The following is a 57,671-nucleotide window of genomic DNA, read 5'->3' on the forward strand; positions in this document are numbered from 1 at the left end:
GCAACGGACATCAGGCGACGGCGGGAATAAATTTAGATTCGATTGATAATTTGGCTTTAAAAGGTGTTGAACCTAATTTTATAACCGTAAAAGATCCAGACCGATTTAAAGTGAAATCAAAAGAAGAAGATGTGACTTTGTCTAAAAATCCACATTTAGATTTTGTTCGAAAAATTGCCAATTCGGTTACCGAAGGTTCTGATGAAATCCAGAAAGCTTTGGCAAAATCTAAAACCGAAATCAGTTATCCTAAAACAGAATTATCGAAAAATTTGGAATGGATTGCAAGACTGATAAAAGGAAATCTAAATTCAAAAGTATATTATACCTCTCTCAACGGATTTGATACGCACGACAATCAGCTTGCAATTCACGAAAGAAAGTTAACCGATTTAAACGATTCGTTATACAGTTTTTATTCCGATTTAAAACAAGCTCAATTATTGCAGAATGTCACAATCGTAGTTTTTTCCGAATTTGGAAGACGCGTAAAAGACAACGGCAACGGAACAGATCACGGAACTGCGGCGCCAATGTTTATCATAGGAGGAAACAACAAAGGAACCATTTTAGGAAGAAATCCAAATTTAGCAGACTTAGATAACGGCGATTTAAAATATGAAATAGATTTCAGAAGTGTTTATGCCTCTTTATTAAAAGAAAAAATGAATTTTGATTATGCTAAAATTGGGATTATGAATAAATCAGTTTCCGGATTGTTTTGATTGGTAAATAGCCACGACCCGAGCGATAGCGAATAGACGAAGCAATTCACGGATTTTATTTAAAATCTGTGAAATTAGATTCAATTGCACAGAGATTTGCGCGAATTCGTGAATTTGTGGCGAAAAAAATTAGCATCTCAGTAACTTAGAACCTCAGAATCTCTTTTTAATATTCTCATTTTAAGCCGATATTTTTATATTATCATACAAAACCTGCCAAATTTGTTAAGAAATCCTTTTTTGTTTCATAAAATGCAATCTTTTTTTTGGTGCACTAAAAATAATTTATACATTCGCAGAGAATTTACAAAATAACACAAACAAAATGGCAAGTAACCGTTTTTATTTTAGCAACAATTTTTATTTCTTCTTTAGTAGAAGTCAGGATTGTGCTATGGTTATTTGAGAAAAATTTTAAGACAAATAAAACTAATATACAATCCTGATGCAAATCAGGATTTTTTTTTGACTATATGACAACGAAAATTGCAATACAAGGTATAAAAGGATCATTTCATCATCAGGTTGTGAAAGAGTATTTCTCTGAAAATGTGGATATTGATGAATGCTTGTCTTTTGAAGAATTGATCGACAGCCTTATTGCCGGAAAATCGGATCAGGCTGTAATGGCAATCGAAAATTCAATTGCAGGGCCAATTATTCCGAATTACGCATTGATTGACAAGAATAATTTACACATAATCGGAGAGCATTATTTAAACATTCAACAGAATTTAATGGCTTTAAAAGGTCAAAAAATTGAGGATATAAAAGAAGTTCATTCACATCCAATGGCACTTTTGCAATGCATGGATTTCTTGAAACAATATCCAAATATCAAATTGGTTGAGGATAAAGATACAGCGGAAACAGCGAGAAGAATTCAGGAAAAACAGTTAACAGGAATTGCGGCAATCGCGAGTGAAACGGCAGCTGAAATGTATGATCTGGATATTATTGCATCATCGATTCAAACGATCAAAAACAATATGACGCGTTTTGTGATCATCAAAAAGCAAAATTCATTTTTGCCAGAAAGCGAAATCAACAGAGCATCGGTAAAATTTGAATTAGATCATAAAAGAGGAAGCTTAGCGGCGGTTTTAAATGTCATGAGCGACTGCAAACTGAATTTGACAAAAATCCAGTCGCTTCCAAAAATCGAAACACCTTGGAAATATTCATTCTTCGTAGATGTAACATTTGAGAAATACGAAGATTTTGCAAAAGCCAAAACATTATTAAACATTATGGCAGAATATTTTAAAGTGTTGGGAGAATATAAGAATACCAGACCGTAAAAAAGGAAATTCCAATTAAAGAAATTCCAAATTCCAATCCTTCGGGATTAAAAAATAAAGAAACTCTAAAAGAGAATAAATAGAAATCATGATTACAACAGCAAAACGATTAGACACAGTTGAAGAATACTACTTCTCATCAAAACTAAGAGAAGTTCGTCAGTTGATGTCTGAAGGAAAACCGATCATCAACATGGGAATTGGAAGCCCTGATTTGAGTCCGTCAAAAGCAGTAATTGAAGCAGTCGCTGCAGCAATTCAAGACGAAAACGGACATGGCTATCAAAGCTATCAGGGATTGCCAGAAATGAGACAAGCGATGGCGGATTTTTATCGTGATCAGTTTGGTGTTGAAGTGAATCCGAATAATGAGATTTTACCTCTTATGGGTTCAAAAGAAGGAATTATGCATATTTCGTTGGCATTTTTAAATGAAGGCGATCACGTTTTGATTCCGAATCCGGGTTATCCAACTTATACTTCGGTAACCAATTTGGTTCAGGCAGTTCCAGTTTATTATGACTTGAAAGAAGAAAACGGATGGGAACCTGATTTTGAAGCTCTTGAAAAATTAGATCTTTCGAAAGTAAAAATAATGTGGCTGGGATATCCGCACATGCCAACAGGAGCTAGAGGAAGTTTAGCGTTATTTGAAAAATTGGTTGCTTTTGCTAAAAAACACAATATTTTATTGATCAACGACAATCCGTATAGTTTTGTTTTGAATGATAATCCGATGAGTTTATTGCAAGTTGAAGGCGCAAAGGATGTAGCTTTAGAATTGAATTCGTTAAGTAAAACATTCAATATGGCGGGCTGGAGAGTCGGTATGGTTTTAGGAAATCCTGAAATTATCGATGCGGTTCTAAAAGTAAAAAGCAATATGGATAGCGGCATGTATTACGGAATTCAAAAAGGTGCTATCGCCGCTTTAAAATGTGATAAATCCTGGTTCGAAGACCAAAACAAAATTTACAGACGACGAAGAGAATTGACGGAAAAACTAGCAGAAAAGTTAAACTGTAAAGTATATAAAGAAGGAGTTGGGCTTTTTGTTTGGGCAAAATTGCCAGAGGGAATTGAATCAGCAGAAAAGTTCATTGACGAAATATTATATGAGAAACATATTTTCATCACGCCGGGAACCATTTTTGGAAGCAACGGCGAAGGATATATCAGATTCTCATTGTGTGTAAAAGAAGAGAAAGTACAAGAAGCGATTGATCGATTTTAGAGTATTGAGATTTTAGAAGCAAGAATCAAGACTTTTATCCAGATTGTCAGGCTGAGCGAAGTCGAAGCCATTTAATTGGAATTTGGACCCGAGCGTTAGCGAACAGGCGAAGCAATTTTAAAACTTGGAATTTTTAAAAAATTATGAAAGTATACGTAATAGGAATAGGGTTAATAGGCGGTTCGATGGTGCTAGACATCAAAGGGCGTTATCCTGATGCGACTATTTTAGGAATCGACAGTAACGAAAAACATTCGCAGGAAGCAATTAATCTTGGAGTTATTGATGAAGCGGGAAGTTTTGAAGATTTGCAAAAAGCAGATTTTGTAATTGTTTCGGTTCCGGTAGATGTAGCGTTGACAGTTTTGCCTAAAGTTTTGGATGCTGTAGGAGATAAAACCATTGTTTTTGAAGTAGGATCTACTAAAAAACCAATTTGCGAAGCAGTTGCCAATCACCCAAAAAGAAGAAATTTTATTGCGACGCACCCAATTGCGGGAACAGAGTTTTCGGGTCCATCAGCAGCAATAAGAGGTTTGTTTCAAGGAAAGACAAATATTATCTGTGAAGTCGAAAAGACTGCTTTTAAATTACAAGAAAAAGCATTAAATCTTTTCACTTCAATAGGAATGAGAATCCGATACATGGATCCCGTTTCGCACGACAAACACATTGCTTACGTTTCGCATTTATCGCACATCAGTTCGTTTATGCTCGGAAAAACAGTAATGAATAAAGAAAAAGACGAACAAGATATTTTTGATATGGCGGGAAGTGGATTTGAAAGCACCGTTCGTTTGGCAAAAAGTTCACCTGCAATGTGGACACCCATTTTTAAACAAAACAAAGAATACGTTCTGGAAACCTTAGAAGGTTATATTGCAAATTTAACTCAGTTTAGAGATTTGCTCGCAGACGACAACTACAACGCCATTTTTGAAGAAATGGAAGGCGTAAATAAAATTAGAGAAATATTAAACGGAATAACTATAAAAAAGTAAACTATAAAAACGATGGAAAATAAAAAAGAAATGAGAAAGTGGTTAGAAGATTTCAATTTAAATCATCCACTTGTGATAGCTGGACCTTGTAGTGCAGAAACTGAAGATCAAGTTTTGAAAATTGCTCACGAATTAAAAGATTCAAAAGTAAGCGTATTCAGAGCTGGAATCTGGAAGCCAAGAACTCGTCCAGGAGGATTTGAGGGTGTTGGTGAAATTGGATTAAAATGGTTGCAAAAAGCTAAAGCAGAAACTGGTTTATTAATGGGTACTGAAGTGGCAACTGCAGCTCACTGTAAACTAGCTTTAGAACACGATATCGACGTATTATGGGTTGGTGCACGTACAACGGCAAACCCTTTCGCGGTTCAAGAAATTGCAGATACATTAAAAGGAACTGATAAAATTGTTTTGGTGAAAAACCCAGTAAACCCAGATTTAGCTTTATGGTTAGGTGGTGTTGAGCGTTTACACATGGCTGGAATCGAGAAATTAGGTGTTATTCACAGAGGTTTCTCTACTTACGAAAAAACAAAATACAGAAACATTCCAGAGTGGCAGATTGCTATCGAATTGCAAAATAAATTCCCTGATTTACCATTAATCATCGATCCATCTCACATTACTGGAGATCGTAAAATGATTTTCGAAGTAACTCAAGAGGCTTTAGACTTGAACTACGACGGTATGATTATCGAAACGCATATCGATCCAGACAACGCTTGGTCTGATGCGGCTCAACAAGTTACTCCAGATGCTTTGAAACAAATCATCAAAGATTTAACTATCAGAAAAACGGATGATACTACAGACGAGTACAGCCAAAAAATGAAAAAACTAAGAGCTAACATCGACGTTTTGGATGCTAATTTATTAGAGCTTTTGGGAAAACGTATGAAAGTAGCTGATGAAATCGGTCAAGTGAAAAAAGATGCAAACGTTGCAATTCTTCAAAACAACCGTTGGAACGAAATCTTAGGAAAAATGATTTTGGAAGGTGAGAAAAAAGGTCTTACTGAAGAGTTTGTTTTGAAATTATTCAAAGCAATTCACCAAGAAAGTATTGGTCATCAAGAGAAAATTTTCAACGCATAATTTTGTCTTAAACCATATAAGTGATATAAGATAATTTAAGTTTGGCTAAGATTTATCTTAAGTTTTTCTTATAACACAATATTAAAAATAGATTGTTTTTTTAAATCCCCATAGCTTTGAAAGAAGTAGTGGGGATTTTTATTTAGGAAAATATTCGCCCAGTTATATTCAAATATATTACTTATATGGTTTAAATTATTCATTTATCTTTGCAAAGATTTAGGTTTAGAATCTAAAAATCTAAAATCAGAAATCTAAAATAAAAGAATGACAGGAACCGTATATAAATCTACAGGAAGCTGGTACACCGTAAAATCTGAAAAAGGAGATTTTGTGGAATGCCGTATGAAAGGGAAATTTAGAATTAAGGGAATTAAAAGTACCAATCCTATTGCTGTAGGCGATATAGTTGATTATGAATTAGAGGAAACTTCGGATGCCGTAACGGGAATGATTCATAATATCCACGAAAGAAAAAATTATATCGTTCGTAAATCGGTAAACTTGTCAAAGCAGATTCATATTATTGCTTCTAATATTGATCAGGTTTTCTTATTGGTTACGATTGATAATCCGCCGACAACTACAAGTTTCATAGACCGTTTTTTGGTGACTGCTGAAGCTTATGGAATTGAAGCTGTTCTTGTTTTTAATAAAATTGATACTTTAACGGAGCAAACTTTAGACGATCAGCTTTATCTGCAGCATATTTATCAGGAAATAGGATATAAATGTCTCCGAATTTCATCGACAGAAAATAAAGGTATTGATAAGCTGAAAGAAATGATGATTGGAAAAGTGAGCATGTTTTCAGGACATTCCGGTGTTGGAAAATCTACTTTGGTTAATGCATTAGAACCAAGTCTTCATTTAAAAACTTCTGTAATTTCAGAACAGAGCAAACAAGGACAGCATACAACTACTTTTGCTGAAATGTACGACTTGTCTTTTGATGCACGAATTATTGATACTCCAGGAATTAAAGGTTTCGGAATCGTCGATATGGAACCGACAGAAATCACCGATTACTTTCCAGAATTTTTTAAGCTCAAAGATCAGTGCAAGTTTAACAACTGTTTACATAAAGAAGAACCGCATTGCGCCATAAAAGCAGCTTTAGAAAAAGATGAAATTGCTTGGTCACGCTACAATAGTTATCTTAAAATCCTTGAAGGCGACGAAGAGCATTATCGTACCGATACTTATGGAGAAGATCGCGCTGCGAGCGATGAAACAAGAAAGTAAATAAATAAATTCCAATTTTAAAAATCCAAATTCCAAACAGAAGGTAAGACCGATTCTAACTGTCGAAATGTACTGCAGTGCATCTAACATTAGAATTTAAAATCTTTTTAATCCTCATATCCCGATAGCTATCGGGAGTGGCTAAAAAAAATAATATAAATGAAAATTGTACTTCAAAGAGTTTCTGAGGCATCTGTAACAGTTGAAAATAAAAAAACAGCAGATATTCAAAAAGGTTTATTGGTTTTAGTCGGAATTGAAGATGCCGATACTCAGGAAGATATAGATTGGCTTGCTGGAAAAATTATAAAAATGAGAATTTTTGGAGACGAAAATGACGTTATGAACTGCTCGGTTCAAGATATTGGCGGAGATGTTATTGTTGTAAGTCAGTTTACGCTTCATGCATCGACCAAAAAAGGAAATCGTCCTTCATATATAAAAGCAGCCAAACCAGATTTTGCAATTCCAATGTACGAGAACTTTGTTCAGGCAGTGGAAAAAGAATTGGGTAAGAAAGTGCAAACTGGAATTTTTGGTGCCGATATGAAAGTCAGTCTTTTAAATGACGGGCCAGTTACAATCGTAATGGATAGCAAAAACAGGGAATAAAATATTATTAAACATTTGTTAAGGATTTCTGAAAATAATATATATTTGACGAAAATACCTACTAATGAAAAACCTGTTTTGCGCGTTATTTTTTATTTTATTTACCGCCAATATTTCTGCTCAAAAGAGCATTTATCCTATATCTTCTATTCCTGATAGTTTAACACAAAATGCTAATGCTGTTCTTCGCTTAGACCAGATGGATATTGTCATTGCTTCGCAAAGAAGTATGAATATTAAAACTCAAAGAATTGTTTCTGTTTTAAACGAAAAAGGTTTAAAAGATATTGATGCTTTTAGTCATTATGATAAGACAACTTCAGTGAAGAATATTGAAGCTATAGTCTATGACGCTTTAGGAAATGAAATCAAAAAAATCAAAAGAAAAGATTTTAGGGATCAAAGCGCCGTAAGCGGAAGCACGCTTTTTTCAGATAATCGAGTGCTTTACTTAGATTATACTCCAATTTCATATCCTTTTACAATTGTTTTTACGTGCGAAACAGAAACGTCAAATACAGCATTTATTCCACAATGGTATTTTATTGGTAATTATTACGTAAGCATAGAAAAATGTATTTTGAATATTACTTTTCCAAAGGGATTGGGCTTTAAGAAGAAAGAGTTCCGATTTGATAATTTCAAAATAAAAAAAACAGCCGATACCGATACCAATTTAAGTTATATAGCAACACATATTCCTGCTCAAAAACAAGAAGATCTTAGCCCTTCTCCGTCAGATCTTTTTCCTAAAGTTATTATGGGATTAGAAAATTTTCATTTAGAAGGAGTTGACGGAAATGCTACTACTTGGGAAGCATTCGGTAAATGGTATGGCGATAAAATCTTAACGGGAACTACTGTTTTGCCCGAAGAAACCAAAGCAAAAATCAAGGCTCTTGTTGGTGATGAAAAAGATCCTGTTAAGAAAGCTAAAATCATTTACGATTACGTGCAGAAAAAATCCCGATATGTAAACATTGCAGTTGGAATTGGCGGCTGGAAACCTATGCTGGCCAACGATGTCGATCGTTTAGGATATGGCGATTGCAAAGCATTGTCAAATTATACAAAAGCACTTTTGCAGGTTGTAGATGTTCCGTCTTACAATACCATTTTATACGGCGATCGTTACAAAGCAGATATTCAGTCTGATTTTGTTTCGATGCAAGGAAACCATATGATTTTGGCAATTCCGAATAAAGATAGTTACATCTGGCTAGAATGTACAAGTCAGGATGATCCATTTGGTTATCAAGGAACTTTTACAGACGATCGTGATGTTTTGGTTGTAAAACCAGAAGGAGGAGAAATTGTTCGCACTAAAATCTACGACGATCGAGGAAATATCCAAGATGGAAAAGGAACTTACACAATTGATGGAGCTGGAAATTTCTCAGGAACATTAAAAATTGCATCACAAGGAAGCCAATATGCATCTAAATCTCGAGTAGAAACCATGCAGCCAAACGAAAAAGAAGAACATTACAAAGAGTATTGGGATAATATCAACAACTTAAAATTGGGCAAAATTACTTTTACAAACGATAAAGAGAATATTCGTTTTACTGAAGATGTTCAGTTAAGCGCAACAAATTATGGAACGTTGACGGGTAATAAAATGATTTTTGTGGTTGATGCTTTTAATCAATTTACAGGAAATATAAAACGAGTGCGAAACCGCAAAAATCCATTTCAAATTCAGCGTGGCTATTTCGATACAGATGAAATCGAGATCAATCTTCCTGATGGCTACAGTATTGAATTTCTTCCCCAGAATTATGAGCTAAAAGGAAAATTTGGCGAATACAAAACTGAAATCATCAAAAAAGACAATAACAAATTAACTTATAAAAGAACGATGTTCCTCAACAAAGGAAAATATTCTAACAAAGAATATGATGAATACCGTTTGTTTATGGAACAAGTTTCAAGAAACGACAATGCCAAAATAGTCCTAACCAAAAACTAACAATCATAAACCAAAATAAACCAAAAATCACCAATGAAAATTATTAAATTATTTAGCCTTACTGTAATTTTATTGATTGCTTCAAAAGCAATGTCGCAGGAATTTAAATTAGGAAAAGTATCTATTGCAGAATTAGAGCAGAAAGCACATCCAAAAGATACTTCGGCAGTAGCAGCAGTCCTTTATAAAAAAGGAATTTCTAGGATGGAATATGATCAAAACGATGGTTTTTACATGATGACTGATGTAGAAACTCGTATTAAAATTTATAAAAAAGAAGGTTATGAATGGGCCAATCAACAAGTGTGGTATTATAACACGAATAACTTAAAAGAACGCGTTTTTTTTACAGATGCAGTGACTTACAATTTGGTTAATGGAAAAATAGAAAAAACCAAATTAAAAAGCGATGGATCTTTTGATGAAATCATCTCTAAGTACAGAGGCCAAAAAAAGATTGCAATGCCAAATGTAAAAGAAGGTTCTGTAATTGAATTTCGATATACAATAAAATGTCCAAATCCAGGGATAATTCGTGATTGGGACTTTCAAACATCAATTCCTGTAAATTATTCTGAATTTAAAGTTGCCTATCCAGAATATTATGTTTTTAAACCAAGACAAAAAGGATATATTTTTCCAAAATTTACAACATTAAAAAATCCAAAATCAATTATAATTGCAAATAAAGATAGGGCGGTTGGACTTGCTAAAGCTGATTTTTCCAAACAAAATTTGGATTATATTGAGACAGAAATTACTTATGTTGCGGAAGATTTTCCTGCATTAAAAGACGAAAGTTTTGTAAACAATATTGATAATTATAAATCTAGTATTGAGCATGAATTAGCTTTAACGCATTTTCCAAATAGTGGGATAAAAGAATATTCAACAGATTGGAATTCAGTTGTAAAAACAATTTACGAGTATGACGATTTTGGTCCGGAATTGAATAAAACTGGTTATTTTGAGGAAGATTTAAAAAAACTTCTCACAGGAATAGACAGTCAAAATGAAAGAATTTGGATGATTTTAAATTATGTAAAAACAAACGTAAAATGGAATGGTTATACTGGTTATGAATGCGATAGTGGAGTTAAAAAAGCCTACAAAGAAAAAACAGGAAATATTGCCGATATTAATTTAATGCTTACAGCAATGCTGCGCTATTCAGGGTTAACAGCAAATCCGGTTTTGGTAAGTACACGCTCTAACGGAATTGCTTTATTTCCGAACAGAAATGCTTTTAATTATGTGATAGCAGCAATAGAAACTCCAAACGGATATATTCTATTAGATGGATCCGATAAGTATTCAACCCCAAACGTTCTTCCTTTTAGAGTATTAAATTGGATGGGAAGATTGATAAGAAAAGATGGTTCTTCAGAAGAAATAGATTTGATGCCTAAAAAAGTTTCAAACGACATTGTTTTTATGAATTACGATATTGATGCAGAAGGGAATGTAAAAGGAAAAACCAGAAGACAGTGTACAGATTACAATGCAATGCTTACGCGAGCAAATTTTGAAAAATTGAAAGAAGATGAATATCTCGAAAAGTTAGAAAACAATAGTGGCAAAATTGAGGTAAGCGAATATTCAAGAACAAACGAAAAAGAACTTTTATCCCCGACAATTGAAACATATTCATTTACAGGAAACAATTTGTGTGAACTTATCGGAGGTAAAATTTATGTAAATCCAATGCTGTTCTTTACGCAGGATAAAAATCCGTTTAAACAGGAAGTGCGAGAATATCCAGTGGATTTTGGTTTCCCATTTATGGATAAGTACAACATTACAATTAAAATTCCTGAAGGTTTTGCGGTAGAGACGTTGCCAGCGGCTGTTGCTTATAACATGGAAAATAATTTGGGAAGTTTTAAATTTAATATTGCTGCGAATGATAATCTTTTGCAGTTGAATATTATGCATCAAATTAATGAAGCAATTGTAACAACAGAACAATATGAGATGCTTAAAGAATATTACAAAAGCATGATTGCAAAACAAACAGAAAAAATCGTTTTAAAACGTATTTAATATAATGCTGAGATTTCTTCAAAATTAAATGAGAAAGTCAACTTAAAAATAGCAGCGAATAAGCTGCTATTTTATTTAAAAAGGGAATTTATTTTTCAGTTACAGAAAACAAAATTCAAATTGTGAGCCAAAAAGAAATCAACAATAGTATTTTTGCAGCTGAGGATTACGGAATGATAAAAGAGTTTTTTCAGAAGATGATCGTAAGCCAAAATGAAAAAATAATTCTTAAAAAGATATAGAAGATGGATTTGAAAAATGCACAATTAGCTGTTGACACTTGGATAAAAGAACACGGAGTTCGTTACTTTAACGAATTGACTAATATGGCGCAGCTTACAGAAGAAGTAGGTGAAGTTGCCCGAATTATTGCACGCCGTTACGGAGAACAATCTGAAAAAGAAAGCGATAAGAACAAAGATTTAGGAGAAGAATTGGCAGATGTTGTTTTTGTTGTGCTATGTTTAGCCAATCAAACAGGAATCGATTTGCAAGCGGCTTTCGACAAAAAAATGGATTTAAAATCGGTTAGAGATAAAGATCGTCACAAAAACAATGATAAATTGAAATAATTGTGAAATATCACTCATAAGTTTTGAATTATGAGTTTTCAATTTTGAATTATGAATGGGGAGTGGTAAATTGCGGGGCTGAATTATGTTTCTAATCATTCATAATTCATAATTCACAACTTACAATTAAAAAAATGAATTTAAAATTAAGCACGAATTCACCATTCACCATTGATGATTCGCAACTAAATATCACCGGTTCAAAAAGTGAAACGAACCGTTTATTGCTTCTAAAAGCTTTATTCCCAAATATTACTTTAGCCAATACTTCAAACTCAGACGATAGCGAAGTAATGCAGAAAGCATTAGTAGGAAATGATGAAATCGTAGATATTCACCACGCCGGAACTGCAATGCGTTTCCTGACTGCTTATTTTGCTGTAAACGAAGGTAGAGAAGTGGTTATGACAGGTTCTAGCAGAATGCAGGAACGCCCAATCAAAATTTTGGTTGATACTTTAAGACAATTGGGGGTTGAAATCTCTTATGAAAAAGAAGAAGGTTATCCGCCAATTCGAATCAAAGGAAAAAAAGTTACGGCTTCAAAAGTTACTTTGGCAGCAAATGTAAGCAGCCAATATATTTCGGCACTTTTGCTTGTAGCTTCAAAATTAGAAAATGGATTAGAATTGACTTTAGAAGGAGAAATCACTTCGATTCCATATATCAAAATGACTTTGGCTCTGTTGAATGATTTAGATATTAAAACCAGTTTTGAACGCAATGTAATTAAAGTTTATCCGAAGGAAACTGTTGAAACAAAAGAAATGGTTGTAGAATCGGACTGGAGTTCGGCTTCTTATTTCTTTAGTCTTGTAGCTTTGGCCGATGCAGCAAAAATCACTTTGAGCAGTTATAAAGAAAACAGCCTTCAGGGAGATTCGGAATTAGTTTCGCTGTATGAAAAAATGGGAGTAAAAACTACTTTCCAAAACAATAAAATGACTTTGGAAAAAGTAGCAGGTTTCAATTATCAAGATGTAAATTTTGAATTGAATAATACTCCGGACATTGCTCAGACAATTGTAGTGACATGTTTAGGTTTAGGTATTGGATGCCATTTGACAGGTCTTCATACTTTAAAAATTAAAGAAACAGACCGATTAGAAGCGCTTAAAACAGAACTTACAAAATTAGGAGCTAATATTTCTGTAACTAATGATAGCTTGACTCTAGTAAAATCTGATACTATAAATCACGATGTAAAAATCGGAACCTATAATGATCACCGAATGGCAATGGCTTTTGCGCCGTTGGCAATAAAAGTTCCAATTATTATAGAAGATGCAGGAGTGGTTTCAAAATCGTATCCAGATTTTTGGGACGATTTAAAGGCTTTAAACTTTCAAATTTCAGAATTGTAAAAAAAATGAACCATGTAAGTAATATAAGTTCATTTAAATAAAAGCTTACTCAAAGTTTTAAAACATAGCCTCTGGTTTCAGCCAGAGGTTTTTTTATGTCCAAGTTTGAATATTAATCGCAAAGTTTGTCATTTCGACGAAGGAGAAATCTTCGCAAGTAGCTCCGCAATCAAAATCTAATCTTTGTCGAGTTTCTGGCGAAGATTTCTCCTTACGTCGAAATGACAATATTATGTTGAAAATGTTTTTTATAGAAAAAAACACATTTTTAATGGTTCGAGAAACCTCACAAAATCAAGGACTTTTGAAAATAAAAGCCAAAACACTTGACAACGCCTATCTCACAATCGTATATTTGCAACCGATTTAAAATTTTAGATAAACAAATCTAAAAACTACACTCTAAAATCAACAATTCAAATATGAAATTATCACACTTCAATTTCAATTTACCGAAAGAACTTTTGGCTGAATTTCCAGCAGAAAACAGAGATGAATCTCGCTTAATGGTAATTGACCGTAAAAAAAACACTATCGAACATAAAATGTTTAAAGACGTGATCAACTATTTTGATGACGGAGACGTTTTAATTCTTAACAATACAAAAGTTTTCCCTGCGCGTTTGTATGGAAACAAAGAAAAAACTGGAGCTAGAATTGAGGTTTTCTTATTAAGAGAATTAAATTCAGAGCAACGTTTATGGGACGTTTTAGTAGATCCTGCTAGAAAAATCCGTATTGGTAACAAACTTTATTTTGGTGACGACGATTCGTTAGTTGCTGAGGTAATTGACAATACAACTTCTCGTGGAAGAACTTTACGTTTCTTATACGATGGTTCTTATGAAGAATTCAGAAACAAATTGACTGAACTTGGAGAAACTCCAATTCCTAAATACATCAATAGAGATGTTACTCCAGAAGACGCTGAAAGATACCAAACGATCTACGCAAAAGAAGAAGGAGCTGTAGCGGCACCAACTGCTGGTCTACACTTCTCTAAGCACCTTTTGAAAAAATTAGAAATCAAAGGAGTAAATTTTGCTGAGGTAACTTTGCACGTAGGTTTAGGAACTTTTAATCCAGTTGAGGTTGAAGATTTATCTAAACACAAAATGGATTCTGAGGAATTAATCATTACACAAAAAGCTTGTGATATTGTAAACGAAGGAAAAGCAAAGAAAAAACGTATTTGTGCTGTAGGAACAACTTCTATGCGTGCAATTGAAAGTTCTGTTTCTTCTGCGAATACGTTGAATCCTTACGAAGGATGGACAAATAAATTTATTTTCCCTCCTCACGATTTCAGTATTGCAAACTGTATGATTACAAACTTCCACACGCCAAAATCAACATTATTAATGATGATTTCTGCTTTCTGTGGTCACGATTTAATGAAAAAAGCATACGAAGAAGCGATCAAAGAAGGATACAAATTCTATTCTTACGGAGATGCGATGTTAATTCTTTAATAGGAATTAATTTTTCAATATAAGAACCCGACAGTTTTTTAGAAGCTGTCGGGTTTTTTATTTGTTTCAAGTTTAAAGTTTCAAGTTTGACTTTCGGTGCGAAATTTAAACGCAATCCCGATAGCTATCGGGAGCAAGGATTTTTTGCTCAGTATGTGTTTACCAGAAACAAAAGAACGCAAAGCTTTGCGAACTTAGCGTTTGTAAATGTTAGCCTTAATAAAAAAAGACTTTGCGAACTTTGCGTTAAAAAAACACACAAAGCATATCAACCTGAAACAAACCAAACAAAATTTGTTATTTTAGCAGGCAAAACAAAAACAAAATGACTTTTCAAAATACACGCGAATTTGCACGAGAGCTAGATTCGAAAGATGCATTAAACCATTATCAAGAGCAATTTATTTTTCCTAAAGTAAACGATAAACGAGTTATCTATTTTACAGGAAACTCATTAGGACTACAGCCAAAACGTACCAAAGCATACATTGACGAAGTAATGAATGATTGGGCAGAATTAGCTGTCGAGGGGCATTTTTATGCTGAAAAACCTTGGTGGGATTATCAGGAAAGATTTGCAGAACCATTGAGTAAGATTGTTGGAGCGCTTCCGTCAGAAGTTACCGTAATGAATACTTTGACAGTGAATCTTCATTTGTTGATGGTTTCTTTTTATCAGCCAAAAGGAAAACGTTACAAAATTATCTGCGAAGAAAAAGCTTTTCCGTCAGATCAGTATATGTTTCAAAGTCAGGTAAATTTTCACGGATACAAACCTGAAGATGCAATTGTAGAAATTAAACGCAGGGAAGGAGAACACAATATTCGTTTGGAAGATATTTTGGCAAAATTGAAGAAGTTGGAGATGAACTGGCTTTAGTTTTAATTGGCGGAGTAAATTATTATACAGGACAAGTTTTTGATATTAAAACCATAACTGCTGCGGGACAAAAAGTTGGCGCAAAAGTGGGTTGGGATTTGGCACATGCTGCCGGAAATATCAAATTAGAACTTCATGATTGGAATGTAGATTTTGCTGCTTGGTGCAGTTATAAATATATGAATTCAGGTCCAGGAAATGCTTCTGGATGTTTTGTTCACGAAAAACATCACAATTCAGATTTACCAAGATTTGCAGGATGGTGGGGACACAACAAAGAGCGCCGTTTTAAAATGGAGCCAAATTTTGATCCCGTTCACGGAGCTGACGGATGGCAAATTAGTAATCTTCCAGTTCTTTCTTTAGCGCCATATTTGGCTTCAGTAGAAATGTTTGCTGAGGTTGGAATGGATGCATTAATTGTAAAACGTGATCACATTACTTCATATTTAGAATTTATTCTTCACGAAATTGATAAAGAAGTAGAGAGTACTTTCGAAATCATTACACCAACAAATCTAGAAGAAAGAGCTTCGCAATTATCTGTTTTTCTTCACGGAGAAGGAAGAGCTTTATTCGACTATTTAATGAAAAATGGTGTCATTACAGATTGGCGTGAACCAAATGTAATTCGTCTGGCGCCAGTTCCATTATATTGTTCTTATGAAGATATGTATGATTTTGGACAGATTCTTAAAAAAGGAATCTTAGGAAAATAAGGTTTATCTAAAATAGTAACCGTACTGTTTGTCAAAAAAAACTTTGCGTCTTAGTGCCTTTGCGAGATTAATTTCATTCAGCTTGGGGAATAAACTCAGCGCGAAACAGACATCAATCTTCAAATGTTATAAACTTTCAAAAAAATTCTGTAACAACCGTTATAACAGATATTTCGTAATTTGTAGTGTATAATTTTAAAATTACAAGATCATGAAAGGCTTATATATTTTATTGACCGTGATATTTTTAACTTCTTGTCAACAACAAAATAAAGAAGATATAAATAAAGCCAAACAAGCCAGTATTGATTCAATGAAAGTTGAGATTAACAAACAGCGTGTTATCGATTCGATGAAGGCTGAAATGGCAAAATTAAATGAGGAAAAGATTGAAGCTCAGAAAGAAAAGGTTGTAGTAGTGCAGCAAAAAGATGGAACGGCGGCCACTACCACAACGACAACAACCAAAAAGAAAGGCTGGAGTGCAACTGCTAAAGGCGCTGTAATTGGTGCCGGAGTTGGAGCCGCAACTGGAGCAATTGTCAGTAAGAAAAAAGGAGAAGGTGCCATTATTGGTGGTTTAGCCGGAGCTGCAGTTGGTACAGGAACTGGAGCTGTTATTGATAGCAAAAATAAGAGGAACGAATAGTTTCCTATAAATAAAAAACAAACCCCAAATTAGTGATAATTTGGGGTTTTCATTTTAAACCAACTCTGAAACGGGAATTTTTATACCAACTAATTCTGATTTACAAGAATCGAGTTGATTTAAGTCTCCTTTAAAGGCTATTGTCGATTCAAATAAATTCTTATAATATTCAATTCCATCTAACAGATTAGATTTAAAAGTATTCCATTTTTTATGCTGAGCCGTTGTAAGTTCGCCAGAAACAGATTGAATTTCATTTCTAAAGTAACTAATATACATTTTAAGCTCTTTTATAAACAGGTTCGGACGATCGTTTGTTCTAATAATCGACTTCCCTTGATAGATATGCTGGATCATTTGTTTTAAAGAAACCTCCTGATCAAAATAAGCCAAGTTTGGCCCTGGGCAAATTACTACTCCTTGAGCTTGACCTTTTATTTTAATATCATTTTCCAGATAAGAAGCATTAGCCAAACCAACACAAAGACACGATTTTTCGGTGATTTTGATTTTATTTTTTTCAAATTCATCAGCAGATAGAGAAACTTTTTTTGCTTCTAGTTCTTCTAGTTTAATGTCCTGATATTTTTTTGAAGCCGTACAAATTCCGTGCGGATCGTATTCTTTGCTTAAAGCTAAAAATTTCTTTGGACAAGAACTTCCAGCTTTATTTTCCTGAATTCTTTTCTGTTTTAAAAATTCATTAGTTGTTCCTTTCAAAGTGTTGAATGGAACTCCTAAAGGGGAAATATTACTTAAATAAAAATCATCTTCTTTGGCATTCATTAATAAATTACGAGTTTCTTTATCGACAGAAGTAGCTTCGGGCACTAATAAAAATGGAGAACCCCAACCAACAGAATCAACATTATATTCGTCTAATAAAAACTCATGTTCTGCAGCAGTTCCAACACCACCTTGAACTGTAATTTTCAATTCTAAAGGATTTTCAGGAAAATGCTGATTTTTTGCCTGTAAAGCTTTAATCATTAAATCGTGGGCCGATTGTATTAATTGTTCTTTTTTTTGCTTGAATTCCTCTAAAATAGTGCCCAATAAGAGTCCGTCTGTTGCAAAAGCATGTCCTCCGCAGTTCAGCCCCGATTCGATTCGATATTCTGAAACCCAAAGTCCTTTTTTAGCTAAAAAATTTCCTTGAATCATTGCCGATCTGAAATCGCTTACTTTTAAAATGATTTTCTTTTTAAGTTCATTATTTTCATTTGGGAAAAAATCTTTGAAGTTTTCGAAATACCCAAATAATCTCGGATTCATTCCTGCAGAAAGTACCACAGAAGATTGTAAATTGCTATTTGCAAAACCCCTTAAAGCCGCATGTGCATCATTAAACTCAATTGGAAGCTGTTCGTTTTTGATGAAATTATCTTTGTCTAATTTCGTCATAATATTGACGTCAATTTCTCCAGGAAAAAGATGTGTTTCAATATAATTTTGAATATTCTCTTTAAAAGCGATTCCGTCATCCAGTAAATTCTGAAATCCTTTTTTAATATCAGAAGTATTCGGCAGCATTGACATGAAATTTTCTAAAGCTGTTTTGCTCTCCGCCAATTCTATTTTGAAATTTTCGAATTTCTCTTTTACAATCTTATCGACTAAATTTAAATAAGAGGTAATTCTTTCAGCACGGTAGTCATGAAATTTTTGAGTAATTTCTTCGTAAGGAATATTGAATTTAGTGCTATAAAAATTACGCATCTTCTCAATCAGATCATCGTCAGCGAGAGCAATAACAGATGAAATTCCGTACTGCGCTACTCGTATAGGACTGTCAATTGTATAGGCAAGTCCCATTACCGGAATATGAAAAGTATGCAGATTATTTTTTGTCATTTGTATTCGGATTAAAATAGAAGCAAATGAAAAAAAATAAATTTTCCTAAAACCTGATAAATGTCAGGTTCGGCATTATGGAAAAGGTTTTTCAGCCACAAATTCACGAATTTTATTCTTTTGATTTGTGTAATTGGAATTAAATAGTCACAAAAAATTGAGCTAATTCGTGAATTCGGGGCAAAAAACTAAATCAAAATCTTCTTCAAAGATTCCGCAATACTTCTCCACAAAAGATTGTAGAATGATCTGTCTTGAAGCCGTTCTACTTCAACTTCTGCAGTTTTGGCTTTGTCTTTCGAATCGTTTTTGACTAATAAATTGGCAACAGCTGTTTTAAGTTTGGCTTCTTTTTCATGATTTTTTTTCCTGTATAATTTTACTTTGAGATCATCGTAATCTAGAGAAGCATTTCCTTTTGATCCATTATCGTTTCCGTAGAAATTAAATCGGTATTTATTGAAAGTTCCAGTAAAAGTCGTATTGATATACGGTTTGGTAAATCTCGTCATTCCTCGAACATCAAAATTTGAAATTACGCCTTGAATATGAAATCCGTCACTTTTGTCCAGAACATTAAAACTCCAATCGACATCAAGAGGAGAATTTTTCATAAAAATACATTTGACTTTTATTTTTACATCATCCATTTTTTTTAAGCCAAAACCGCTTCGCAAATTAGTTGCCTGAAGATTGAACCTATCAAAAGTTAAAACTCCAGGGCCTTTGGCAACATCAAGTTCTTCTTCGTAAACTAATTTTGATTTCAAAACCTGAAGTGTGTCAATTTGCAGCGGAAATTTTAGATTTCGCAGTAAGTGATTGTACAGATATTTTTTGCTTGGATCGTCTTTTAGCATTTTTCCGCGGTAAATATTGGCATCAAAATGATTGATCACAAGCGAATTGGCTTTGAAATAAAAGCGATTATTTTTAAATCCCCAATCCATTTTTTCAACCTGAGCCGAATCAAATTTTAAATTGTAAATGTCTTTTTCTTTGTCGAGTCTTTTTACAAATTCATATCGTTCAAATTGAGGAAGATTAGAGAAATTATTGATTTTTAAAAAATTCTTTTCGGTACTTATTTTTCCAATATTGATATAATAGAAACCATTTGGCCTATAAAACAAACTGTCGCAAACTAGAGCATACTTTTCATATCGAATCGGAATTTTTTCTTTCAAAGTAGCATCAGTAATTAAAATGCCTTCTAGTTTTAAAAGGATTTTTTTAACGCTGAAAATGGGTTTTTCTGTATCTAGAGAAACAACATCAACAGATCCGTCGTTGAGGTAAATATTAGAAACTGCTATAATTTTTCGGAAGGGATCAATAATTTCTTTTTCAATGCTTTTACTGTTATTGATTAATTTTTCGCCTTTTTTGTATAAAATGATTCGTGGTTTATTAATAATGATACTCTCAGCTTGAATGATGTCACGGAAAGCCAAATCCCAAATGTTAAAGTGTTTTATGGTGATGGATTCGATTTTTGAAAAAAGCCCATTTTTACTGTCTTTAGGCTCGTTTTTCGGACTTACAAGCAAAGTTTGGGCATTAATATTTCTAGAAAAAAGAGAAACTTCAATTTTTTCATAATTGATATTATATGCGGTTTTATTTTTTTCGTGAATAATAATTGGAAGCTGTTTTTTTATCCAGTAATTCAACCCGATGTTGGCAAGAATTGCAATAACTAGCAGAGAAATTACTACAATCGCTATTTTTTTATAGATTGACATTTATAGTATTAATTTTAAATACATAAATTTAGAGTTTTAAAGACGGCTGTCTCTTATAAGATTTTTTAGAAAAATTACATTATTACAAATTTCATCCTTTTTAAGAATATGAGAATAATTAAAAAAATCCTGCTGGCCTTATTGGTTCTTATAGTAATTCTTGCGATTGGTTTGTGCGCCTATATTTTTCATTTAAAGCCTAAGTACGAAGGTTTATTAGAATTAAAAAATCTTAATAAAGAAACAACAGTCTATTTTGATGATTTTGGAGTGCCTCATATTTATGCAGATTCTGAAAAAGATGCCATGACGGCACTTGGTTATGTGCATGCGCAAGAAAGATTGTGGCAAATGGAATTATTACGACGAATTGCGCCAGGACGTCTTTCTGAAATTTTTGGTGGAGTTGCGCTAAAGAATGATAAATTTTTTGCTGGAATCGGAATTGAAGAAGCTTCGGCGAAAGCCATTGCAAAATTGGATAAAAACAGCGAAAGCTATAAACTCACTCAAGCTTATCTGGACGGAATTAATCAATATCTCGAAGAAGGAGTAACTCCGATAGAATTTACTTTGGTTGGCGTAAAAAAGCAGAAGTTTACCATAAAAGACGTTTATAATATTTTTGGTTATATGTCTTTTAGTTTTGCTATGGCTCAGAAAACAGATCCATTATTGACAGATATTAAAAATAAATACGGCGTTGCTTATTTGAAAGATTTAGGTATTGAAGGAGAATTTAATACTACCAGAATTAAAATTTCAAAAGAAAAAACTGAGGAATATACCGAGATTTCAAAATCTATAACCGCCATGTTGGATCAATCTCCGATTCCGCCATTTGTTGGAAGTAACAGCTGGGTTGTTGGTCCGCACAAATCGAAAACAGGAAAAGTTATTTTTGCTAATGATCCGCATATTGGGTTTTCGCAGCCTGCAACTTGGTATGAAGCGCATATTGTAACGCCAAAACATGAATTATACGGCTGTTATTTGGCAGGAACTCCGTTTCCGCTTTTGGCTCATAACAGAGATTACGCTTACGGTTTAACGATGTTTGAAAATGATGATATCGATTTTTATCAAGAAAAAAATAAAGCTGATGATGCTTCTCAATATCAGACTCCGATAGGTTTCGGTAAATATGAAATTAGAAAAAAAACGATAAAAGTTAAAGATTCTTCAGATGTTGTTTTGGCAGTTAAAATTACACGTCATGGTCCAGTTATGAATGATTTTATCGATCGTTTGGAAAAGAAAAATCCGATTGCAATGTCTTGGACATACACAAGAGAACCGATTCAGATTTTAGACGCGGCTTACGGTCTTTCTCACTCTAAAAACACTACTGATTTTAAAAAATCTGTGAGTTTAATTGCTGCGCCTGGCTTGAATGTAATGTACGGAGACGCCAAAGGAAATGTGGCTTGGTGGGCGAGCGGGAAATTGTACCGACATAATGAAGGCGTTAATACACATTTAATTTTAGACGGTTCAAGCGGTAAAGATGATATTACCAAATTTTTAGATTTTGAAGAAAATCCATCAGCTGAAAACCCAGTTTGGGGATATGTTTATTCTGCGAATAATCAGCCGGAAGCTATAGATAATGGCTATTTATATCCAGGATATTATCTGCCAGAAGATCGCGCCAAAAGAATCTCAGGAATTTTAGATGCGAAATCTGATTGGGATAAGGAAGCTATCAGCAAAATGATTTATGACAATACTTCTGATGTTGCTGTTGAGGTAGTTAAAAATTTGATGGCAAGTTTAGACAATAAATCGCTTTCGTATAATGAAAAAGAGGTTTTGGGAGTTTTAAAATCTTGGAAAGGAACAACAAATATTGAAGATGTTGCACCGACGATTTACAACAAATGGATTTATCTGTATTTGAAAAATACATTTGAGGATGAAATGGGCAAAGACAATTTCAATTTATTTTTAGGAATTTCTCTCGGGAAACAAGTCATTGCGAACCAAATAAAAAACGAAAATTCGGTTTGGTGGGATAATATTAAAACAAAAAATGTGAAGGAAACGAGAACAGACGTTGTTTCAAAATCATTTCACGATGCTGTTATTGCTTTGCAAAATCAGTTAGGAGAAAATATTGCAGAATGGAATTGGGGTAAAGTACATACTGTAGAACACGAACATCCTTTAGGAAAAGTCAAAGCGCTTCGCGGATTGTTTAATGTCGGGCCGTTTAATTCTCCAGGTTCAAATGAAGTAATCAATAATTTATTCTTCGGATTTAATGATGAAGGAAAATATTACACCAAAGGCGGACCTTCAACAAGAAGAATTGTCGATTTTGCCGATGTAGAAAACAGCTGGAGCATTTTACCAACTGGACAATCTGGAAATCCTTTTAGCAAACATTACGACGATCAGGCCGAAATGTACAATGAAGGAAAGTTCAGAAAAATGAAACTAAACAAAGACGAAATCATAAAGACTTCAACGAAATTGGTTTTGAAACCGAAGAAATAGTTTTTGCTTTCAAAGTTTCAAGTTTCAGGTTACAATCTTTGTCAAAGTTTCAAACTTTGACAAAGATAAGCGCACAAAAAAACTTAGAACCTTAGTATCTCAGAACCTTAGCATCTTATTTAGAAACATATTTCCCCTTCACAATATCATCAGCAAAAATGTTTAGATTATTAATAAGCACTTTATTATTGGTCATTACATTTTGGGACTGATAAACGGTGTCTTTTTCGTAAGCTTTTAATAAAGTTTCCAATTCAACTTCGTCAAAAACTACAAAACTATTGTAGATGGCATCTCTGAAATTTTTGTAATTGATACTTTGCGTAATTTCCATCGCTTTTTGTTCGTTCCAACCTTCTTTTGCTGAAGCTTCATTTATTTTAGATAAACAAAAATCAATCACATAATTTTTGTAGCAAGTTGCCTCAACAATTTTATCAATTATAATCTTATTTTGCTGACTTGGCATCAGCGGCTGACTGTTTTGTGATAAAGATTTAGAAGAAATAAAAAGACATACCAATACAGCTAAGAAACTGTGATTTTTTAGATTTTTCATAGGTGATTAAGTTATTTTGGGTGAGCTAAAATAGCATTAAAAAAAAATAATTCACCGAATTTGGATGTCCCAAGTTGTAACAAAAAAGCTCCGAAAAAATAGATTTTATATCTACTTTTTCGGAGCCATTTATAAGAATTTAATCTACAATTATTTGCCTTTATTTTTTAGAAAGCTCTTCCAAAACTTTTTTCCCGCCTTCATTTGTAGGATCCAATTCAACAGATTTTTTATAGTTGACCATGGCTAATTTTTTGTCTCCATCAGCTAAATACGCTTCACCTAAACTATCATAAACATTTCCAGATTTAGGGAAAGCTTCTACATTGATTTTGAAAACTTCAATCGCTTCTTTCTTTTTTCCAGTTTGCAATAATTGATATCCAACTCTATTCATGTCACCTTCTTTAATGGCATAGGTTGGATCGTTTTTTAGCTTTTTGTAGGCTTCTGTTCCAGCCGTTGCACCTTTTTCATTATAAATATCTAATAAGTCAAGAGCCAATGATTTTTTGGGCTGATTAAAAGGCTGGTTGTATAAAATAGCGCGAATTGCTGTATTCATTTCTCCCAAAACAGTTCCGCCAGTGTTATTCAATAAAACAACAAGATTCTTGTCTTTAGGAATACGCGAAATAATAGTATTAAATCCGTTGATGCCACCACCGTGCTCCACAACAGTCAATTTATCGTTTCCGTTTGGCACTTCATAAGTTGACCATCCGTATCCGTAAAAACCATTCCATGCTTTAATGTAAGGTTTAAATAAAGAATCCATGCTTTTCTCAGAAAGCAATTTATTAGTATAAAGTGCTTGATCCCATAAATACAAATCTTCTACAGTAGAATACAAAGACCCAGCGGCGTAAGGAATGCTCATGTCAAGATAAGGAGCGTTGACAATTTTCTTTCCTTCTTTTTCATAACCTGCAGCTCTATTTTTTATAATAACCTCGCTATGATCGTAACCAGTATTAACCATTCTTAGAGGTGTAAAAATCGTTTCTTGAAGATTATGCTCATACGATTTGCCAGTAATTTTTTCGATAATATAGCCCAATAGAAAATAACCGGAATTGCTATAGTTGAACTTTTCGCCCGGAGCAAAATCTAGCGGAAGACTAGAAAATGTTTTTACAAAAGCTTCTGGAGTATAAGGATTTCTTGCTTTTTCTTTTAGAAAATTTGGTGCATTGGTATAATTTGGAATTCCAGAGGTATGAGTCAATAAATGATGAATCGTAATTTTATTGCCATTTTCCTTTGGATAATCCGGAAGATAAGTAGTAATAGGAACATCTAGTTTGATTTTTCCTTCTTCTGCCAGTTTTATAATCAAAAGAGCAGTAAATTGTTTACTGATTGAACCCAATCTGAATTTAGTATCAGGCTGATTCGGGATATTCCATTCCATGTTGGCAGAGCCAAATCCTTTTTTAAAAATTACCTTTCCGTTTTCGGCTACTAGAGCAGAACCGTTAAATTGTCCGTATTCATTGTATTTGTTTAAAAGCTGTTCGATTTGCTGCGCTTTATCTTGAGCAAATGTGCTGAATGCAGTAAACTGGAAGGCAACAAAAAGTGCAATAAGTTTGATTGATTTTTTCATAATGGATTGATTATGTTTTTTAAGATTGGTGAAATTGATTCGCTTTTTGATTGATGATTGAAACTTTGCAACAAAAAGATATTCAGTATATTAAATCAAAAATATGTTTTTTTACTGAATAAATAAATGTCCTAGAATTTTAGACGATTGATTTGCGATTTGGTTTCAACAAAAAGCAGTTTTTTTTATTTTTTTCAGAATATAAAAAATCAGAGCACAGACCAAAGCAACTTTTACGCGGGTCTATGCTCATAACTAACAAATATTTTTAGGTAAATTAAGCCGTTAGAATTTTGCTTATATACAATAATACAAGGATAAATAATTTTAGCATAATGATTAAATTAAGTCTATTGCTTCGAGTTTACAGCAGAATGATTATAGCTTAAAGCTCGTTTTAATTTCCACTCATTATTTTCTAAAATCCACAAATGGGTAAATTTGGCTTTGCCTACAAGTTTTTCGTTTTTCTTTAATAATGGTTGCCCTTTTGTGGCAGTAGTTTCATAAAACTGATGAATGCCAATTTGTATTGCGGCGTACAAAACACCTTTTTTGTATAAAGGATAAATCTCAGTGCTTCCTGCAACCAATTCTCTTCTTGACCGATACGTTTCTTGCGAACCGCATAATCCGTTTTTAAAACTTTTTAAAAAATCTGCTTTATTTGAAAACCCGTCTTTGTCATGATAAAATTCAAGTTCGTCGCTAAATAAGTTTTCAAATTGTTTTATATCGCAGGCATTAAATCCGATGTCAAAGAGAAGACTGTCTTTTGCCATAATGGTTTTATACAAAATGGAATTTTTAGATTCTTGAGAAAACCCAACTTGGGTTTGGATAAAGAGAATTCCAATTAAAAGAAATTTTAGTGGAATAAGAGATTGATTAGATTTCATTTGTGATTGATTATTTGATTGATTCAACAAAAGTAATTCAATCAAAACTCACAAAATTGTACAAATGCGAAAACTTATCTTTTATGAGAAAGAAAATACGAATCAGGATCGAATGTTTTGGGAGTCGTTTTCGTTACATCTTTAAACTTTCTTATAAAATGGGATTGATCAAAATATTTATTGTAAAGCGCAATATCGGTCAGTTTTAATTTTTCTAAATCAGAATTCACCATTTGATCAACAGATTTTCGAAACTTTAAAATCTGAATATATTTTTTAATTGTTAATCCAGTTGCCGTTTTAAACTTAATCTGAAGCAATCGATGTGAAGTTTTTAATGCTGTACTGATTTCTGAAACCGAAATTTCGGAATCTTGACTTTTAATGATTTCGCAGATTTTTTCAATGGTATTTTTTTCTGAATGCAAATCAGATAAAGCTTCAAAATAAGTATTTATTGTATTTAATATAATCTCAATATCAGAGCCAATCTGAATTTTAAGAGGTAGCTCTTCGGGATTAATTTTGATGATGGAATCGGTAAAATTGCTTAAATCATATTTAGGAAACATCGAAAGTGTCCATGTATGAAACTGAATGATGGTAACTTTTGTTTTCGGATAAATATTGACCAGAACTTTATTAGTCATTTGCGAACAAAAGTAAACACCTTCGTTCATCTCATATTTGGCTTTACTCGTATGAACTTCGATGGAATTTCCAGTTACAAAAGCGAGATTGAAACAGCCGTTTGGCAGAACAAGTTTGTTTTCGATCAGGCTTTCGCCAATGCTGTTGTCCAAACACCAAATTTTATTGACGAATCGTTCCGTTTTAGAATTTACATAATGTTCGGAGTATAACTGCATTTTAGTCTGTGATGTAATAGTTTAAAATCGCAGACTAAAATACAGTTTTTCTGAGTTATTGTTTTAAACAAACTCTCCAAAATTATCTCGTTTAGTATTCTGCCATTCTTCCAAAATAATACTGAAATAAACATCATCTTTACTTTTCCCTTCAGAATCGACATAATTGTTTCTAAAAACGCCTTCTTTTACGGCGCCTAATTTTTCAATAGCTTTTTGAGATCTTAAATTTTCAAGATCGGCACTGAATTGTATTCTTCGAAATTGAATATTTTCAAAACCAAAATTCAATAATTCATATTTACACGCTTTGTTTAAACCAGTTCCCTGAAAATCTTTGCCGTACCACGTCCACCCAATTTCACATTTTTGGCTTGCGTGATTCAAATAACCATAACGCGTGCTTCCAGCAACTCGGTTTGTGGCTTTGTCAATAATAAGAAATGGATAACAAATTCCGTCTGCTTTTTGTTTTAATGTACTTTTTATATAGTTTTCAAAATCTTCATCGTTACGAACATACATTCCCATATACTTCCAGATTTCATCATCAAAAATAATTTCCTTGAGTTCTATGTTTCTTTTGCTTTCAAATGGAACTAAAAGCACTTTTTCATTCTCTAATATAATGTCTGACTTTAGAATTTCGCTGTTCATGAATTTTGAGTTTAGTTTATGGAAATAATTTAACACAAAACTAATTGTTTAATTTTTGTAAATAAATTTAATAAAATAACATTTTGTTATATTTTTAAATTGATATGAAACCACGTAAATCTTAGGAAATGATTATTTACAACATTTGTTCGTTTATTTTAAGGCTCATGTACAATTATTAGTTATTTTTACGACCCAATATTAGATTTTCCTCGATGCAAACATCATTAAAAATTGCAGTTGTTGGTTCTGGACTTGTAGGGTCGCTTCTGGCAATTTATCTTAAAAGAGCTGGTCACACTGTTCATGTCTATGACCGCAGCCCCGATATTAGAAATATAAATTTTTCTGGCCGTTCTATTAATTTAGCAATGTCCAACCGTGGCTGGAAAGCTTTGGATGCAGTTGGTGTAGGCGATGCAGTTAGAGAAATTGCAATTCCGATGGATAAACGCGCGATTCATTTGGTAGACAAACTAAATTTTCAGAATTACGGACAAGAAGGAGAATCCATATATTCTATTTCAAGAGGAACATTAAACAGAAAAATGATTGATCTTGCTGAAGAAGCAGGAGCCGAATTTCATTTTGAACAAAAAGTTTGGGATGTTACTTTAAACGATGCAACGCTTCATATTGGCGAAAGCGAAAGGGGAGAGTGGGAAGAAAGAAAGTTTGATATGGTTTTTGGTGCCGATGGGGCTTTTTCTAGAATTCGTCACAGAATGCAGCGTCAGAGTATGTTTAATTATTCTCAGGAATTTTTAAATATGGGCTATAAAGAATTAAATATTCCAGCAAATCCAGACGGAACGCATAAATTAGATAAAAACTCATTTCATATTTGGCCAAGAGGCGAATACATGTTAATTGCGCTCCCTAATCTTGATGGAAGTTTTACCTGTACTTTATTTATGCCTTTTGAAGGAGAAAATTCTTTTGAATCGCTAACCGACCGTAAAATGGTTGAAGATTTCTTCGAGAAAAATTTCCCAGATTCTATTGAAGTAATTCCAGAACTGGCAAATGATTTCTTTAAAAATCCAACTAGTACTTTGGTTACCATGAAATGTTTCCCTTGGACGTACGAAAACAAAATTGCTTTGATTGGAGATGCTTGTCATGCTATTGTTCCTTTTTACGGACAAGGTATGAATGCTGGATTTGAAGATATCACCGTTTTGAGCGAAATGATTGAAAAGTACCAAGACGATTGGAAAAAAATATTTACAGAATATCAAATCTCAAGAAAACCCAATGCAGATGCCATTGCAGAACTTTCGTATCGAAATTTCTTAGAGATGAGTACCAAAACAGCAGATGAAAAATTCTTGCTACAAAAGAAAATAGAAAAAGTCTTCTCAGATAAACATCCAGACAAGTGGATTCCTCTTTATAGCCGTGTTACTTTCAGTGATCGACCATATGCCGAAGCTTTAGCAATCGGAGATTATCAAAACGGAATCATGGAAGAAGTTCTTAAAATGGAAAATATCGAAAACATTTGGGATGGTCCAGAAGTCGAAAAGAGAATTTTGACATTATTGGAGCAGGCCTAAGTTTTATACCTAATATAAGTATAAACTTTATACAAAATAATAAACCCGACAGATTTGCAAGAATTTGTCGGGTTTTATATTTTAGATGGTTTAGTTTTTTTTATTTCTTAAATATTTTAGTCAGAACCCCAAAAACACCTCTTATAAAAGTAGCGCTTGTTACTACTTTCAAAACAGATTTTGTAACAACTTCTGTAGTGCTTGGCCCTGCTTTTGTTGATTTGGCAGGAGCTTGTTCTTCTTGCTGAGCTGCGGCTTCTGCTGCTTCCGTCAGTTTTTTGTTTAAAATTTCAAAAGCACTCTCGCGGTCAATTTCTTCAGCGTATTTCTTAACTAATTTCGATTTGCCGTTTATTTCATCAATTTCAGATTGAGATAAAACATCCATTCGGCTCATTGGTGCACGCATCATGGTCGCTACAAGAGGAGTTGGAATACCTTTTTCGTTTAATGCTGTTACCAAAGCTTCTCCAATTCCTAAACTCGTTAATAATTCGTCTGTTTTATAATAAGGAGAAGTAGGGTAGTTGTCCGCTGTTTTTTTAATCGCCTGACGATCATTTGCTGTAAAAGCTCTTAGCGCATGCTGAATCTTTAATCCTAACTGAGCCAAAACACCGCTTGGAACATCCATTGGATTTTGGGTAACAAAATAAAGTCCGACACCTTTTGAACGAATCAATTTTACGATTGTTTCAATCTGCTCTAAAAGTGCTTTGCTGGCTTCATTAAAAATTAAATGTGCTTCGTCAATAAAGATTACCAATTCAGGCTGATCTGCATCTCCTTTTTCTGGCATCTTCTGATAAATTTCGGCCAAAAGACTTAACATAAAAGTCGAGAATAATTTTGGTTTATCCTGAATATCCGTCAAGCGGATGATATTTACATAACCTTTTCCGTTTTCATCAATTCGCATCAAATCATCAGTCTCAAAAGACAATTCGCCAAAAAACAAATCACCGCCTTGCTGTTCCAATTCTATAATCTTTCTAAGAATAGTTCCAGTTGTGGCAGTCGAAATTTTTCCATAACTGGCAGCGATTTCGTCTTTGCCTTCTTCAGTGATATAATTAATTACTTTTTTAATGTCTTTTAAATCCAATAAAGGCATCTTGTTATCATCACAATATTTGAAAATAACCGCAACGACCCCGGCTTGAGTATCATTTAAATCTAAAATTCGAGAAAATAAAACAGGTCCAAACTCAGAAACAGTGGCGCGAAGGCGTACTCCATTCTGTTTGGATAAAGACATCAATTCAACAGGAAATGCTGCTACATTATAAGGTATATTAATTTTAGCATGACGTTCTGTAATAAAACCTTCTTCTTTACCTTCTTTTGCAATACCACTAAAGTCTCCTTTAATATCCATCATCAGTACAGGAATTCCCGCATTAGAAAGCTGTTCAGAAAAAACCTGAATTGTTTTCGTTTTTCCTGTTCCAGTTGCGCCAGCAATTAACCCGTGACGATTTAAAGTTTTTAGTGGAATTTTGACATGCGCTTCTGCAATTGGCTCACCATCAAGAATTGCACCTCCAAGTATGATGCTGTCTCCCTTAGATGAGTACCCAGTATTTATGTCTGCAATAAAATTCTCTTTTTTATTCATGTTTTTATTTGTAATTTAGATTGTTATGAATATTGCTTTGTTTTTGGGCGCTTTTTATGTGGTTTTTTTTAGTAAGAAAAAGCTTTTTTTGATTGAAAAATTAATAAAAAAAAAAATCTCAGCTTTTTAAGAAGATATCAAAGGAATCTTTGAATATTTACTAAAACGTTGTAATTTTTCTAATTATCGTCCTTTTTTTTGTTTTATCTAAAAAATGATGCGACCAATTTAATGAGATATTTTTTAATTTGAAGTTAAATTTCGGTCAATTAAATTAAAAAAAGTTTTTTTATTTAAACTAAACGTATAAATTTGCTCCTCTACAAGTTAAATATAACTAAAAAATAAAAATTATTTAAAACTATTAAAATTAAAAAAAATGGCAAACGTTAAAGTTAAAAAAGAAAGCACTTCAAATGGCGGAGGAATGATCACAGGAATCATTATTGTAGCGTGTATCTTAGTAGGGGTGTTTATTTGGAAAGTAATCATGGGGGATTCTGCGAACTTCGAAGGAGGTAATCCAGAAACAGGACATCCAATCAATACATTAGGACAAGTATATAAAGGAGGTTTCATCGTACCAGTATTATTAGGTATGTTTTTAATGGTTGTTGTTTTTTCTATTGAAAGATTTATTGTTATCGGTAAAGCTGCTGGAAAAACTAACCTTGACAAATTCATGAAAAGTGTTCAAGGAAGTATTAAAGAAGGAAACATCGAAGCTGCTATCGCTTCTTGCGACAAACAACAAGGTTCAGTTGCAAACGCAATTAAATCAGCTTTAGTAAAATACCAAGATGTTAAAAAAGAAGGATTCAACAGCGAAGAAGCTTCAGAAGTAATCCACAAAGAAATTGAAGAGGCAACTTCATTAGAAATGCCAATGTTAGAGAAAAACATGACTATTATCTCTACTTTAGTATCTTTAGGTACATTAGGAGGATTATTAGGAACTGTATCTGGTATGATTAAAGCGTTTGGTGCGTTAGCTTCTGCTGGTACTCCTGACCAAGCTGCTCTTGCAACAGGTATCTCTGAGGCACTTATCAACACTGCTACAGGTATCTCTACTTCTATCTTAGCAATTGTTTCTTACAACTTCTTTACTGCTAAAATTGACGATTTAACTTACTCTATCGATGAGGCTGGTACTACAATCGTTAATACTTACAGAAAATTCAGAGGAAGTTTAAGACAATAATTAATTTTTGATATTTATTTATCAAAAAAATAAAATAAAAGATAATGGCTAAAATAAAAATGAAAAAAAAGTCTACATCGACAGATATGACTGCGATGTGTGATGTAGCGTTCCTTTTGCTAACGTTCTTTATTTTGACCGCTACTGCTAAAGTGCCAGAGGCACTTCCTGTAGATACTCCTGCATCTACTGTACAAACTAAATTACCAGATACAGATTTGGCTATTATTACAGTAGGAAAAGGAAAAGTATTTTTTGACATCAAAGGAAGAGAGATTCGTAAAAGAACTCTTGAAGGAATTGGTGCAAAATATGGTATTAATTTCTCTGAAGAAGATAAAACCAAATTTGCATTGATGGACGACTTCGGTGTGCCAGTTACAGGTTTAAAGCAGATCATTGATATGAAAGCGGCGGACAGAACCAAAGCAAATCAACCTGGAATTCCTTTGGACTCATTAGATAATCAATTAAAAGAATGGCTTCTAATTTCTAGAAGAGCTACAATTGATTTAGATGACAAAGAATTGCAGATTGCTATTAAGGGAGATGCGAAGGAAGAGTATCCAAAAATCAAAAAGATTATGGATATCTTACAAGATCAGAAAATCAATTCCTTTAACTTAGTTACAGGTACGAGAGGGAAAGACTTTTAATTTAAAAATATACACTAAATGGCTGAATTAAATACCGGCGACGGCGGTGGTGGTAAAGGTGGTAAAGTAAGAAGCAAAAAGCAGAATTCGAAAGTCGATTTAACGGCGATGGTGGATTTGGCATTCTTATTGATTACATTCTTTATGTTAACTACTTCGTTGTCAAAACCACAATCGATGGATTTGTCGTTGCCTGATAAAGAGGATGATCCAAATAAACCAAAAGTTGATACTAAAGTAGACGAAAATCGTACCATGACAGTAATGTTAGGTGGCGATAATAAAATGGTTTACTATATGGGATTATTAGCGACACCGAAAGTAGGGCCAAAAGACATTGCATATGGTAAAGATGGTATCCGTAAAGAATTACTTAAACAGAAAAAAAATGTTTTAGCTTATTCTGCAGCTTTAGGGAAACCTAAAAACGGAATCATTGTGATTATTAAACCAACTAAGAAATCAAATTACCGTAATCTGGTTGATATCTTAGATGAGATGGCTATCACTGGAGTTGAAACTTATGCGATTGTTCCAGAGTTTACACCAGAGGAAACGAAATTGATAGATAAAAAATAAGAGCAATCTTAGTTTTGTCAACTTAAAAATCAAGAAAAATGAAATTAGATATTATAAAAAATCAGTGGCTTGATATCGTATTCGAAGGTCGTAATAAGATATATGGAGCATACGAGCTGAGAAAATCGAACGGAAAAACAACTGTGAAAGCACTTGTTATCGGTTCTCTTATTTTCAGTTTTGCAGTTGCTGCTCCTCTTATTGCAAGTTTCTTACCTGATTCTTCAGAAGAAGAGGTGAACAAAGATATTAAGATTGCAACGGTAAAATTACCTCCAAAGAAAAAAGAGGAAATTAAACCAAATACACCACCGCCACCACCACCGCCACCAAAAGTGGATCAGGTTAAATTCGTTAAGCCTGTGGTTGCAAAAGCGGAGGAAGTAACTGAAGACCCACCAAAAATTGTTGATTTAAAAGACAAAAAAGTTGGTGCTGAGACTATCAAAGGTGATCCAGATGCAGTTTTAACTGTTGATGAGCCAGTTGGTAAAGGACCAGTAGCAGAGGTGGTTCAAGAAGATAACACTGTATACAACACAGCTGGTATCGAAGTAAAACCAGATTTCCCAGGAGGTATTGATAAATTCTACAAATTCGTAGGAAACAACTACAAAACTCCAGAAGAAGAAGGTTTAAAAGGTAAAGTTTACGTTACGTTTGTAGTTGAAAAAGACGGGTCGTTAACAGATATTAAAGTTTTAAGAGATATCGGTTACGGAACAGGAGCAGAAGCAATTCGTGTTCTTAAGAAATGTCCAAAATGGACTCCCGGCGAGCAAAATGGTAAAAAAGTTAGGGTATTATACTCTCTTCCTATTACTATTCAATCTGCAGAATAATGTTAAAAGATATGCTTAATAATATTCAGAAGAAATCGCTCAAAGAGCGATTTCTTCTTGTTTTAGGAATACTCTTTTTTTTAATATATCTTGTACTCGGTTTAATGATTATGTTTTGGGAAAAACTCCCATTGAATATGGAACCTAAATACAGATATGCATTTGGAGGTTTACTAATTGTATATTCTGGAATAAGATTTTTAAGATTAATTAATTCAAAAGAATAATTATGTTGAAATATAGTAAGGCTTTAGGTTTGATGGTTTTTGTCTTTTTGTTTGCAATGTGCAACCAAAAAAGCAAAAATGAAGCTGAAAAAGAAACCATTTTAAAAGGATCACTTGATATTACAGTTGATGAAACTGTAAAACAAATCGTAGACGATCAGGTTGCTGTTTTTGAAGGAACTTACTATGATGCAAAAATTACAGTAAAGCCAAAATCAGAAGCTGAAGTAATTAATGATTTATTAAATCAAAAAGCTAAAGTTGTCATCACAACTCGAGATCTGACTCCAGAAGAGAAGACTCGTTTTGAAAAAAGCAAAATTAATCCTAGAGTGACGCCTTTTGCACGTGATGCAGTTGCTTTTATTTCAAACAAAAGCAATAATGATACTCTTGTTGCGTTGAAAAGTGTAATCGATTTTATTCAGGGAAAACCGGATGGTAAGATTAAAGGACTCGTTTTTGATAATCCTAATTCAAGTACTGTTCGCTACATGAAAGATTTAGCCAAGGTGAATGAAGTTCCAAAAGCTGGCGTTTTCTCTTTTAAAACAAATAACGAAGTAATAAAATTTGTTTCTGAAAATGATGGAATGATTGGTGTTATTGGAGTAAATTGGCTGTATCAGCCAACTCCTGACATGACAGAAACAATCAAAAAAATAAATGTTTTAAGTGTGCAAGGCCTTAATGGTGGTGGATACTACAGCCCAACGCAAAATGACCTTGGAGAGGAGAAGTACCCTTTGGCACGTGATTTGTTTATTATCAATTGTCAAGGTTATTCAGGGCTTGGAATGGGGTTTGCTTCATTCATAGCTGGAGATATTGGACAGCGTATAGTATTGAAATCAGGTTTACTGCCATATAAAACTCCAGGGCGTAAGCTGAAAATTAGAAGTGAAATTATAAAAGATAAAGAATAAATTAATTACGATAAAGATGAATAAATTTAAAATTTTTAGTCTTGCATTAGTTGCCTCGGCCACTGCGGCAAAAGCGCAAGACATCAACCAAGCAAAGAAGGCAATTGATGCTGAACAATTTGATAAAGCAAAAAACATACTTAAATCAATTATTAAAGCAAAACCATCTGATGGTGAAGCTAATTTTGTACTAGGTAATGTTTATTTAAACCAATCTGTTGTTGACTCTGCAAAAATCTATTACAATAATGGATTGCAGGCTTCAGATAAGAAAAACTTAAATTATATTGGTTTAGGTCAATTAGATCTTGATGCAAAAAACACTGCAGCTGCTCAAGCAAATTTTGCTCTAGCTACTAAAGACATGAGAAAAAAAGATGTAAATGAATTTATTTATATCGCTAGAGCATATATGAACTCTGAAAATCCAGATTATAAAAATGCTATTGAAGTTTTAAAACGCGCTTTATTAGTTGATCCGCAGAATGCACAAGCATTATTAGCAATTGGAGATGCTTACTATGGAGCAAACAATCAAAATGATGCTTACAAAGCATACCGTGATGCATTTACTGCTGACAATACTTTATTGAGAGCAAAAATGCAGTTAGGTGTCTTATTAAAAGGGGCTAAATCTTATGATGAAGCAATTAAATCATTCAATGAAGTTATCGCATTAGATGCTAATTATGGGCCAGTTTACAGAGAATTAGCTGAGACATATTACAAATGGGCTAGAAATAAACCTTCTACTGCTAAAGTTAATTTGCAAAATGCAATTACAAACTACGAGAAGTATTTAAGTTTGACAGATTACTCGCTTGATTCTAAAATGCGTCATGCAGATTTCTTAATCTTGGTAAAAGATTACAAACAGCTAGAAACTGTTGCAAACAAAATGATTGCTCAAGATAAAGTAAATCCTAGAATTTACAGATATTTAGGTTATGCGGCTTACGAAAATGGTAATGTTGATGTAGCAATTAAATCTATAGAAGATTATATCAAAGCGCCAGGAAACAAAGTTATTGGTAGAGATTACTACTACTTAGGATTGGCTAAAATTAAAAAAGGAACAGCTGCTGATGGTACAATAAATCAAGCTGCTTTTGATGCAGGTTTAGCTGATATCAAAAAAGCTGTTGAATTGGAGCCTTTAGTAGTTGAAGAATTTGCAGACTTTGGAAAAGAATTATTCGGTAAAAAACAATATGCACAAGCAGCTGCTATCTTTGAGCTTGGAGCAAGTAACCCAGAGTCTAAAAATTACTTAGATGACAGTGTTTATTATGGAATTTCTTTATACTACGGTAACGCTAGTAAACCAAAAGAAAGCCGTGATGCTGTAGCTTTAGGAAAAGCAGATGCAGCTTTTGACAAAATTTTAACTACAGCTCCTAATTACGATGAAGCTTACTTGTATAAAGCAAGAATCAACTCTTTGTTAGACAAAGATGATTTGATCATTAAAAACTACGAAGAGTACGTTACTAAAATTACAGCAAAAGGTCCTGAAGAAGTGGCGAAACCAGCTGTAGCAAAGAAAATTATTGAAGCTTACAACAGTATTGGTGCTGCTTATGCTAATACAGACAAAGCTAAAGCTGTTGAATATTTCAATAAAACTTTAGTTTTAGATCCAGCAAATTCATATGCGACACAGTCAATAAAATCTTTAAAATAATATAGATTTTTATAAATAATAAAAACCGGTAGTTCAATAAACTATCGGTTTTTTTTGTTCCGTATATTATTGACTATCTTTGCACTCTTAAAATAATATAATGTTACCGAAAGAAATACAATTAGAAGTAAATAAAGGAGCAATGCTTCCTTTGATGGAAGAATTTTATACCATTCAGGGAGAGGGTTCGCATACAGGAAGAGCGGCTTACTTTATTAGAATTGGTGGATGTGATGTGGGATGTCATTGGTGCGATGTGAAAGAAAGCTGGAATGCCGAGATTCATCCTCCAACGAAAGTAGATTTAATTGTTGAAAATGCTGCAAAATACGCTGATACAGTTGTTGTAACTGGCGGAGAACCTTTGTCTTGGGATATGACGCTTTTGACAGAACGTTTAAAAGAGAAAAATTTAAAAGTGCATATTGAAACTTCTGGTGCATTTCCATTATCAGGAACTTGGGATTGGATTTGTCTTTCACCAAAAAAAAATAAGCTTCCAACACAAACAGTGTATGACAATGCTCACGAGTTAAAGGTGATTATTTACAATAAACACGATTTTATTTTTGCCGAAGAACAAGCAGAATTAGTAAACGATAATGCAATTTTATTCCTTCAGCCAGAATGGAGCAAAAAGGAAGAGATGACTCCACTTATTGTTGATTATGTTATGAATAATCCAAAATGGAGAGTTTCATTGCAAACGCATAAATATCTTAATATTCCATAAAACAGAAAATCTCTTCAAGTGAAGAGATTTTCTGTTTTATGGAAGTATACAAGCTGTGTAAAAAGTAAACACATTTTATTATTTCCAATTTTTATAATTTTTCAAAGTAGTAATGTGCGCCAAGTGATGATTTCCATGCCAAGCATTCCGATCATTCTTTTGAGTTTAATTTCTGAATTATCAGAAGGATGTATAAAAGTTTTTTCTAAATCAGATGCTGATAAACTACGCATTATATAGCCCAATCTGAAATGAAGTCCTTTCAGTAAATCTAGGGTTGGTTGGATTGGCATTGTCAGATTGTCGCTTAATTCAGACCAAAGCACTTCGTCATAAGGCTTAATTACGGGATTGTTTTCTGTCAAAGCCCATTTTAGACGAACGTAACAATTCATATGGCTTTCGGCACAATGATGAATAACTTGTCTTACTGTCCATCCGCCAGGTCTATAAGGAGTATCCAGTTGTTCGTCGGTTAAATGAATTGTTTCTTTTGTGAGTTTTTCAGGGAGATTTTCAATTTCTTTGATTTTTTCAGAAATATATTCTGCAGAATATTGCTCTGGAGCTGTAAATTTTCCAATCGGATATTTTAATTTTTCTAAATCTAGTTCATTCATGGTTTTATGGTTTGTTTTAAATGGAAAGTTTGGCTAAATAGTCGTAATGTTCGCCTTCAAGAATAAGCTCACAGTTTAAACCATTTGCGATTGCTCCATTTTGAAGTGTATTATAATCCAAATACAACCAGTCAAAAGGTTCTTCTTTTTCTCCTTTATAGCTAATGTTAAAAACGAGTTCGCCATAATAATAATTTTCAGACGGAATCCATTTGCCACCGTCTTCATCTTCATCAAACATATAAATGATGTCAGAACTGTCAATTAAAATTTGTCCACCAGGATTTAAAAGGGATTTTAATTTAGATAAATATTTGTTGCAGTTTTTTAGCTGGCCAAAAATCCCTGTTCCGTTCATTAAAAGCAGGATTGTGTCAAATTTTTCTCCTTCAAAATCTAGAATATTTTCAACCTTAGCATTTTTTATACCTCTAAGACGACAGGTTTCAACCGCTTTTTCTGAAATGTCAATGGCAGTTACATCTAAACTGCGTTCATTTTGCAATGATAAAGCGTGACTTCCTGCGCCACATCCTACATCTAATATTTTTCCTTTAGCCAATTGCAAAGCCTTTTGCTCAATTTTAGGCATCTCATTATAAGTGCGGAAAAGATATTCAACACTCATTTCGTCTTCTTCAGAAATCGAAGTTTCGGTGATAATATCTTCAGGTGAATTTTTGGTGTAAAAATCAAATATTGCTTTCCCAAAAAGATCTTTCATTGTTTTAGTTCAAAGTTTAAGGTTTCAAGTCAAAGTTGTTTAATTTTGCAAATCAACTTTAAATATTAAACTTGAAACAGATTTTAAATAACTTAAGTAAGTTAGCCAAAGATAAGCATAACGAGAATAAAAAGTATTTCGATAAGCTTAAAAAGAAACCGCCAAAAAATTTAGATTACATTATGCAGGATTTGCACGATGCTGAATTTAAGAAAACGGATTGCTTAAAATGTGCTAATTGCTGTAAAACAACGGGGCCATTATTTACTCTGGCAGATATCGAGAGGATTTCAAAACATTTTAGACAAAAGCCACAACAATTTATTGATCAGTATTTGCGAATTGATGAAGACAAAGATTATGTTTTGAAAAGTGTTCCCTGTACTTTTTTGGATAATGAAAACTATTGTATGATTTATGATGTTCGTCCGAAAGCCTGTCGAGAGTTTCCTCATACAGATCGAAACAAATTTTATCAGATTTCAAACTTAACTTTGAAAAACGTTGAAATTTGTCCAGCAGCATATAATATAGTGGAAGAAATGAAAAAGAAATTGCCTTTATAAATCAAAACTGGCAATTGTTACAAGAACATCTCAAATTTCCTTTTTTAAGGCGTACTTTTGAGAAAGGAATAATTTAAATAACTTATAACTTGAATTTAGAGTATTTTATAGCCAAAAGACTTATTACTGCAAAAGATTACAAAAGCAGTATTTCGGCGCCCATTATAAAAATTGCTATTTCTGCCATAGCGATCGGGATTATTATGATGATAGTTTCGGTAGCGACAGGAATAGGTTTGCAGAAAAAGATTCGTGAGAAAGTTTCGGCATTCAATGGTCAGATTATAATTTCTAATTATGATAATAATAATTCAGAAGTTACAACAGTTCCAATTTCGAAGAAACAAGATTTCTATCCCAATTTTAAATCAGTTCCAGAAGTTAGCCATATTCAGGCAGTCGCAAGTAAAGCTGGAATTATTAGAACAGAAAATGCATTCGAAGGAATCATTTTCAAAGGAGTTGGAGCAGACTACGATTGGAACAATATAAAAGAATATATTGTAGAAGGTAAATTGCCAGATTTTACTAAAGCATTAAATGAAGATGTTATTATTTCAAGATTTTTGGCAGATCGTTTAAATTTGAAAATAGGAGACCAATTCAATACCTTTTTTATAAAAGAAGAACAAGGAAAGCTTCCAAATAGTCGCCGATTTAAAATTGCTGCTATATTTAATTCAGGTTTTCAAGATTTTGATGCTACTTATATAATTGGTGACATTCGACATATTCAGAGAATCAATAAATGGAATGAAGATCAAATTGGGGCATTTGAGATTTTTGTTAAAGATTTTAATGAAATTAAAGCTGTAGGAAATAAAGTTTACGAATCAACTTCCTCTAATCTCGATACAAAAACCATTGTAGAAAAATACAGTTATATTTTTGATTGGCTTCAATTGTTTGATTTTAATATCGTCATCATTTTAGGGGTTATGATTTTGGTGGCGACAATTAATATGGTAGTGGCGCTCTTGGTGCTTATTTTAGAAAGAACGCAGATGATAGGAATTCTAAAGTCGATGGGGGCAAATAACTGGTCAGTCCGTAAAATATTTTTGTATAATGCCTTTTACTTAATTCTACGAGGGTTGTTCTGGGGAAACCTAATAGGTATTTCAATTCTTTTAATCCAACAGCAATTTGGAGTAATCCAGCTCAATCCCGAAAATTATTATGTCAATCAAGCTCCAGTCTATCTAAATTGGATTTATATACTCCTATTAAACTTGCTTACTATTACTGTTTGTTTTTTGGTATTATTAATTCCTTCATATATAATAACGAAGATATCTCCAGTAAAAGCCATTCGCTTCGATTAGATAATAAAGCTAAGCATATGTAATCCGACAGGTAAACCTGTCGGATTTGTCTTTTTATCTATATATAATATAAGTGTGTTTTGTCATGCTTAGCGGATTGAAGAGTATCCAGTTTTGCAATTTGGAATTTCACCATTGCAGTTTTGCTGTTGATAAGGAGCTGTTTCCCGCTATCCGCTGCAATCTTTTTATGGCGAACCCCGCCATAAAAAGGATTTCCGCTCCTATCGGGGCTATGGATGCGGTTTCAGGAGAGGCATTTCGGGAAATGGAAGATTTTGGAAAGATGAAAAAATGCCTGAAAATCTCTCCAAAGGCTGAAGATCCACTAAAAGCGGATATCGGAAAACCCGATAAAATAAGAAAATGCCAGCCGAATCAGGAAAAACCTTACGCGCGGTGAAAAATATCCAAAATGTAAAGCGTCTGTTATGAGACAGTTAAGAAATAACTTGAAAAAAGATTGAAAAAAGTCTGGGAAAAGTGTTGGAAAAGCGGAAAAAGGTTCTACTTTTGCACCCGCAACGGCGAAAAACGCTCTTAGACATTCCGGCAGCTTTAAGATATTTGAGAAAAGAGATTTTCGAAAAAAAAGATTGGAAAAAGCTTGCGGGAAAAGAAAAAGCTTTTTACATTTGCACCCCGCAAAACACGGAAGCTCATTGAAAGATTGGAAGAAAAAGTTGAGAAACTGGAGCGATAAGAAAGCTTCAAAAATTTTTCAAGTTTTTCTTGCGAGAAACAAAAAGAAGTTTTAGTTTTGCACCCGCTTTGAGAAACAAGCGGAGGAAACAAAATTACGTTCGTAGACATATTGAATTGACAGCCGTTTTGAAAGAGATTTCAAAACAATATAGAATAAGAGTAATGGAATCGAGAGATTCGAAGAGAACCGATAGATAGAGCATCGACTATATAATATTAAAATATACGATGAAGAGTTTGATCCTGGCTCAGGATGAACGCTAGCGGCAGGCTTAACACATGCAAGTCGAGGGGTAGAGGCCTTCGGGCCTTGAGACCGGCGCACGGGTGCGTAACGCGTATGCAATCTGCCTTCCACAGAGGGATAGCCCAGAGAAATTTGGATTAATACCTCATAGCATCATGACCCGGCATCGGGATATGATTAAAGTCACAACGGTGGAAGATGAGCATGCGTCCCATTAGCTAGTTGGTAAGGTAACGGCTTACCAAGGCTACGATGGGTAGGGGTCCTGAGAGGGAGATCCCCCACACTGGTACTGAGACACGGACCAGACTCCTACGGGAGGCAGCAGTGAGGAATATTGGTCAATGGGCGCAAGCCTGAACCAGCCATGCCGCGTGCAGGATGACGGTCCTATGGATTGTAAACTGCTTTTGTACGGGAAGAAACCCTCCTACGTGTAGGAGCTTGACGGTACCGTAAGAATAAGGATCGGCTAACTCCGTGCCAGCAGCCGCGGTAATACGGAGGATCCAAGCGTTATCCGGAATCATTGGGTTTAAAGGGTCTGTAGGCGGTCTTGTAAGTCAGTGGTGAAAGCCCATCGCTCAACGGTGGAACGGCCATTGATACTGCTGGACTTGAATTATTGGGAAGCAACTAGAATATGTAGTGTAGCGGTGAAATGCTTAGAGATTACATGGAATACCAATTGCGAAGGCAGGTTGCTACCAATGGATTGACGCTGATGGACGAAAGCGTGGGTAGCGAACAGGATTAGATACCCTGGTAGTCCACGCCGTAAACGATGGATACTAGCTGTTGGGCGCAAGTTCAGTGGCTAAGCGAAAGTGATAAGTATCCCACCTGGGGAGTACGAACGCAAGTTTGAAACTCAAAGGAATTGACGGGGGCCCGCACAAGCGGTGGAGCATGTGGTTTAATTCGATGATACGCGAGGAACCTTACCAAGGCTTAAATGCAGACTGACCGGTTTGGAAACAGACCTTTCGCAAGACGGTCTACAAGGTGCTGCATGGTTGTCGTCAGCTCGTGCCGTGAGGTGTCAGGTTAAGTCCTATAACGAGCGCAACCCCTGTTGTTAGTTGCCAGCGAGTCATGTCGGGAACTCTAGCAAGACTGCCAGTGCAAACTGTGAGGAAGGTGGGGATGACGTCAAATCATCACGGCCCTTACGCCTTGGGCTACACACGTGCTACAATGGCCGGTACAGAGAGCAGCCACCCCGCGAGGGGGAGCGAATCTATAAAGCCGGTCACAGTTCGGATCGGAGTCTGCAACTCGACTCCGTGAAGCTGGAATCGCTAGTAATCGGATATCAGCCATGATCCGGTGAATACGTTCCCGGGCCTTGTACACACCGCCCGTCAAGCCATGGAAGCTGGGGGTGCCTGAAGTCGGTGACCGCAAGGAGCTGCCTAGGGTAAAACTGGTAACTAGGGCTAAGTCGTAACAAGGTAGCCGTACCGGAAGGTGCGGCTGGAACACCTCCTTTCTAGAGCCCCATGTGTTAGCCGGAAGGCACGCTGGGGAAATGAGATGCCTGGCTATAGGTTTTGGGTCTTGAAATTGCATTACTCTTGCTGTTAATTTAAAGAAATAAACTTTTAAGTAAAAAAACAGAGTCTCGTAGCTCAGCTGGTTAGAGTACTACACTGATAATGTAGGGGTCGGCAGTTCGAGTCTGCCCGGGACTACTTTTTAAAGCTTGAAGAGAAGGAAATTCTAGAGTTGAAGCGTTATGAATATTAATTCATAATTCATAATTCACAATTCATCATTAGATTTGGGGGATTAGCTCAGCTGGCTAGAGCGCCTGCCTTGCACGCAGGAGGTCAACGGTTCGACTCCGTTATTCTCCACGAAACTATCGTAAAAACGGTAGATAAAAGTTCATTGACATATTGGGATAAGAAAATAATAAGAAAGTAGAAAGCGTTTTTATCAGCAATGATGAAAACAAAACAAAACGGTCTTGTTCTAACGGACAAGATTGGTGCAATAAGCAAAATAAGGGCGCATGGGGGATGCCTAGGCTCTCAGAGGCGATGAAGGACGTGATAAGCTGCGAAAAGCTGCGGGGACGGGCACACACCGGTTGATCCGCAGATATCCGAATGGGGCAACCCGCTATATTGAAGATATAGCACACCGATAGGTGGGCAAACCCGCTGAACTGAAACATCTAAGTAGGCGGAGGAGAAGAAAACAAAAGTGATTCCGTAAGTAGTGGCGAGCGAACGCGGATTAGCCCAAACCAATTATGTTACGGCATAGTTGGGGTTGTAGGACCGCGAGATTCCATGCATGAGGAACCGGAAGCTTCTGGAAAGGAGCGCCATAGAGGGTGACAGCCCCGTACGGGCAACAAATGTAATGGATAGCGGTATCCTGAGTAGGGCGGGGCACGTGAAACCCTGTCTGAATTCGGCGGGACCATCCGCTAAGGCTAAATACTCCTGAGAGACCGATAGTGAACCAGTACCGTGAGGGAAAGGTGAAAAGAACCGTGAATAACGGAGTGAAATAGATCCTGAAACCATGCGCCTACAAGCGGTCGGAGCCCTTTCGTGGGGTGACGGCGTGCCTTTTGCATAATGAGCCTACGAGTTAACGCTGCTGGCAAGGATAAGTGGTTAAGCCATGGATCCGCAGCGAAAGCGAGTCTGAATAGGGCGCTTTAGTCAGTAGTGTTAGACGCGAAACCGTGTGATCTACCCATGGGCAGGTTGAAGCTGTGGTAACACACAGTGGAGGACCGAACCGGTTGACGTTGAAAAGTCTTCGGATGACCTGTGGGTAGGGGTGAAAGGCCAATCAAACTCGGAAATAGCTCGTACTCCCCGAAATGCATTTAGGTGCAGCGCTGGATATAGTTATATAGAGGTAGAGCTACTGATTGGATGCGGGGGCTTCACCGCCTACCAATTCCTGACAAACTCCGAATGCTATATAATGTTTACCAGCAGTGAGGGCTTGGGTGCTAAGGTCCAAGTCCGAGAGGGAAAGAACCCAGACCATCAGCTAAGGTCCCCAAATATATGCTAAGTTGAAAGAACGAGGTTTGTCTGCCCAGACAGCTAGGATGTTGGCTTGGAAGCAGCCATTCATTTAAAGAGTGCGTAACAGCTCACTAGTCGAGCGGACGAGCATGGATAATAATCGGGCATAAGCATATTACCGAAGCTATGGATTTGCATGTATGTGCAAGTGGTAGGGGAGCATTCTGACAGGGCTGAAGGTGTATCGTAAGGTATGCTGGACCGGTCAGAAAAGAAAATGTAGGCATAAGTAACGATAATGCGGGCGAGAAACCCGCACACCGAAAAACTAAGGTTTCCACAGCTATGCTAATCAGCTGTGGGTTAGTCTGGACCTAAGGCGAACCCGAAAGGGGCAGTCGATGGCCAACGGGTTAATATTCCCGTACTTCTTATTGCTGTGATGGGGTGACGGAGTGATGAAAGCGCCGCGGACTGACGGAATAGTCCGTTAAAGCACCTAGCTATATCTTCTATAGGCAAATCCGTAGAAGATGGCGAAATGCGATAGTACTCGGAGTCTTCGGACAAAGAGATAGCGCGCCTAAGGGCTTCCAAGAAAAACCTCTAAACTTCAGGCAGTAAGAACCAGTACCGTAAACCGACACAGGTAGTTGAGGAGAGAATCCTAAGGTGCTCGAGAGATTCATGGCTAAGGAATTAGGCAAAATAGACCTGTAACTTCGGGAGAAAGGTCGCCCCGAGCAATCGGGGCCGCAGTGAAGAGGTCCAGGCGACTGTTTATCAAAAACACAGGGCTCTGCAAAATCGCAAGATGAAGTATAGGGCCTGACACCTGCCCGGTGCTGGAAGGTTAAGAGGAGATGTTATCTTCGGAGAAGCATTGAATTGAAGCCCCAGTAAACGGCGGCCGTAACTATAACGGTCCTAAGGTAGCGAAATTCCTTGTCGGGTAAGTTCCGACCTGCACGAATGGTGTAACGATCTGGACACTGTCTCAGCCATGAGCTCGGTGAAATTGTAGTAACGGTGAAGATGCCGTTTACCCGCAGTGGGACGAAAAGACCCTGTGCACCTTTACTATAGCTTAGTATTGACCTTGGATAAATGATGTGTAGGATAGGTTGGAGACTGTGAAGGGGCGTCGCCAGGCGCTTTGGAGTCATTGTTGAAATACAACCCTTTGTTTATCTGAGGCCTAACCCCGTATTGCGGGGGACAGTGCTTGGTGGGTAGTTTGACTGGGGTGGTCGCCTCCAAAAGAGTAACGGAGGCTTCTAAAGGTTCCCTCAGCACGCTTGGTAACCGTGCGCAGAGTGCAATGGCATAAGGGAGCTTGACTGAGAGACATACAGGTCGATCAGGTACGAAAGTAGAGCATAGTGATCCGGTGGTTCCGCATGGAAGGGCCATCGCTCAAAGGATAAAAGGTACGCCGGGGATAACAGGCTGATCTCCCCCAAGAGCTCATATCGACGGGGGGGTTTGGCACCTCGATGTCGGCTCGTCACATCCTGGGGCTGGAGAAGGTCCCAAGGGTTGGGCTGTTCGCCCATTAAAGTGGCACGCGAGCTGGGTTCAGAACGTCGTGAGACAGTTCGGTCTCTATCTACTGCGGGCGTTAGAAATTTGAGTGGATCTGATTCTAGTACGAGAGGACCGAATTGGACAAACCTCTAGTGTATCTGTTGTCCCGCCAGGGGCACCGCAGAGTAGCTACGTTTGGAAGGGATAAGCGCTGAAAGCATATAAGCGCGAAACCCACCACAAGATGAGATTTCTTTTAAGGATCGTGGAAGATGACCACGTTGATAGGCTGCAGATGTAAAGGCAGTAATGTCACAGTCGAGCAGTACTAATAATCCGTAAGCTTATGCACACCCTTTTCCCCCGATGCAGATCGGGGGAGAGAACTTTCTAAAAAAAACTCTTTGTTTCTTTATCCCAGTATGTTAAGATATTGTCTGATTGATAATTTACAATTGATAATTAACAGTCGGAAGCTGCTTGCAGCGAATAGCCTTAAGGTGGTTATTGCGGCGGGGCTCACCTCTTCCCATCCCGAACAGAGAAGTTAAGCCCGCCAGCGCAGATGGTACTGCAGTCATGTGGGAGAGTATGTCGTCGCCTTTCTTTTGAAAAACCCTGTTTCTAAACGAAACGGGGTTTTCTGTTTTTATATGATTTTGAAAAAAGCTGCCCCAACCAGCCGCGTTAGTGATGGAAGCGGCATCCTTTTGCGGGGCACGCAGAGCCTCTTTTTTCCCTGTCGTTCCTCCCGCAAAAGATACAGCGGACAACACAACCCAAAGGGAAACGCCATACCAATAAAACTATTTATTCTTGTAGTTGATTTTTGTCTTTTAATTGCATTAATTTTAAATTATAAGTATTGCTTGTCAATTTTTCATTAATAGTTCTTTATAGCTATTGTAATAAGCTAAAAATAGTATTTTCTTAATCGAGTTTAGTTTTTATATTAATTTCGTTTTAAATTTGATTTATCATGAAAATAAAATAGATGGAAGAGCTAATTCAAATTATAAATAGTTTTCAAGAATTAGATGTGGAAACAGGGCTTGCGATTAAAAAAAGTTTTGTCGAAGAAACTTTTAAAAAAGGCCAGTTTATTATAGTAGAAGGAAAGATATGCGACAAAATCTATTTTATTAAATCAGGAGCGGTTAGAAGATTTTATATTGAAGATGGGGAAGAAGTTACGAAGTGGATCTATACCGATAATCAATTTGTAACTTCAATGAGCAGTTTTTTTGAGCAAAAGCCATCTTATGAGAGTTTTCAAACTTGCGAAGAAACAATTCTCTATTCCTTATCTTATTCAGATGAGCAGGTTTTATTGGAATATCCGTTATTTGTAAAGTTTCATATTAAACAGCTTAGATATTATCTTTCTACCATAAATGAGTTTAATCATTTATTTCGATTAATGACCGCGGAGAAAAAGTACTTATTTCTTTTAGAGTCATTTCCTCAAATTATAAAGAAAGCCAAATTGAAGCACATTGCCTCATTAATTGGCGTAAGTCAAGAAACTTTGAGTAGGATTCGGGCTTCGATTGTTTGACATTACATCAATAAAAAGTATTTATAGTTTTTCAATTTTTGTAGCTAATTAAAGATGTAAAAATTGAGAGATACTTTTATTGATAAAAATGCTATTCTTGGAGATAATATTGAAAATGGTGTACCTATTGAAGAAGATGTTGTAATTGGCAATAATGTTCAGATAGGAAATCATGTAACAATTTTAAGCGGTTCAAGAATAGGTGAAAATTGCCAGATTCATTCAAATGCAGTTTTGGGCGGAATTCCTCAAGATTTAAAATATAAAGCAGAATATACACTTCTAGAAATTGGTGATAACAATATAATTAGAGAATTTGTTACGATTAATAAAGGGACAGTTTCTAAAGGTAAAACAAGTATTGGCAATTCTAATCTGATTATGTCCAACGCTCATATCGGCCATGATTGTGTAATAGGTAATAATTCTATTATTGGATTTAGCGTTGGCATGGCTGGTGAAGTAATTGTTCAAGATTGGGCAAATATCAGCGGATTAACTGCAATACATCAATTTTCGGTTATAGGTGAACATGCTATGATTAGCGGTTTGAGTCGAGTAGTAAAAGATGTTCCGCCTTATATTATTGCTGCACATGAACCTTTGAGGTTTGCGGGATTAAATACTATTGGTTTAAGAAGAAGAGGGTTTGACTCTTACAAAATTGATGAACTTAGATCAATTTATAGGGTTTTATTTCAAGAGAGGAGAAATACCAAATTTGCTTTATAATTAATTGCGGAAAGGTTTGAAGAAACTGTTGAAAGGACCAAGATTTTAAATTTCGTTCATCAATCCAAAAGAGGAATTATTAAAGGTTTTGAGTTTTAAATATATAAAATGCTAAATTTATATACTTATTAAACTAATCCATTATGACAAAATATAGCACAAACTCTAAAGTTGATTTTTATTTTGAAAAGGTTGAGAAATGGAAAGCTGAAATTAAAGAAATGAGAAAAATTGTTTTAGATTGTCATTTGTCTGAAGAATTGAAATGGGGATCTCCTTGTTATACTTTTGAAAAAGCGAATATTGTATTAATCCATTATTTTAAAGAATATTGCGCTTTTTTGTTTTTCAAAGGCGCTTTAATGAAAGATCCGGATAATATTTTGATTCAACAGTCGGATAATGTGCAGGCAGCACGTCAAGTTCGATTTACTAATGTTGAGGATATTTTGGCGAAAAAAGAAATTTTGAAAAGGTATATTTTTGAAGCTGCTGAAATTGAGAAATCGGGAAAGAAAGTAGAACTTAAAAAAGTTTCGGATTTTGAAATTGCTGAAGAACTTCAGAGTAAATTTGATTCTGATGTTGATTTTAAAAAAGCTTTTTATGCTTTGACTCCTGGTAGACAGCGAGCGTATTTGCTTCATTTTTCTCAACCTAAACAATCTAAAACTAGAGAAGCTAGAGTAGAAAAAAATATTTCAAGAATTCTAGATGGGAAAGGCTTGAATGATTAAAAATATATAAATAAAAGAAAAACTCCTTTGTATAAAAGGAGTTTTTTGTTTTTATGTTTAAGAAATTTGCTGTTCAATGGTGTTTTTCTTTCGAATAGAAATAATAGACTGAAATAAAACTGAAGTCATCACTAAACTTATTCCAATGTAAAAAGATAAATTGACCGATTGCCCTTCATTAAAAAATAAAAAGGCTAATATTATGGAATAAATTGGCTCTAGGTTGAATGTTAGATTTATGGTAAAGGCGGGAATCTTTTTAAGGGATTCTGCAAACATTACATAAAGGGCAACCGTACAGCATGAAGCGAGAATCAATAAATGGAATATGTCTCTTAAGTTTGGAATAAAGGTTTGATCTGGAAAATTATAAAAATAAAATGGCAGAGCTGCGCCTAATACCAATGTTCCGCCAAGCATCTGATAAAAATTAATGAGTTTGCTATCATAATATTGTAGGAGTTTTTCGTTATAAATAGTATACAAGGCAGCAAATGCAGAAGAAATTACTCCAAGTAAAATTCCAAGTTGGTAAGAAGAATCAAAATGGAAAATCAGACTTATTCCTAATAAGGTAAGGATGCTTAATAAAACTTGAACCAGATTAAATTTCTTTTTATTGAGAAGTGGTTCAAAAAAAGCAGTAAAAAAACTAGTTAAACAATAACACACAACGGCAATTGATATGTTAGAATATTTAATGCTGGCATAAAAGAAAATCCAGTGAATGGTAATTAATACTCCAGCTTTAGAGATTTTTAGTGCTTCAGAGAATGACTTTAGCATTTTCAGATTATATATTTTTAGAATAAAAAATAGTATAATTGAGGCAAGGAATACTCTATACCAAACTAACGTGATTTCATTAAGAGAAATAAGTTTTCCGAAAACGCCAGTAAAACCAGCGAGTAAAACTGCAGAATGCAGTATCAAATAAGATTTTTTCATAAGAAGCTGTCTGTCCTTTTGAAGGATATATTTTGAATATTAATAATTGAATTGAGGTAAAGACAAATGAAAACAGACCGAGAATGTTCGGTCAGGTGTCAATACTGAAGACGTATTATTAATTTACTGGAGGAGGAAGACAGCCTTTAAAACTCATGATATAATTTGATTTTCAGCAAAATTAGGAAAAAAGCATTCTGTGAAAAAACGTAAAAAGTTATTTAAATGTGAAACTTCAAACATTTTAACAGTTGAATCGAATAAATCTGATTTTGATTTGAATATTTATTTGTAGAACTTGCATCGAAACAAAATTGCCAAATTACAAGTATACCACAATCTAATGAGTACAAGCCAATCAACTGCAGTAATTCTTGAAACAAAACAGTATTTTGAAATTTTAGACGGATTAAGAGGTATCGCAGCTTTTGCTGTTGTTGTGTTTCATTTTATGGAATGGATTTTTACCGATCCGAGTCAGAACTTTATTGGACACGGATTTTTAGCTGTTGATTTTTTCTTTTGCCTTTCAGGATTTGTAATCGGATATGCTTATGATGATCGCATTGCAAAAATGGGACTTCGTCATTTTTTTATATCGAGAATTGTAAGATTGCATCCGTTAGTTATTGCAGGATCAATATTAGGATTGTTGGCATTTTTATTTGATCCGTTTGGAGGTCATTTGGAATTGTATAGTACAGGAAAAATTATTTTGACATTTATCTGTTCTATATTTCTTATTCCGTTTCCGGTTATTGCAGATCGCGGTTTCAATTTGTTTAGTTTTAATGCGCCAGCATGGTCACTGTTTTGGGAATATATTGCCAATATCATTTATGCATTTGTGCTTTACAGAATTGCCAGAAGTTTTTTATTGCTGTTAACGATATTGTCTGCGATTGCAATCTGTTATGTCGGATATAATTCGGGCAATTTATTAGGAGGCTGGAGCGGACAAACTTTTTGGGATGGATGTGCGAGAATTTCATATTCTTTTTTAGCAGGATTGCTTATCTATAGATCCAATTGGATTATTAAAAACAAGCTCGGTTTTGGTGGATTGACTATTTTATTGCTATTAGCTTTTATTATGCCGTTTTCAGAATACAATTGGATTTCGGAACCTTTGGTTGTATTATTATATTTTCCGTTACTAATTTCTTTAGGAGCTGGAGGTGTTTTAAAACCTGGATTAAAAAAAGCTTGTATCTTTTCTGGCCAAATATCGTATCCGCTTTATATGACGCATTATGCGGTTTTATGGATGTTTGGAAATTATTATACCAATTACAAACCAGATACAACACAATTGACTTTGATAGTCGTAACTTCTGTGATTCTGCTAGTTGGTTTTGCATATTTAGTGATGGTGGTTTATGATATTCCATTTAGGAATTTTTTAAATGCTAAAAGAAAGCAAAAATTTGTACGATAAAATTCTAAAAAAAAGAATTATGGTTTGCTAAAAAGAAATCTACTATCATTTGTTCTTTTTCTTGTGTTATTTCAAAATATTGAGGCAAAAGATATAGAGATTACGATTCCTAATTGTAAAGAAAAAGAAGTTCATCAAAAGGTTCAGTTTAAGTCAAGATATAAGCGTTTCTTCTTTAGAAAAACTAATGATAAAAAGGTTAAACGAATTGATGAGATTATAGATGAAAAAGGGGAAATATTAATAAAAGCTGTAATGAAATCAACTGAAACAGGTGATGAGTATCTGTTTCGGAAATTCCATAGATTGTTAATTGTTGATAAAGAGATACATGAGGTTATTTGTATCGTTGGCAAAGAATCAGGAAAAGTAATAGTTTATAATTTTTGTGGTGAAAAGGTAAAAGAGTTTAGTTTAAACTCAGAAGAACTATTCGAAAAGTATAAGTTTTAATACTTGAAAATATAAAAATAAAAAACTCTCCAAGAAAATAAGTAGTTTTTTGGTGTTTATGTTCTTTTACAAATTATCCTTAATTCGTTTTGTTATTTCTTCAATTGTGCCCATTCCGTCAAAAGTTAAAACTTTAATTTTGGACTTCATATATTCGATTGCTGGTCTGGTTGAACTTTCAAAAACTGCAATTCTTTTAAGGTGAATATTAACATCTTTGTCATCTTTTCTGTTAGAAGTTTCGGCTCTTTTCTGTGCTCTTTTTAAAAGTTCTTCTTTTGGAACGTCAATATTAATTACTTTTCCAATTTCTAGATTTTTAGATTTAACGAGTTCTAATAAATCATTTACTTGCGGTTCAGTTCTTGGATAACCGTCTAAAATGATTCCTTTAGCAGCGATATTTTCATCCAATATTTTGCTAAAAAGATCTTTCATTATTGAGTCAGGAACCAAGTCTCCTTTTTCTTCATATTGAGACATTATTTTTCCAATTTCCGTTTCATTTTGTTTTTCCAAACGGCATCTATCTCCAGTTGAAATGTGTTCAAAATGAAGTTCGTCTTTTAAGATTTCGCATTGCGTGCCCTTACCAGAATATGGAGGGCCTGTAATTATTAATATTTCCATATTGTTTGTAAAGCGTTTAATTCTTTTTCGAGTTTTATAGTTGTGAATGCGGTATTCTGATTTTACAAGGAATCACAAATTTACAAGAAAAAAAATATGCTTTTGCATAATAAAAACCTTAGGGGTTGAGGCATTTGCAGGTAATTTTAGAAATGTATAGCAGTTCATCAGCTAGCAATAGACTTTTTTAATGTGAGTTTTTGCTGAGAAATTCTAAGCGCTGACGAAATTGAAATAAAGCTTCTTTATAATTTCAAAAAAAGCTTAACTAAAAATAATGGAGTTTTTTATTTGAAATCTCATTTCTCGTGTTTTGAAATTTTAAAAGTAAAAATAATTGGTATATTTGTATCTAAATAGTATAGACTATACTCTATACTTTGTAGTTTTTCAAAAATAAAATTATGCTAGTAAACGAATTATCAAAAAAAACAGGATTGTCAATTCATACGATTAGATATTACGAAAATTTGGGAATGATTAAGGGATTGGCAGACGAAAAGGTGACTTCTAATAATTATAAACACTACGATGCTAATACTATTGAGCGTCTAGAAATCATTATAGAAGCAAGAGAGGTCGGATTTACTTTGGCGGAAATAAAGAAAATATTAATTAGCTGGTTCGAAACAACAGATTCGAAACCAGAAACACTCGAGCTTTTTCAAGCCAAAATAAAAGAGATTGATGATAAAATGAAATATTTCAAGCAGACCAAGAATCTTCTTGAAAAAGTATGTGAGAAAATAAAAAATAATGAATGATAATTTGCTTTCAATCAGGTAAGTAAAAAAACTCCTTAATTTCTTAAGGAGTTTCTTGGTGGGCGATGATAGCTTGTTCCGATTTTTTATCGGAAGGTTCGAACCCCCGACCACTTCCGATGAAAATCGGAATGCTCTGAGCTTCCTTGTCTAATCCCTGTTTTTAAATTTATAACGGCAAAAAAAAACTCCAAAATCAAGTGACTTTGGAGTTTTTAAAATTCTGTGGGCGATGAGGGGTTCGAACCCCCGACCACTTCCGATGAAAAATCGGAATGCTCTGAACTTCCTTGTCTAATCCCTGTTTTTAAATTTATAACGGCAAAAAAAAACTCCAAAATCAAGTGACTTTGGAGTTTTTAAAATTCTGTGGGCGATGAGGGGTTCGAACCCCCGACCACTTCCGATGAAAAATCGGAATGCTCTGAACTTCCTTGTCTAATCCCTGTTTTTAAATTTATAACGGCAAAAAAAAACTCCAAAATCAAGTGACTTTGGAGTTTTTAAAATTCTGTGGGCGATGAGGGGTTCGAACCCCCGACCACTTCCGATGAAAAATCGGAATGCTCTGAGCTTCCTTGTCTAATCACTGTTTTTAAATTTATAACGACAAAAAAACTCCAAAATCAAGTGACTTTGGAGTTTTTAAAATTCTGTGGGCGATGAGGGGTTCGAACCCCCGACCCCCTCGGTGTAAACGAGGTGCTCTGAACCAGCTGAGCTAATCGCCCTATTTTACTAGGTTGCTATCGTTTGTGATTGCGAGTGCAAATATACGCTAGTTTTTGAGTTCTGCAAAGAAATTCGAATAAAAAATAAAACTTTTTTAAAAATAGTTTATATCTCCTTGTTTATGAATTTGTTATTAAAATGATTTTTTTGAAGTTTTTTCTACATCAAAAGTATATTTTAGTTCAAAGGCAATTCGGCAACAACAAAAGTGCTTCCGCCAACGTAAATAAAATCATTTTCTGAGGCGTTTTTCTTTGCTTCCACGAAAGCGATTTCAACAGAATCGTATTTTTCTCCTATTAAACCGAATTTTTCAGCTGCATTTTTTAAAGTTTCAGCCGGCAAAGCTCGTGACGAATTCGGATGGCAGAAATAATAGTGAGCTTCTTTTGGGAAAAGCGGCAAAATAGAATCCAAATCTTTATCGTTCACAACGCCCAAAACAATATGCAGTTTTTCGTATTTCTCGTTTTTCAGCTGATTCATTACAACCGATAATCCGTGTTTGTTGTGAGCAGTGTCGCAAATAATTTTAGGGTTTTCTCCCAATTGTTGCCATCTGCCTTGTAAGCCAGTATTTTTTACAACATTCAGTAAACCTTCTTTTAATTGTTCTATGGAAATTTTAAAATCGGTTTCATTATTCAAAATCGATATCGTCTGCTGAACCGTTTTTTTGTTGTGAAACTGATAATCTCCAATCAAATCAGATAAATAAATTTGGTCAATTAAATCTGAAGCAAAATAAATTGGTGCGTTGTTTTCTTCGGCTTTAGCCAAAAAAACTGGTTTAGTTTCATCTGTATATTCGCCAATAACTACAGGAATATTCGGTTTAATAATTCCCGCTTTTTCGCCGGCAATCGCTTCCAGTGTATTTCCTAAAAATTGTGTATGATCTAAACCAATATTGGTAATTACCGAAACCAAAGGCGTGATAATATTAGTCGCATCTAGTCTTCCGCCAAGACCAACTTCGATAATCGCAATATCAACTTTTTCAGCAGCAAAATAATCAAAAGCCAATCCGACTGACATTTCGAAGAAACTCATATCATTAGCTTCAAAAAAAGATTTATGTTTTGCAGTAAATTCAATAACAAAATCTTCTGAGATTTCTTTACCGTTGATTTTAATTCTTTCTCTAAAATCTTTTAAGTGTGGAGAAGTATACAAACCTACTTTGTAACCTGCTTCTTGCAGAACAGAAGAAAGCATGTGCGAAGTAGAACCTTTTCCGTTTGTTCCTGCTACATGAATGCACTTTAGCTCATTCTGCGGATTATCAAGATGGGCTGCCAATAATTTGATATTCGTTAAATCTTCTTTATACGCAGAAGCACCTTGCAATTGGTACATTGGAAGCTGATTAAACATCCAATTGGTAGTCTCTTGATAGTTCATTTGTTTAGATAAAATGGTTGTTGATTGAAATAAATTTCGATTTTTGTAGTTTAATATTACAGCGAAAATTATCTTTATTGCAAATTTCAAATATTTTTTAGAATTAATTATTAAAAACCAGAATTAATATATGTTTACTTTTATTCAGTTACAAACAGATACAATCGCAAATGCTTCAAATGTAGTGGTCGAAAAGATCGCGGCACCGCAAAATGAAATTTCAATGTTTGGTTTCATCATGAAGGGGGGAGTGTTCTTAATTCCAATCGCGTTGTTACTGTTTTATACGATCTACCTGATTTTTGAACGTTATATGTACATTAGCCGAGCATCTAAAATTGACAGCAGATTAATGCAAGATATTGGTGAAAAATTACATTCTGGAAATATTGAATTGGCAAGAACAATTGTAGAAAGAAATAATACTGCAGCTGGAAATATCTTGAAAGAAGGTGTTCTAGTAATTGGAAGACCAATTGCTGAGATTGAAGCCAACATGGACCGCGCTGCCGATATTGAAATTGGAGAAATGGAAAGGCATTTAGGCCATCTTGGACTTATCGCAGGTATTGCGCCAACGTTAGGTTTCATCGGAACAATTTCCGGGGTTATCAAAATTTTCTATAGCATTTCGGTTACCGAAAATATCAGTATCGGAAATATTTCTGGAGGTTTATACGAGAAAATGATCAGTTCTGGTTCTGGATTAATTGTGGGGATTATTGCTTATAGTGCATACCACTTATTGAACGGAAAGATTGATAATTTTGCTTTAAAAATTCAGAAACAGATTTTAGAATTTGTCAATATAATTCAAAGAGCATAAGCCATGTCTATTAAAAGAAAAAGAAGATTTCACGCCGAAGTTGCGACTTCATCTTTGAGCGATATCATGTTTTTCCTGCTGTTGTTTTTCTTAATTATTTCAACACTGGCAAATCCGAATGTGATTAAGATGACTTTGCCAAAAGCTAAAGCGAATGAAAAAACCAATAAACAGCTAATTAGTTTATCGGTTACAGAAGATAAAAAGTTCTACATTGACAAACAGGAGGTAGATTTTGAAAATCTAGAAACGAGTTTAATGTCAAAAATAGGAACAGATAAAGAACAAACCGTTGTAGTTCGAATTCCGTTTAATCTGCAAGTTCAAGACTTAGTAGATGTTTTACAGATAGGGGTGAAGAACAATTTGAAGTTTGTAATTGCTACAAGTCCGAAGTAGTCATTGCGAGGAACGAAGCAATCACAATAAGGAATGTGCCACAATCTTGTCATTTCGACGAAGGAGAAATCTCCATAAGTAACTCCGTAATGAATATCCAATCTTTGTAGAGCTTCTCGCGAAGATTTCTCCTTCGTCGAAATGACAAACGAGGCGAAGTGAGTGTGTCGAAATAAAACTTAATAAAAAAGGCTTTCAGATTTCTGAAAGCCTTTTTCTATGATAACAGTGTAAATTTGTGTAATTCGTGTTTTCTAATTAATCTAAACTAAAATTATAAATAATTTTTCCAACTTGTTTTGCAGCGGCATTTGCATCGGCAGACCATTTGGTGTTTAATGCTGCGATTTTAGCTTGTTCTAATAAACAGCTTGCTGTATTTGTTGTTCCTTTTACTCCTGGCGTTGCGCTTATGGTTTTTCCATTTTGATCAACTGTAACTTCAACAACTACTCTTCCTTGTTCATTGCAAGTGTATTTAGGTGCTGGTTTAGAAAGTGCTTTTCGTCCATTTAATGAATATCCAGATCCTCCACCAGAACCGCCGCCGCTTCCAGCTCCATAACCGCTTCCGGTTCCAATACCATTTCCAGTTCCGTTTCCGCCTCCAGTTCCCCCCCCAGAACCACCACTTCCATAGTAACCGTTAGAGTTTAGACTTCCGTTTGATTTTCCTTTATTTCCTGCTGCTTTATCGTCTCCGTCACCACCTTTGTTCGAACCCTTCATAATGC

At 34.7% G+C, this 57,671-nt stretch carries 48 protein-coding genes, 3 tRNA genes, 3 rRNA genes and 1 pseudogene (2 of these 55 only partly in view); 40 read left to right on the forward strand and 15 right to left on the reverse strand.

Features of this window, described 5'->3' with window-relative positions; genetic code table 11:
• From BB050_RS09900 to BB050_RS09970, 14 genes and pseudogenes are all read left to right on the forward strand, one after another.
• Positions 1 to 725 carry the 3' portion of a DUF1501 domain-containing protein gene (locus tag BB050_RS09900; protein ID WP_066033459.1) on the forward strand. Its footprint begins 439 nt before the window's first position, so only the last 725 of its 1,164 coding nucleotides appear in the window; the start codon falls outside the window, past its left edge; it ends in the stop codon at positions 723 to 725.
• 473 nt (positions 726 to 1,198) lie between these two features.
• Positions 1,199 to 2,026 (forward strand): prephenate dehydratase, encoded by an 828-nt coding sequence (locus BB050_RS09905; RefSeq protein WP_008465027.1) that lies wholly within the window; start codon positions 1,199 to 1,201, stop codon positions 2,024 to 2,026.
• 88 nt (positions 2,027 to 2,114) lie between these two features.
• Entirely contained in the window at positions 2,115 to 3,260 is a 1,146-nt protein-coding gene (locus BB050_RS09910; RefSeq protein WP_066033460.1) for a pyridoxal phosphate-dependent aminotransferase, read from the forward strand.
• Positions 3,261 to 3,403: 143 nt separating this feature from the next.
• Positions 3,404 to 4,261 carry a prephenate dehydrogenase gene (locus BB050_RS09915; RefSeq protein WP_066033461.1) on the forward strand — a complete coding sequence of 286 codons (858 nt, stop codon included), beginning with the start codon at positions 3,404 to 3,406 and terminating at the stop codon, positions 4,259 to 4,261.
• A 12-nt stretch (positions 4,262 to 4,273) separates the two neighbouring features.
• Complete coding sequence (locus BB050_RS09920; protein WP_008465020.1) at positions 4,274 to 5,356, forward strand: bifunctional 3-deoxy-7-phosphoheptulonate synthase/chorismate mutase type II; 1,083 nt, start codon at positions 4,274 to 4,276, stop codon at positions 5,354 to 5,356.
• Between the two features lie 267 nt (positions 5,357 to 5,623).
• Positions 5,624 to 6,601: a ribosome small subunit-dependent GTPase A gene (gene rsgA / locus BB050_RS09925; protein ID WP_066033462.1), complete on the forward strand. Its 978-nt coding sequence runs from the start codon at positions 5,624 to 5,626 to the stop codon at positions 6,599 to 6,601.
• A gap of 159 nt (positions 6,602 to 6,760) precedes the next feature.
• On the forward strand, positions 6,761 to 7,213 hold the full coding sequence (gene dtd, locus BB050_RS09930; RefSeq protein ID WP_066033463.1) for a D-aminoacyl-tRNA deacylase: 453 nt from the start codon (positions 6,761 to 6,763) through the stop codon (positions 7,211 to 7,213).
• 64 nt (positions 7,214 to 7,277) lie between these two features.
• The gene (locus BB050_RS09935; protein WP_066033464.1) at positions 7,278 to 9,185 is read left to right on the forward strand and encodes a DUF3857 domain-containing protein; all 1,908 of its coding nucleotides are present in this window, start codon (positions 7,278 to 7,280) and stop codon (positions 9,183 to 9,185) included.
• Between the two features lie 33 nt (positions 9,186 to 9,218).
• Positions 9,219 to 11,228 carry a DUF3857 domain-containing protein gene (locus BB050_RS09940; RefSeq protein WP_066033465.1) on the forward strand — a complete coding sequence of 670 codons (2,010 nt, stop codon included), beginning with the start codon at positions 9,219 to 9,221 and terminating at the stop codon, positions 11,226 to 11,228.
• Between the two features lie 245 nt (positions 11,229 to 11,473).
• Positions 11,474 to 11,800, forward strand: a complete 327-nt coding sequence (locus BB050_RS09945; protein WP_008465007.1) for a nucleotide pyrophosphohydrolase — start codon at positions 11,474 to 11,476, stop codon at positions 11,798 to 11,800.
• A 134-nt stretch (positions 11,801 to 11,934) separates the two neighbouring features.
• Complete coding sequence (gene aroA, locus BB050_RS09950; protein WP_066033466.1) at positions 11,935 to 13,164, forward strand: 3-phosphoshikimate 1-carboxyvinyltransferase; 1,230 nt, start codon at positions 11,935 to 11,937, stop codon at positions 13,162 to 13,164.
• A 422-nt stretch (positions 13,165 to 13,586) separates the two neighbouring features.
• Entirely contained in the window at positions 13,587 to 14,636 is a 1,050-nt protein-coding gene (gene queA, locus BB050_RS09955; protein ID WP_008465005.1) for a tRNA preQ1(34) S-adenosylmethionine ribosyltransferase-isomerase QueA, read from the forward strand.
• 325 nt (positions 14,637 to 14,961) lie between these two features.
• A pseudogene (gene kynU, locus BB050_RS09965) lies at positions 14,962 to 16,235 on the forward strand (kynureninase).
• A 211-nt stretch (positions 16,236 to 16,446) separates the two neighbouring features.
• Positions 16,447 to 16,884 carry a YMGG-like glycine zipper-containing protein gene (locus BB050_RS09970; RefSeq protein ID WP_008465000.1) on the forward strand — a complete coding sequence of 146 codons (438 nt, stop codon included), beginning with the start codon at positions 16,447 to 16,449 and terminating at the stop codon, positions 16,882 to 16,884.
• A gap of 54 nt (positions 16,885 to 16,938) precedes the next feature.
• On the opposite strand, the gene BB050_RS09975 is transcribed toward BB050_RS09970, so the two are convergent.
• On the reverse strand, positions 16,939 to 18,738 hold the full coding sequence (locus BB050_RS09975) for a hypothetical protein (protein ID WP_066033468.1): 1,800 nt from the start codon (positions 18,736 to 18,738) through the stop codon (positions 16,939 to 16,941).
• Positions 18,739 to 18,926: 188 nt separating this feature from the next.
• The gene (locus tag BB050_RS09980; RefSeq protein ID WP_066033469.1) at positions 18,927 to 20,483 is read right to left on the reverse strand and encodes a hypothetical protein; all 1,557 of its coding nucleotides are present in this window, start codon (positions 20,481 to 20,483) and stop codon (positions 18,927 to 18,929) included.
• 108 nt (positions 20,484 to 20,591) lie between these two features.
• Here BB050_RS09980 and BB050_RS09985 point away from each other — a divergent pair, with 108 nt between their 5' ends.
• Complete coding sequence (locus tag BB050_RS09985) at positions 20,592 to 22,982, forward strand: penicillin acylase family protein (RefSeq protein WP_066033470.1); 2,391 nt, start codon at positions 20,592 to 20,594, stop codon at positions 22,980 to 22,982.
• Between the two features lie 115 nt (positions 22,983 to 23,097).
• On the opposite strand, the gene BB050_RS09990 is transcribed toward BB050_RS09985, so the two are convergent.
• The 5 genes from BB050_RS09990 to BB050_RS10010 all read right to left on the reverse strand — a co-directional run bounded on the left by BB050_RS09990 (position 23,098) and on the right by BB050_RS10010 (position 27,575).
• Entirely contained in the window at positions 23,098 to 23,541 is a 444-nt protein-coding gene (locus tag BB050_RS09990) for a hypothetical protein (protein WP_066033471.1), read from the reverse strand.
• Between the two features lie 160 nt (positions 23,542 to 23,701).
• Positions 23,702 to 25,150 (reverse strand): serine hydrolase domain-containing protein, encoded by a 1,449-nt coding sequence (locus BB050_RS09995; RefSeq protein ID WP_066033472.1) that lies wholly within the window; start codon positions 25,148 to 25,150, stop codon positions 23,702 to 23,704.
• 350 nt (positions 25,151 to 25,500) lie between these two features.
• Entirely contained in the window at positions 25,501 to 26,049 is a 549-nt protein-coding gene (locus BB050_RS10000) for a nuclear transport factor 2 family protein (protein WP_066033473.1), read from the reverse strand.
• A gap of 74 nt (positions 26,050 to 26,123) precedes the next feature.
• A complete protein-coding gene (locus BB050_RS10005; protein ID WP_066033474.1) occupies positions 26,124 to 26,918 on the reverse strand; it encodes a helix-turn-helix domain-containing protein in 795 nt (264 codons plus the stop codon).
• A gap of 63 nt (positions 26,919 to 26,981) precedes the next feature.
• On the reverse strand, positions 26,982 to 27,575 hold the full coding sequence (locus BB050_RS10010; protein WP_066033475.1) for a GNAT family N-acetyltransferase: 594 nt from the start codon (positions 27,573 to 27,575) through the stop codon (positions 26,982 to 26,984).
• 215 nt (positions 27,576 to 27,790) lie between these two features.
• On the opposite strand from BB050_RS10010, the gene BB050_RS10015 reads away from it, so the two are divergent.
• Positions 27,791 to 29,134, forward strand: a complete 1,344-nt coding sequence (locus tag BB050_RS10015) for an FAD-dependent oxidoreductase (protein ID WP_066033476.1) — start codon at positions 27,791 to 27,793, stop codon at positions 29,132 to 29,134.
• A 100-nt stretch (positions 29,135 to 29,234) separates the two neighbouring features.
• Here the strand turns inward: BB050_RS10015 and BB050_RS10020 are convergent, their stop codons facing one another.
• Entirely contained in the window at positions 29,235 to 30,752 is a 1,518-nt protein-coding gene (locus BB050_RS10020; protein ID WP_066033477.1) for a helicase HerA-like domain-containing protein, read from the reverse strand.
• Between the two features lie 379 nt (positions 30,753 to 31,131).
• Between BB050_RS10020 and BB050_RS10025 the strand changes: the two genes are divergently transcribed.
• From BB050_RS10025 to BB050_RS10060, 8 genes are all read left to right on the forward strand, one after another.
• The gene (locus BB050_RS10025) at positions 31,132 to 31,956 is read left to right on the forward strand and encodes a MotA/TolQ/ExbB proton channel family protein (protein WP_008464979.1); all 825 of its coding nucleotides are present in this window, start codon (positions 31,132 to 31,134) and stop codon (positions 31,954 to 31,956) included.
• Between the two features lie 44 nt (positions 31,957 to 32,000).
• Positions 32,001 to 32,612 carry an ExbD/TolR family protein gene (locus tag BB050_RS10030; RefSeq protein ID WP_066033478.1) on the forward strand — a complete coding sequence of 204 codons (612 nt, stop codon included), beginning with the start codon at positions 32,001 to 32,003 and terminating at the stop codon, positions 32,610 to 32,612.
• Between the two features lie 18 nt (positions 32,613 to 32,630).
• Positions 32,631 to 33,191, forward strand: a complete 561-nt coding sequence (locus BB050_RS10035) for an ExbD/TolR family protein (protein ID WP_066033479.1) — start codon at positions 32,631 to 32,633, stop codon at positions 33,189 to 33,191.
• 38 nt (positions 33,192 to 33,229) lie between these two features.
• Positions 33,230 to 34,033: an energy transducer TonB gene (locus BB050_RS10040; protein ID WP_066033480.1), complete on the forward strand. Its 804-nt coding sequence runs from the start codon at positions 33,230 to 33,232 to the stop codon at positions 34,031 to 34,033.
• Positions 34,033 to 34,260, forward strand: a complete 228-nt coding sequence (locus BB050_RS22280; protein ID WP_008464973.1) for a hypothetical protein — start codon at positions 34,033 to 34,035, stop codon at positions 34,258 to 34,260. Before BB050_RS10040 ends, BB050_RS22280 begins: the two co-directional genes overlap by 1 nt.
• Positions 34,261 to 34,262: 2 nt before the next feature.
• Positions 34,263 to 35,186, forward strand: coding sequence for a PstS family phosphate ABC transporter substrate-binding protein (locus BB050_RS10050; RefSeq protein WP_066033481.1), 924 nt, complete (start codon positions 34,263 to 34,265; stop codon positions 35,184 to 35,186).
• A 16-nt stretch (positions 35,187 to 35,202) separates the two neighbouring features.
• Positions 35,203 to 36,870 carry a tetratricopeptide repeat protein gene (locus tag BB050_RS10055; protein WP_066033482.1) on the forward strand — a complete coding sequence of 556 codons (1,668 nt, stop codon included), beginning with the start codon at positions 35,203 to 35,205 and terminating at the stop codon, positions 36,868 to 36,870.
• 100 nt (positions 36,871 to 36,970) lie between these two features.
• Positions 36,971 to 37,603, forward strand: a complete 633-nt coding sequence (locus BB050_RS10060) for a 7-carboxy-7-deazaguanine synthase QueE (RefSeq protein WP_066033483.1) — start codon at positions 36,971 to 36,973, stop codon at positions 37,601 to 37,603.
• A 101-nt stretch (positions 37,604 to 37,704) separates the two neighbouring features.
• Here the strand turns inward: BB050_RS10060 and BB050_RS10065 are convergent, their stop codons facing one another.
• Positions 37,705 to 38,223, reverse strand: a complete 519-nt coding sequence (locus BB050_RS10065; RefSeq protein WP_418251619.1) for a YfiT family bacillithiol transferase — start codon at positions 38,221 to 38,223, stop codon at positions 37,705 to 37,707.
• 16 nt (positions 38,224 to 38,239) lie between these two features.
• The gene (locus BB050_RS10070; RefSeq protein WP_066033484.1) at positions 38,240 to 38,947 is read right to left on the reverse strand and encodes a class I SAM-dependent methyltransferase; all 708 of its coding nucleotides are present in this window, start codon (positions 38,945 to 38,947) and stop codon (positions 38,240 to 38,242) included.
• Positions 38,948 to 39,018: 71 nt separating this feature from the next.
• Here BB050_RS10070 and BB050_RS10075 point away from each other — a divergent pair, with 71 nt between their 5' ends.
• The 11 genes from BB050_RS10075 to BB050_RS10125 all read left to right on the forward strand — a co-directional run bounded on the left by BB050_RS10075 (position 39,019) and on the right by BB050_RS10125 (position 49,343).
• The gene (locus BB050_RS10075; protein ID WP_066033485.1) at positions 39,019 to 39,513 is read left to right on the forward strand and encodes a YkgJ family cysteine cluster protein; all 495 of its coding nucleotides are present in this window, start codon (positions 39,019 to 39,021) and stop codon (positions 39,511 to 39,513) included.
• Positions 39,514 to 39,602: 89 nt separating this feature from the next.
• Complete coding sequence (locus tag BB050_RS10080; RefSeq protein WP_066033486.1) at positions 39,603 to 40,838, forward strand: ABC transporter permease; 1,236 nt, start codon at positions 39,603 to 39,605, stop codon at positions 40,836 to 40,838.
• Positions 40,839 to 40,959: 121 nt separating this feature from the next.
• On the forward strand, positions 40,960 to 41,241 hold the full coding sequence (locus tag BB050_RS10085) for a hypothetical protein (protein ID WP_123906992.1): 282 nt from the start codon (positions 40,960 to 40,962) through the stop codon (positions 41,239 to 41,241).
• A gap of 527 nt (positions 41,242 to 41,768) precedes the next feature.
• Positions 41,769 to 43,282, forward strand: a 16S ribosomal RNA gene (locus tag BB050_RS10090).
• Between the two features lie 128 nt (positions 43,283 to 43,410).
• Positions 43,411 to 43,484: transfer RNA gene (locus BB050_RS10095), tRNA-Ile, on the forward strand.
• Between the two features lie 91 nt (positions 43,485 to 43,575).
• A tRNA-Ala gene (locus tag BB050_RS10100) sits at positions 43,576 to 43,649 on the forward strand.
• A 136-nt stretch (positions 43,650 to 43,785) separates the two neighbouring features.
• A 23S ribosomal RNA gene (locus BB050_RS10105) occupies positions 43,786 to 46,668 on the forward strand.
• Between the two features lie 144 nt (positions 46,669 to 46,812).
• Positions 46,813 to 46,922 (forward strand): 5S ribosomal RNA (gene rrf / locus BB050_RS10110).
• Together the 16S, 23S and 5S rRNA genes with 2 tRNA genes alongside form the textbook arrangement of a ribosomal RNA operon.
• 388 nt (positions 46,923 to 47,310) lie before the next feature.
• Positions 47,311 to 47,874: a Crp/Fnr family transcriptional regulator gene (locus BB050_RS10115; RefSeq protein WP_066033488.1), complete on the forward strand. Its 564-nt coding sequence runs from the start codon at positions 47,311 to 47,313 to the stop codon at positions 47,872 to 47,874.
• 63 nt (positions 47,875 to 47,937) lie between these two features.
• Positions 47,938 to 48,606: an acyl-ACP--UDP-N-acetylglucosamine O-acyltransferase gene (lpxA, locus tag BB050_RS10120; protein WP_236940437.1), complete on the forward strand. Its 669-nt coding sequence runs from the start codon at positions 47,938 to 47,940 to the stop codon at positions 48,604 to 48,606.
• A 143-nt stretch (positions 48,607 to 48,749) separates the two neighbouring features.
• Entirely contained in the window at positions 48,750 to 49,343 is a 594-nt protein-coding gene (locus BB050_RS10125; protein ID WP_066033489.1) for a YdeI/OmpD-associated family protein, read from the forward strand.
• Between the two features lie 57 nt (positions 49,344 to 49,400).
• On the opposite strand, the gene BB050_RS10130 is transcribed toward BB050_RS10125, so the two are convergent.
• Positions 49,401 to 50,291, reverse strand: a complete 891-nt coding sequence (locus tag BB050_RS10130) for a DMT family transporter (RefSeq protein WP_066033490.1) — start codon at positions 50,289 to 50,291, stop codon at positions 49,401 to 49,403.
• A 343-nt stretch (positions 50,292 to 50,634) separates the two neighbouring features.
• Between BB050_RS10130 and BB050_RS10135 the strand changes: the two genes are divergently transcribed.
• Both BB050_RS10135 and BB050_RS10140 read left to right on the forward strand, forming a co-directional pair.
• The gene (locus BB050_RS10135) at positions 50,635 to 51,729 is read left to right on the forward strand and encodes an acyltransferase family protein (protein ID WP_066033491.1); all 1,095 of its coding nucleotides are present in this window, start codon (positions 50,635 to 50,637) and stop codon (positions 51,727 to 51,729) included.
• 24 nt (positions 51,730 to 51,753) lie between these two features.
• Positions 51,754 to 52,182 carry a hypothetical protein gene (locus tag BB050_RS10140; protein ID WP_066033492.1) on the forward strand — a complete coding sequence of 143 codons (429 nt, stop codon included), beginning with the start codon at positions 51,754 to 51,756 and terminating at the stop codon, positions 52,180 to 52,182.
• A 66-nt stretch (positions 52,183 to 52,248) separates the two neighbouring features.
• Here the strand turns inward: BB050_RS10140 and BB050_RS10145 are convergent, their stop codons facing one another.
• On the reverse strand, positions 52,249 to 52,812 hold the full coding sequence (locus BB050_RS10145) for an adenylate kinase family protein (RefSeq protein WP_066033493.1): 564 nt from the start codon (positions 52,810 to 52,812) through the stop codon (positions 52,249 to 52,251).
• 404 nt (positions 52,813 to 53,216) lie between these two features.
• On the opposite strand from BB050_RS10145, the gene BB050_RS10150 reads away from it, so the two are divergent.
• Positions 53,217 to 53,576: a MerR family transcriptional regulator gene (locus BB050_RS10150; RefSeq protein WP_066033494.1), complete on the forward strand. Its 360-nt coding sequence runs from the start codon at positions 53,217 to 53,219 to the stop codon at positions 53,574 to 53,576.
• A gap of 656 nt (positions 53,577 to 54,232) precedes the next feature.
• On the opposite strand, the gene BB050_RS10155 is transcribed toward BB050_RS10150, so the two are convergent.
• A tRNA-Val gene (locus BB050_RS10155) sits at positions 54,233 to 54,307 on the reverse strand.
• A 178-nt stretch (positions 54,308 to 54,485) separates the two neighbouring features.
• Entirely contained in the window at positions 54,486 to 55,712 is a 1,227-nt protein-coding gene (locus tag BB050_RS10160) for a bifunctional folylpolyglutamate synthase/dihydrofolate synthase (RefSeq protein ID WP_066035132.1), read from the reverse strand.
• Between the two features lie 130 nt (positions 55,713 to 55,842).
• Between BB050_RS10160 and BB050_RS10165 the strand changes: the two genes are divergently transcribed.
• Entirely contained in the window at positions 55,843 to 56,538 is a 696-nt protein-coding gene (locus tag BB050_RS10165) for a MotA/TolQ/ExbB proton channel family protein (protein ID WP_008464191.1), read from the forward strand.
• Positions 56,539 to 56,541: 3 nt separating this feature from the next.
• Positions 56,542 to 56,937, forward strand: coding sequence for an ExbD/TolR family protein (locus BB050_RS10170; RefSeq protein WP_008464192.1), 396 nt, complete (start codon positions 56,542 to 56,544; stop codon positions 56,935 to 56,937).
• 258 nt (positions 56,938 to 57,195) lie between these two features.
• Here BB050_RS10170 and BB050_RS10175 read toward each other — a convergent pair whose 3' ends face one another.
• Positions 57,196 to 57,671, reverse strand: the 3' portion of a protein-coding gene (locus BB050_RS10175; RefSeq protein ID WP_066033495.1) for a hypothetical protein. The gene runs 430 nt beyond the window's last position; 476 of the gene's 906 nt are visible here — the last part of the coding sequence; its start codon lies off the right edge, out of view; it ends in the stop codon at positions 57,196 to 57,198.

Origin of the sequence: Flavobacterium anhuiense (assembly GCF_001705175.1) — a bacterium.
Taxonomy (GTDB): Bacteria; Bacteroidota; Bacteroidia; order Flavobacteriales; family Flavobacteriaceae; genus Flavobacterium; species Flavobacterium anhuiense.

Coding starts and splice junctions, on each gene's coding strand:
- BB050_RS09905 (WP_008465027.1), top strand. CDS start 1,199: ATGACAACGAAAATTGCAATACAAGGTATAAAAGGATCATTTCATCAT.
- BB050_RS09910 (WP_066033460.1), top strand. CDS start 2,115: ATGATTACAACAGCAAAACGATTAGACACAGTTGAAGAATACTACTTC.
- BB050_RS09915 (WP_066033461.1), top strand. CDS start 3,404: ATGAAAGTATACGTAATAGGAATAGGGTTAATAGGCGGTTCGATGGTG.
- BB050_RS09920 (WP_008465020.1), top strand. CDS start 4,274: ATGGAAAATAAAAAAGAAATGAGAAAGTGGTTAGAAGATTTCAATTTA.
- rsgA (WP_066033462.1), top strand. CDS start 5,624: ATGACAGGAACCGTATATAAATCTACAGGAAGCTGGTACACCGTAAAA.
- dtd (WP_066033463.1), top strand. CDS start 6,761: ATGAAAATTGTACTTCAAAGAGTTTCTGAGGCATCTGTAACAGTTGAA.
- BB050_RS09935 (WP_066033464.1), top strand. CDS start 7,278: ATGAAAAACCTGTTTTGCGCGTTATTTTTTATTTTATTTACCGCCAAT.
- BB050_RS09940 (WP_066033465.1), top strand. CDS start 9,219: ATGAAAATTATTAAATTATTTAGCCTTACTGTAATTTTATTGATTGCT.
- BB050_RS09945 (WP_008465007.1), top strand. CDS start 11,474: ATGGATTTGAAAAATGCACAATTAGCTGTTGACACTTGGATAAAAGAA.
- aroA (WP_066033466.1), top strand. CDS start 11,935: ATGAATTTAAAATTAAGCACGAATTCACCATTCACCATTGATGATTCG.
- queA (WP_008465005.1), top strand. CDS start 13,587: ATGAAATTATCACACTTCAATTTCAATTTACCGAAAGAACTTTTGGCT.
- BB050_RS09970 (WP_008465000.1), top strand. CDS start 16,447: ATGAAAGGCTTATATATTTTATTGACCGTGATATTTTTAACTTCTTGT.
- BB050_RS09975 (WP_066033468.1), bottom strand. CDS start 18,738: ATGACAAAAAATAATCTGCATACTTTTCATATTCCGGTAATGGGACTT.
- BB050_RS09980 (WP_066033469.1), bottom strand. CDS start 20,483: ATGTCAATCTATAAAAAAATAGCGATTGTAGTAATTTCTCTGCTAGTT.
- BB050_RS09985 (WP_066033470.1), top strand. CDS start 20,592: ATGAGAATAATTAAAAAAATCCTGCTGGCCTTATTGGTTCTTATAGTA.
- BB050_RS09990 (WP_066033471.1), bottom strand. CDS start 23,541: ATGAAAAATCTAAAAAATCACAGTTTCTTAGCTGTATTGGTATGTCTT.
- BB050_RS09995 (WP_066033472.1), bottom strand. CDS start 25,150: ATGAAAAAATCAATCAAACTTATTGCACTTTTTGTTGCCTTCCAGTTT.
- BB050_RS10000 (WP_066033473.1), bottom strand. CDS start 26,049: ATGAAATCTAATCAATCTCTTATTCCACTAAAATTTCTTTTAATTGGA.
- BB050_RS10005 (WP_066033474.1), bottom strand. CDS start 26,918: ATGCAGTTATACTCCGAACATTATGTAAATTCTAAAACGGAACGATTC.
- BB050_RS10010 (WP_066033475.1), bottom strand. CDS start 27,575: ATGAACAGCGAAATTCTAAAGTCAGACATTATATTAGAGAATGAAAAA.
- BB050_RS10015 (WP_066033476.1), top strand. CDS start 27,791: ATGCAAACATCATTAAAAATTGCAGTTGTTGGTTCTGGACTTGTAGGG.
- BB050_RS10020 (WP_066033477.1), bottom strand. CDS start 30,752: ATGAATAAAAAAGAGAATTTTATTGCAGACATAAATACTGGGTACTCA.
- BB050_RS10025 (WP_008464979.1), top strand. CDS start 31,132: ATGGCAAACGTTAAAGTTAAAAAAGAAAGCACTTCAAATGGCGGAGGA.
- BB050_RS10030 (WP_066033478.1), top strand. CDS start 32,001: ATGGCTAAAATAAAAATGAAAAAAAAGTCTACATCGACAGATATGACT.
- BB050_RS10035 (WP_066033479.1), top strand. CDS start 32,631: ATGGCTGAATTAAATACCGGCGACGGCGGTGGTGGTAAAGGTGGTAAA.
- BB050_RS10040 (WP_066033480.1), top strand. CDS start 33,230: ATGAAATTAGATATTATAAAAAATCAGTGGCTTGATATCGTATTCGAA.
- BB050_RS22280 (WP_008464973.1), top strand. CDS start 34,033: ATGTTAAAAGATATGCTTAATAATATTCAGAAGAAATCGCTCAAAGAG.
- BB050_RS10050 (WP_066033481.1), top strand. CDS start 34,263: ATGTTGAAATATAGTAAGGCTTTAGGTTTGATGGTTTTTGTCTTTTTG.
- BB050_RS10055 (WP_066033482.1), top strand. CDS start 35,203: ATGAATAAATTTAAAATTTTTAGTCTTGCATTAGTTGCCTCGGCCACT.
- BB050_RS10060 (WP_066033483.1), top strand. CDS start 36,971: ATGTTACCGAAAGAAATACAATTAGAAGTAAATAAAGGAGCAATGCTT.
- BB050_RS10065 (WP_418251619.1), bottom strand. CDS start 38,223: ATGAATGAACTAGATTTAGAAAAATTAAAATATCCGATTGGAAAATTT.
- BB050_RS10070 (WP_066033484.1), bottom strand. CDS start 38,947: ATGAAAGATCTTTTTGGGAAAGCAATATTTGATTTTTACACCAAAAAT.
- BB050_RS10115 (WP_066033488.1), top strand. CDS start 47,311: ATGGAAGAGCTAATTCAAATTATAAATAGTTTTCAAGAATTAGATGTG.
- BB050_RS10125 (WP_066033489.1), top strand. CDS start 48,750: ATGACAAAATATAGCACAAACTCTAAAGTTGATTTTTATTTTGAAAAG.
- BB050_RS10130 (WP_066033490.1), bottom strand. CDS start 50,291: ATGAAAAAATCTTATTTGATACTGCATTCTGCAGTTTTACTCGCTGGT.
- BB050_RS10135 (WP_066033491.1), top strand. CDS start 50,635: ATGAGTACAAGCCAATCAACTGCAGTAATTCTTGAAACAAAACAGTAT.
- BB050_RS10145 (WP_066033493.1), bottom strand. CDS start 52,812: ATGGAAATATTAATAATTACAGGCCCTCCATATTCTGGTAAGGGCACG.
- BB050_RS10150 (WP_066033494.1), top strand. CDS start 53,217: ATGCTAGTAAACGAATTATCAAAAAAAACAGGATTGTCAATTCATACG.
- BB050_RS10160 (WP_066035132.1), bottom strand. CDS start 55,712: ATGAACTATCAAGAGACTACCAATTGGATGTTTAATCAGCTTCCAATG.
- BB050_RS10165 (WP_008464191.1), top strand. CDS start 55,843: ATGTTTACTTTTATTCAGTTACAAACAGATACAATCGCAAATGCTTCA.
- BB050_RS10170 (WP_008464192.1), top strand. CDS start 56,542: ATGTCTATTAAAAGAAAAAGAAGATTTCACGCCGAAGTTGCGACTTCA.